Annotated in this window: 41 protein-coding genes; 38 read left to right on the top strand and 3 right to left on the bottom strand. The window is 42.4% G+C overall.

The genetic code is table 11. The features are described 5' to 3' along the window. The first annotated feature begins 59 nt into the window (after positions 1-59). The 6 genes from OCV61_RS13655 to OCV61_RS13630 all read left to right on the top strand — a co-directional run bounded on the left by OCV61_RS13655 (position 60) and on the right by OCV61_RS13630 (position 4,483). Positions 60-497 (top strand): RNA polymerase sigma factor, encoded by a 438-nt coding sequence (locus tag OCV61_RS13655; RefSeq protein ID WP_158422262.1) that lies wholly within the window; start codon positions 60-62, stop codon positions 495-497. Between the two features lies 1 nt (position 498). Next, entirely contained in the window at positions 499-747 is a 249-nt protein-coding gene (locus OCV61_RS13650; RefSeq protein ID WP_004613734.1) for a helix-turn-helix domain-containing protein, read from the top strand. A 421-nt stretch (positions 748-1,168) separates the two neighbouring features. Next, positions 1,169-1,291 (top strand): hypothetical protein, encoded by a 123-nt coding sequence (locus OCV61_RS13645; RefSeq protein ID WP_002323371.1) that lies wholly within the window; start codon positions 1,169-1,171, stop codon positions 1,289-1,291. A 79-nt stretch (positions 1,292-1,370) separates the two neighbouring features. Further along, positions 1,371-2,999, top strand: coding sequence for a recombinase family protein (locus tag OCV61_RS13640; RefSeq protein WP_005428627.1), 1,629 nt, complete (start codon positions 1,371-1,373; stop codon positions 2,997-2,999). 51 nt (positions 3,000-3,050) lie between these two features. Further along, entirely contained in the window at positions 3,051-3,806 is a 756-nt protein-coding gene (locus tag OCV61_RS13635) for an N-acetylmuramoyl-L-alanine amidase (RefSeq protein WP_158422261.1), read from the top strand. Positions 3,807-3,913: 107 nt separating this feature from the next. Then, entirely contained in the window at positions 3,914-4,483 is a 570-nt protein-coding gene (locus OCV61_RS13630; RefSeq protein ID WP_330382947.1) for a YdcF family protein, read from the top strand. A 64-nt stretch (positions 4,484-4,547) separates the two neighbouring features. Here the strand turns inward: OCV61_RS13630 and OCV61_RS13625 are convergent, their stop codons facing one another. Further along, complete coding sequence (locus OCV61_RS13625) at positions 4,548-5,852, bottom strand: HlyC/CorC family transporter (protein ID WP_158422260.1); 1,305 nt, start codon at positions 5,850-5,852, stop codon at positions 4,548-4,550. 416 nt (positions 5,853-6,268) lie between these two features. Here OCV61_RS13625 and OCV61_RS13620 point away from each other — a divergent pair, with 416 nt between their 5' ends. The 13 genes from OCV61_RS13620 (at position 6,269) to aspS (ending at position 23,225) form a co-directional block, all read left to right on the top strand. Then, positions 6,269-7,987: a hypothetical protein gene (locus OCV61_RS13620; protein WP_158422259.1), complete on the top strand. Its 1,719-nt coding sequence runs from the start codon at positions 6,269-6,271 to the stop codon at positions 7,985-7,987. A gap of 51 nt (positions 7,988-8,038) precedes the next feature. Next, positions 8,039-8,389 (top strand): TIGR04086 family membrane protein, encoded by a 351-nt coding sequence (locus OCV61_RS13615; RefSeq protein ID WP_158422258.1) that lies wholly within the window; start codon positions 8,039-8,041, stop codon positions 8,387-8,389. 98 nt (positions 8,390-8,487) lie between these two features. Continuing rightward, the gene (scfA, locus tag OCV61_RS13610) at positions 8,488-8,628 is read left to right on the top strand and encodes a six-cysteine ranthipeptide SCIFF (protein WP_015524633.1); all 141 of its coding nucleotides are present in this window, start codon (positions 8,488-8,490) and stop codon (positions 8,626-8,628) included. Positions 8,629-8,785: 157 nt separating this feature from the next. After that, positions 8,786-10,153: a thioether cross-link-forming SCIFF peptide maturase gene (gene scfB / locus OCV61_RS13605; RefSeq protein ID WP_262583022.1), complete on the top strand. Its 1,368-nt coding sequence runs from the start codon at positions 8,786-8,788 to the stop codon at positions 10,151-10,153. Between the two features lie 55 nt (positions 10,154-10,208). After that, a complete protein-coding gene (gene secD, locus OCV61_RS13600; RefSeq protein WP_158422257.1) occupies positions 10,209-12,632 on the top strand; it encodes a protein translocase subunit SecD in 2,424 nt (807 codons plus the stop codon). Between the two features lie 63 nt (positions 12,633-12,695). Next, positions 12,696-14,408: a single-stranded-DNA-specific exonuclease RecJ gene (recJ, locus tag OCV61_RS13595; protein ID WP_158422256.1), complete on the top strand. Its 1,713-nt coding sequence runs from the start codon at positions 12,696-12,698 to the stop codon at positions 14,406-14,408. Positions 14,409-14,567: 159 nt separating this feature from the next. After that, on the top strand, positions 14,568-15,092 hold the full coding sequence (locus OCV61_RS13590) for an adenine phosphoribosyltransferase (RefSeq protein ID WP_158422255.1): 525 nt from the start codon (positions 14,568-14,570) through the stop codon (positions 15,090-15,092). Between the two features lie 35 nt (positions 15,093-15,127). After that, positions 15,128-17,455, top strand: a complete 2,328-nt coding sequence (locus OCV61_RS13585; protein WP_262583019.1) for a RelA/SpoT family protein — start codon at positions 15,128-15,130, stop codon at positions 17,453-17,455. Positions 17,456-17,485: 30 nt separating this feature from the next. Beyond that, on the top strand, positions 17,486-18,115 hold the full coding sequence (locus OCV61_RS13580; RefSeq protein WP_158422254.1) for an MBL fold metallo-hydrolase: 630 nt from the start codon (positions 17,486-17,488) through the stop codon (positions 18,113-18,115). Further along, positions 18,087-19,592, top strand: coding sequence for a coproporphyrinogen dehydrogenase HemZ (hemZ, locus tag OCV61_RS13575; RefSeq protein ID WP_158422253.1), 1,506 nt, complete (start codon positions 18,087-18,089; stop codon positions 19,590-19,592). The genes OCV61_RS13580 and hemZ overlap by 29 nt, the downstream gene beginning before the upstream one ends. After that, entirely contained in the window at positions 19,589-20,248 is a 660-nt protein-coding gene (locus tag OCV61_RS13570; RefSeq protein WP_158422252.1) for an HD-GYP domain-containing protein, read from the top strand. Before hemZ ends, OCV61_RS13570 begins: the two co-directional genes overlap by 4 nt. Further along, complete coding sequence (hisS, locus tag OCV61_RS13565) at positions 20,157-21,413, top strand: histidine--tRNA ligase (RefSeq protein ID WP_158422251.1); 1,257 nt, start codon at positions 20,157-20,159, stop codon at positions 21,411-21,413. The genes OCV61_RS13570 and hisS overlap by 92 nt, the downstream gene beginning before the upstream one ends. Before the next feature lie 21 nt (positions 21,414-21,434). Further along, positions 21,435-23,225 (top strand): aspartate--tRNA ligase, encoded by a 1,791-nt coding sequence (aspS, locus tag OCV61_RS13560; RefSeq protein WP_158422250.1) that lies wholly within the window; start codon positions 21,435-21,437, stop codon positions 23,223-23,225. A 96-nt stretch (positions 23,226-23,321) separates the two neighbouring features. Here aspS and OCV61_RS13555 read toward each other — a convergent pair whose 3' ends face one another. Then, complete coding sequence (locus OCV61_RS13555) at positions 23,322-24,446, bottom strand: hypothetical protein (RefSeq protein ID WP_158422249.1); 1,125 nt, start codon at positions 24,444-24,446, stop codon at positions 23,322-23,324. A 239-nt stretch (positions 24,447-24,685) separates the two neighbouring features. Between OCV61_RS13555 and OCV61_RS13550 the strand changes: the two genes are divergently transcribed. The 5 genes from OCV61_RS13550 (at position 24,686) to ptsP (ending at position 31,999) form a co-directional block, all read left to right on the top strand. After that, complete coding sequence (locus OCV61_RS13550; RefSeq protein ID WP_158422248.1) at positions 24,686-26,251, top strand: efflux RND transporter periplasmic adaptor subunit; 1,566 nt, start codon at positions 24,686-24,688, stop codon at positions 26,249-26,251. Next, positions 26,248-26,919, top strand: a complete 672-nt coding sequence (locus OCV61_RS13545) for an ABC transporter ATP-binding protein (RefSeq protein ID WP_158422247.1) — start codon at positions 26,248-26,250, stop codon at positions 26,917-26,919. The genes OCV61_RS13550 and OCV61_RS13545 overlap by 4 nt, the downstream gene beginning before the upstream one ends. A gap of 4 nt (positions 26,920-26,923) precedes the next feature. Beyond that, positions 26,924-28,978, top strand: coding sequence for an efflux RND transporter periplasmic adaptor subunit (locus tag OCV61_RS13540; RefSeq protein ID WP_158422246.1), 2,055 nt, complete (start codon positions 26,924-26,926; stop codon positions 28,976-28,978). Continuing rightward, a complete protein-coding gene (locus OCV61_RS13535; RefSeq protein WP_158422245.1) occupies positions 28,975-30,234 on the top strand; it encodes an ABC transporter permease in 1,260 nt (419 codons plus the stop codon). The genes OCV61_RS13540 and OCV61_RS13535 overlap by 4 nt, the downstream gene beginning before the upstream one ends. Before the next feature lie 145 nt (positions 30,235-30,379). Beyond that, positions 30,380-31,999, top strand: a complete 1,620-nt coding sequence (ptsP, locus tag OCV61_RS13530; RefSeq protein ID WP_158422244.1) for a phosphoenolpyruvate--protein phosphotransferase — start codon at positions 30,380-30,382, stop codon at positions 31,997-31,999. Between the two features lie 5 nt (positions 32,000-32,004). Here the strand turns inward: ptsP and OCV61_RS13525 are convergent, their stop codons facing one another. Continuing rightward, on the bottom strand, positions 32,005-32,640 hold the full coding sequence (locus OCV61_RS13525; protein ID WP_158422243.1) for a lactate utilization protein: 636 nt from the start codon (positions 32,638-32,640) through the stop codon (positions 32,005-32,007). A 370-nt stretch (positions 32,641-33,010) separates the two neighbouring features. On the opposite strand from OCV61_RS13525, the gene OCV61_RS13520 reads away from it, so the two are divergent. The 14 genes from OCV61_RS13520 (at position 33,011) to tsf (ending at position 47,309) form a co-directional block, all read left to right on the top strand. Further along, complete coding sequence (locus tag OCV61_RS13520; RefSeq protein ID WP_158422242.1) at positions 33,011-33,820, top strand: hypothetical protein; 810 nt, start codon at positions 33,011-33,013, stop codon at positions 33,818-33,820. Between the two features lie 34 nt (positions 33,821-33,854). Further along, a complete protein-coding gene (locus OCV61_RS13515; protein WP_262583014.1) occupies positions 33,855-34,667 on the top strand; it encodes a transglutaminase domain-containing protein in 813 nt (270 codons plus the stop codon). 11 nt (positions 34,668-34,678) lie between these two features. Further along, positions 34,679-36,445, top strand: coding sequence for an arginine--tRNA ligase (argS, locus tag OCV61_RS13510; RefSeq protein ID WP_158422240.1), 1,767 nt, complete (start codon positions 34,679-34,681; stop codon positions 36,443-36,445). A 566-nt stretch (positions 36,446-37,011) separates the two neighbouring features. Next, positions 37,012-38,040: a serine/threonine protein kinase gene (locus tag OCV61_RS13505; RefSeq protein ID WP_262583012.1), complete on the top strand. Its 1,029-nt coding sequence runs from the start codon at positions 37,012-37,014 to the stop codon at positions 38,038-38,040. Continuing rightward, on the top strand, positions 38,037-39,068 hold the full coding sequence (locus tag OCV61_RS13500) for a hypothetical protein (RefSeq protein ID WP_158422238.1): 1,032 nt from the start codon (positions 38,037-38,039) through the stop codon (positions 39,066-39,068). The genes OCV61_RS13505 and OCV61_RS13500 overlap by 4 nt, the downstream gene beginning before the upstream one ends. A gap of 293 nt (positions 39,069-39,361) precedes the next feature. Beyond that, a complete protein-coding gene (locus OCV61_RS13495; RefSeq protein ID WP_158422237.1) occupies positions 39,362-40,009 on the top strand; it encodes an HAD hydrolase-like protein in 648 nt (215 codons plus the stop codon). Positions 40,010-40,029: 20 nt separating this feature from the next. Beyond that, positions 40,030-40,851 (top strand): CPBP family intramembrane glutamic endopeptidase, encoded by an 822-nt coding sequence (locus OCV61_RS13490; RefSeq protein ID WP_244093010.1) that lies wholly within the window; start codon positions 40,030-40,032, stop codon positions 40,849-40,851. Between the two features lie 73 nt (positions 40,852-40,924). Continuing rightward, positions 40,925-41,179 (top strand): hypothetical protein, encoded by a 255-nt coding sequence (locus OCV61_RS13485; protein ID WP_158422236.1) that lies wholly within the window; start codon positions 40,925-40,927, stop codon positions 41,177-41,179. A 16-nt stretch (positions 41,180-41,195) separates the two neighbouring features. Continuing rightward, positions 41,196-41,567, top strand: a complete 372-nt coding sequence (locus OCV61_RS13480; protein WP_158422235.1) for a GntR family transcriptional regulator — start codon at positions 41,196-41,198, stop codon at positions 41,565-41,567. Then, positions 41,564-42,466 (top strand): ABC transporter ATP-binding protein, encoded by a 903-nt coding sequence (locus OCV61_RS13475; RefSeq protein WP_158422234.1) that lies wholly within the window; start codon positions 41,564-41,566, stop codon positions 42,464-42,466. Before OCV61_RS13480 ends, OCV61_RS13475 begins: the two co-directional genes overlap by 4 nt. Further along, a complete protein-coding gene (locus OCV61_RS13470; protein WP_158422233.1) occupies positions 42,441-44,639 on the top strand; it encodes a DUF6449 domain-containing protein in 2,199 nt (732 codons plus the stop codon). The genes OCV61_RS13475 and OCV61_RS13470 overlap by 26 nt, the downstream gene beginning before the upstream one ends. Beyond that, entirely contained in the window at positions 44,632-45,378 is a 747-nt protein-coding gene (locus tag OCV61_RS13465) for a pseudouridine synthase (protein WP_158422231.1), read from the top strand. The genes OCV61_RS13470 and OCV61_RS13465 overlap by 8 nt, the downstream gene beginning before the upstream one ends. A gap of 181 nt (positions 45,379-45,559) precedes the next feature. After that, a complete protein-coding gene (gene rpsB / locus OCV61_RS13460; RefSeq protein WP_158422230.1) occupies positions 45,560-46,315 on the top strand; it encodes a 30S ribosomal protein S2 in 756 nt (251 codons plus the stop codon). Between the two features lie 55 nt (positions 46,316-46,370). Next, positions 46,371-47,309 carry a translation elongation factor Ts gene (tsf, locus tag OCV61_RS13455; protein WP_158422229.1) on the top strand — a complete coding sequence of 313 codons (939 nt, stop codon included), beginning with the start codon at positions 46,371-46,373 and terminating at the stop codon, positions 47,307-47,309. Positions 47,310-47,441: the final 132 nt, after the last annotated feature.

The raw sequence follows: 47,441 nt of genomic DNA, 5'->3' as shown, positions 1-47,441 counted from the left end.
TATCATCTAGCGGTACTTCGTACCGTTAAAAATGGAATAGCCGTTCCGCAGTAGCGGAACTGGCATTCCGTTTGAGCGTAATTTGCACTGACTTCCAGAAAACAGTTCAATGTCGCTTTGAAAGTTGTTTGAAGAAAGTTGTCCGTCATGTTGTAAAGGACTACCAGCAAGGATTGAAACGACGAAAAGATAAAGAAATTCCATTCTGTGAACTTCCAGAAATTTTCGTTGAAAATTTTGCTGTGTGGGACGACTACGAAACAGATTATACAATCTTTTCAGTATGTGGCATTGATATTCGTGTCCTTGATGATGGGCTGGCAGAAGCCTTGAAGAAACTTCCAGAAAGAAAGAGAAATACTCTGTTGATGTATTACTTCTTGGAAATGACAGAAAGTGAAATTGCCAACTTGCAAAAGATTACGCAAAGCGGTGTATTTAAAAACCGACATCATGCTTTAGAAACTATGAAAAAAATACTAAAGGAGAAGCAGTAAAATGAAGCAAACATTTAAGAAGCCGTCCTACTATTTGCTTTCGCAGGCAATGGACGGGGACGAAAAAGCGATTGAAAAAATACTGGCATTTTATGACCCGTACATATCAAAGTGCTGTCTGCGTCCACTCTATGATGAATACGGCAATGTTTATATTGTTGTAGATATGGAGTTAAAGGGACTTATCAGAGAAGCACTTATTAAAATGATTTTAGGGTTTGATATTGCCTTAGAAATCGAAGAAGAATAACAAGCAGTAACCGCAGAGCATGATTTGTTCAATCCCCTCTTTCCTGCTCTGCCCCTGCTTTTACATGAAAGCAACACGCTTTCGCCACAGCTCTTTGACAACTGAATAAAGCAGACAGATACGTTTGTGAGATAGCGAGCCACGGGGACTGTACGCCACGACCTTTTCAAAAGAAAGCGAGCGACCCACGCAGTGATCCGAGAGCGACTGTTGGAAAAGTCGTTTTGCCACGACCTATCCTCACAGAATAATGATACGTCCGCATGGTGCGGTTCTGCCCACAAGAATGGGAATAGTTGAGATACTAACGGAGCTTTCCAAAGCCGTCTGTCTGCTTCTGTAACATTGTGAAAAATACGCATATTGGATAAGCCTATATGCGTATGTTGAGAATAGATAGCTGACTAAGGGGGCTGATAACTTGGCTAAAAAAGAACCTGCACAATATATCGTAGAACGGGAATTTTTAGGTAAATTTTCCGTAGAGGAATTGCTTGTCCGTATCGTGAAATCTCATGTAAAAAAAGGACTATCAAGAGGGTAAAACCCTTGAAAACAATGGAAAGAAGCCGTACTTTATGGTATAATATTATCATAGGTACGGCAGTTGAATAGGTGGAAAAATGATTTATCAAAAAGGTTCAAACTTATTTAACGTGGCTATTTATATCAGATTATCACGAGAGGACGGAGATAAGGAAGAAAGCGATAGTGTAGGAAATCAGAGAAAACTTTTAACAGAATATGTGAACAAGCATGATGACTTTATCCTATATGATGTTTATATTGATGACGGTTTTACGGGAACGAATTTTAATAGACCAGACTTTCATAGAATGATTGCTGACATTGAAGATAACAAGGTAAATTGTGTTGTTGTAAAAGACCTTTCCCGTTTCGGACGAGATTACATTGATACGGGGCGATATTTGGAAAGAATATTTCCAGAGCTTAATGTTCGTTTTATTTCTGTAACAGATAATATTGATAGTATGAAGCAGGCATACGATATGTTACTTCCTATTAAAAATATATTCAACGAACAGTATGCCAGAGATATTTCTAATAAAATTCAAGCGACTGTAAAATCAAAGCAGAAAGCAGGGGAATTTATCGGAGCTTTTACAAGTTATGGTTATAAGAAATCTCCTGCAAATAAAAATAAACTTGTGATTGATGAATATGCGTCCGAAGTTGTAAAAAGAGTATTTACTATGTATGCACAAGGAATAGGAAAACAAAGCATTGCCAAAATACTAAATGCAGAGGGTATTCTTTGTCCGTCGGAATATAAAAAGCTCAACGGCGAAAATTACAAAAATTGCAACCGTTTAGAGAAAACTTCTTATTGGACGTATTCCACGATTAAAGTGATGTTACAAAATGAGCTTTATATTGGAAATATGGTACAAGGAAAGAAACATCAACGTATGAGAAGCAAACAGCGTCCAGTTGAAAAAGAAAACTGGATAAGGGTTGAAAATACACATGAACCGATTATAGACCGTCAACTGTGGGATAAGGTACAAAAACTGCTGACGAAAAAACATAGGGATATTGATTTAGAAACAAATAAAAATATCTTTGCAGGTTTTATCAAGTGTGGCGATTGTGGTCGGGCAATGATGAAAAATTTCTGGCGACGTGCTGACGGAAGTAAGTCCTATTCATTCTATTGTGGAACTTACAAAAGAAGTGGAAAAGATTATTGCACTCCGCACACGCTCCCGTTTCAAGTATTGAATGATATTGTGCTGGGAGATTTAAAGCAGATTATCCGCAATGTAGAGAACTTGCAGGAACTTGTAAAATCACAATCTTTCACAGCAACAAAAATCAGAAAATCAACAGACATAGAACTGACAAAGTTAAAAGCAGAGCTTGAAAGAGTGAAGAAGTTGAAAAAGTCAATTTATGAAGATTACAAAGACGAACTGATTTCTAAAGAAGAATTTCTTTCTTATCGAGAGGACTATCAACAAAAAGAAACACTTTACTCCAAACAGATTGAAACGCTGGAAGAAAAGAAAAAGGAAAGTGTAACAGAAGATGTTTTTGAAACACCGTGGTTAAGGCGGTTGTTGGAACTGAAAGACATTGAAGAATTAGACAGAGATATTATTGTGGAAATGATAGACCAGATAACAGTTTATGAAAACCGCAAACTTAAAATCTCATACAACTTCGGAAATGAGCTGGAACATTTATTTTCAAGCGTTTACTGTGAGGACTTGGAGAAAAAGGCTATCTAATCTCAATACATTTCTAACTCCCCATATATACTGGGGAATACATATCACAATTTGCGTAAACTACAACCAGCACATGGAGGTTCAGACCCTGGCGCAGTTTATAAAGGCAGACAGGAAAAGGATGATAATCTTTCACTTACAAAGGCAGTAGGAAAAATCCTGGAAAAGAATGGGGTAAAGGTTTTATATACAAGAACAGAGGATGAATATCTTACGCCGTTTGAACGGGCAAAACAGGCAAATGAAGCGGATGTGGATTATTTTATCTCTTTTCACAGGAATAGCAGTCCCCAAGCTAATCAATATCAGGGAGTGGAGGTTCTGGTATATAATAAAAGCGGTATAAAGTATAAGATGGCACAGAATATTGTAGGGGCTTTAGGAGAATTGGGCTTTCGGGAGATTGGTGTTCAAAAGCGGCCGGGACTGGTTGTACTCAGAAAAACAAAGATGCCCGCACTTTTGATAGAAACAGGTTTTATTAATTCAGAAAAAGACAATACCCTTTATGATGAAAAGAAGCAGGATATCCCACAGGCAATTGCAGATGCCATACTTGGAACGCTGGATGAAACAGACGCAGAAAATCCGTTATATTACCGGGTACAGACAGGAGCATTTCGAAACCGTGAAAATGCAGATAGATTACTGTACCAATTATTAGACCGTGGTTATCCTGCATATATACTGTGGGATGGAGATCTTTTTAAGGTACAGGTGGGAGCATATCAACAGCTTGGAAATGCCATCCGTATGGAACAGCGGCTGAGGGAGGATGGCTATAGTACATTGATCGTGACGAAATGAACTGAAAAATGGTATAATCTTTATAAATGATGTGCAGGGTACAGTCCCCAGCCATGATACCTACAAATACAAATGAACAGAAAGGTACAGTTATGTTGGATGAATTTATGAAAACGATAGGAGATTTTGTTTTTGCAGAAGATATTCCAGAAAAAGCAGATATTATTTTTATTCCAGGTAACGGATATCCGGAAATGGCAGAACATGCAGCCAGACTTTACATGGAAGGGTATGCACCGCATATACTGCCAAGCGGAAAGTACAGTGTTGTGATGGGGCATTTTTCAGGAGTGTTGTCCTCAAAACAGGACTATAACAGGAAGTATGATACTGAATGGGAATTTCTGAAGGATGTGCTGATGCATAATCATGTTCCGGATCATGCAATCCTTAAGGAAGATAAAGCTACTTATACTTATGAAAATGCCATTTATTCCAGAAAGGTAACAGATGGACTTGGCCTTACAATAAGAAAAGCAATTCTTTGCTGTAAAAGTTATCATGCAAGAAGAGCTTTGATGTATTATCAAATGCTGTATCCGGATACAAAGTTTTATGTATGTGCAGATTGTCCGGATGGGATCACTCGGGAAAACTGGAAAGATACTGAAGAAGGGATCCGGGCAGTCACTGGAGAAGTGACTCGGATCATATTGCAGTTCCAGCTTATGGTCTAAATAAAAAGTCCCCATGCTTATGGTTTTACAACCAGGGCAGGGGACTTTCATATTGAATTGGATTTTAATGCAAAAGGGATTCGGCTTCTGAAGGATCAGTATCTTTAGAGGAAGCTGGGGGAAGCCAGATATGGACCAGCTCAATACGGTTCTTATCTAATTTGTCAACTACCAGACGGATGCCGCTGTCCAATGTGACGGACTGTCCTTCTGTTGGAAGGCTGTCCAACTGTTCAATAATATAACCACCGATGGAATCATAATCTTCAGATACCATTTGAGTGCCAAGGGTTTCATTGATATCATCCAGCTTGGCTGAGCCTGAAGCTACGTATTCACGACCTGGCTGAAGTTCTTTCAGATCTTCTTCTTCATCTTCATCATATTCATCACGAATTTCACCAACAATTTCCTCCAACAGGTCCTCCAGTGTGACAAGCCCGGCAGTAGAACCGTATTCATCAAGTACAATGGCAAGATTCACAGATGCCTTACGCATTTCCAGCATCAGATCGGCAGTTCTTTTATATTCATAAGTAAAGTAAGGCTCACGAAGAAGCTCACGAACAGAAAAATCATCTTTCTTTGGATAAAGGATCAGGTCCTTTACATTAATAATACCGATCACATTGTCTGTATTGTCTTCATAAACTGGAAAGCGTGTGTGCATATCCTTCTTGAAGATATCCATTAATTCATCATAGGATGCATTTACATCCACAAAGGTCATATCAATTCTGGGAATCATAACATCTTTGGCTGTGGAATCCCCAAAATCAAACACATTATAGATCATCTGTTTTTCTTCATTTTCAATCACACCAGCCTCTTGGCCTACATTTACCAGAGTACGCAGCTCATGCTCAGTCATCTGCTGTGGTTTTGCATCTGGATCTACTCTGAGAAGAAACATGATCCCTGCGGCTAGCTTGCCTACTACATAAACAATCGGTGTCAGAACGATCATCAGAAAAAAAATAGGACGGGCATAGGCCAGGGCAAGCTTCTCGTTATGTAGAGTAGCCAGGGTTTTTGGCGTGATCTCACCAAAAAGCAGAATCACCAGAGTCAGGATACCGGTAGCAATGCCCACATAGATATTTCCGAAAACGCGGATCGTTAAAGTAGTCACCAATGAAGAGGTGGAAATATTAACAATATTATTTCCTATTAAAACAGTGGTAAGCAGTTTGCCTGTGTCGGCAATCACCTTTTCTAATGTGACCGCCCGTCGATTCCCTTGTTCGGCAAGGGAGTGGATACGAATCTTATTTACTGTTGTCATTGCTGTTTCTGCTGATGAAAAAAAGGCAGACAGTACAATCAGAATTATGATTGCAGTTATCTGTATAGGGACACCAGAATCCAAAATATATTCACGCTCCTTTAAATTTTGATCACAGTCGAGAAGACTCCCGCTTCTATAATGGTGAGTGATAAGAGATATATCAGCTGGGAGTCAATCCCCCAGCTGATATAGCCTCCGGCAGGATTGCAGAGGTGCGCAGGAGAAGTATGTCATGCAATTGCATGACGCACACCTCGCAGCAAGAATGCCGAGGCATTCTTGAACTCAGTGGGAGTACGATTTTGACTTGAAAAGAAATATACAGTATTTTTATGAAAAAAGCAAGGAAAAGTGGATGAGGAAAAAAATATAAATAGGGGGTGTCGAAAAAAGAAGAATTGTGATATAATCATGCTGATAAAATTTAAAACAAATTATTACACAAACATTACAAAAGAATGAAAATTTGATATATAAATAATAACAGAGGTGCTGAAATGAAAAAAATGAAAAGAAAAAGTATTGCTATTTTAGCTGCGGCAGCGATTTCGATGTCACTGGCAGGTGGGCAGATTTATTCTGTATATGCTGGATATCAGTCATCTTCAATTAAGAAGAGCAGTTTGATCCCTGACAATGTGACTATAGATGAACCTACAGAGCTTTCTAATGTTTCTTTACCATCCAGCGAATATGGAACTTTATACTGGGTAGATGATTCTTATGTTCCTACCAAGCGGACTCAGAGCTGTAAGGTAGAATTTGAACCATATGATTCTGTTGATCTGTCTTATATGTCCGGTTGGGATGCGGAAGACGGAGTTTTAAAAGGAAAGGTTACTGTTGTAGTCAGCAGTATTTCCGGGGAGGATTATACCGGAGATGAAGAGAACGATTACGAAGATTATGAAGGCTATCAGGAGAATACAGAGTGCGGACAGGATAATGGCGAACAAGAAGATCCTGGATATACAGAAGGAGAAGCAGCTTCTAATGATCCACAGGTAAGCCAGACACCGGCAGCAACGGATACACCTGGAGAGCCGGGTACAGTTCCTTCTGTAACGCCGGAAGGAGAGACGGGACAGGAAACACTGCCAACTCAGATCCCTTCTGCAGAGCAGCAACCCACAGCTCCTGCAGTATTGCCTGAACAGGATCCTTCCGTAGTACCGGAAGTGACAATAGCACCTGATGCTTCACAGCCCACAGAACCAGGAGTACAGGAGGGAACTGTTGCCCCGGCAGCACCAGATACTATTCCTTCTGTGACACCGGGGAATGTTGATCCGGCAGCACCGGATACGGTTCCTTCTATTGCACCGGATACCATTGATCCGGCAGCACCGGACAGCCAGCCTTCACAGGATCAGGATGCAGATAATATTTTTGACCAGATCAATGAGCCTATACAGGACGATCGTCCCAGCGAGGCAGAGGATACGCTGACACCGGAGGAGCAGGCAGAGCGTGCTGTACAGAACCATAGCTGCGCAGGCATCTCCGTTTCAGGTATTGAGCTTCCCTGGTATGTACAGTTCAGGGTTACCAGTGGTGAGTCCTATCAGTTTACTAACGAAGATGAGGCTGCCATTTTCAGATCCTATGAGTTTGAGTTGTGGAATCTTAAAACAGATTCTAAGTATGAGATTCCGGATGGACAGTACATCAGTGTAACAGTTCCTGTTAAAGCAGGATACGAATATACCATTGAACATCTTCTTGACAATGGAGCCATGGAGACCATTGTGCCAAGTGTTGACGGAAGTACTATGATCTTCAGTACTCATTCTTTCAGTCCATTTGGAATTGCAGGAAGCAAGCCTTTGATTGGAGAGAATATTGCAGAAGACGGTTATTCCGGAGGTACGATATCTGTTACCTCCACGCCTAAGCCTGCATCAACAGCTGTTCCTACCAAGTCTGCTGCAAGTACCACAGGCAGTGGGGTGAATACCGGCAGTACCACAGGCAGTAATACATCAAATACAACTGTAAATAATAGCACCTCCACAGATAACAGTTCTGCAACAGGGAATAACAGCCCGGCTGCATCAGGACAGTCCGTCAGTCAGAATAGTTCCGGTTCTGTAAATGGAACTGGGGTGGTACGTACCGGCGATAATACACCGGTAGGTACATTTGTGATCCTGGTTGTTGTAGCAGCGGTCGTGGTGATTCTTATTGTTGTTTTGAAGAAAAAGAAGAACAATTAAATAATATTCTGCACAGCCCTTCCATATAATGTTCATGGGAGGGCTGTTTTTATGAAAATGAAGGCTGTTTTAAAATCATTGCTGATTGCTTACGGTATTACAGGTGTTTTTTTATTGTTTCTTGCACTGGCACTTTTTTCGTTTGACCTGTCAGAAAAAGCAGTTCGGGCAGGAATCCTTGCAGCGTACATATTAGCCTGCCTGACCGGTGGATATGGGGCTGGAAAAATGCTGAGAAAAGAAAAATATCTGTGGGGACTGTTGGTAGGAAGCTGTTATTTCTTTTTGCTTTTGATGGTCTCTGTCCTGGCAGGTGGGAAACCAGATATGACAATGAAACATATGATCACTACGTTTTTTCTGTGCCTGGGCGGCGGAACTCTTGGCGGGATGTTGTCCTGACCCTGTAGTGGACAATTGAAAACCTTACAAAAAAGACTTTTAAAATGTATGAATCTATGCTATACTTACCAGAGAATTTACATAAGGAGGATCCTATGATGGAGCATATTAAAACATTAAATACAAAGAATCTTCAGAATACTGTAAAAAAGGGCGGCTGTGGAGAGTGCCAGACTTCCTGTCAGTCTGCATGTAAGACTTCCTGTACAGTAGGAAATCAGAGCTGCGAGCATAAATAAGACCTGGCGTATTATGAGAAGCTGTATAGGCAGCAGATCACATTGGATGCCATAGCAGTTTGCTGTGAAAGTGAAAGTAAGCAGCGGGATGATTTCCGCTGCTTATTCCTGCTTGTGCTGACAATGTGTGGATAAAAATAGAAAGGACGTCAGAAAAATGAGTCTGATTCACCGTTATCAAAGCAACGGTTACAATATTGTATTAGATATCAACAGCGGATGCATTCATGTTGTAGATCAGGTTACTTATGAAGTATTACCTTATCTGGAGCAGGGGATGGATGCAGATCAGATCAGTGAGAAGCTGAATGACCGCTTCCCTGAGGAACAGATCCGCACATCGGTTGCTGAGTGTGAGAAGCTTCAGAAAGAAGGCATGCTTTTCACAAAGGATATTTATGAAAATGTAATTGATGAATTTACCAATAACAGACAGACTGTAGTAAAGGCACTTTGCCTTCATATTGCACATGACTGTAATCTGGCCTGTCGTTACTGTTTTGCTGAAGAAGGAGAATATCACGGACGCAGGGCACTTATGTCATTTGAAGTAGGGAAAAAGGCCCTGGATTTCCTTATTGCCAATTCAGGATCCAGACATAATCTGGAAGTGGATTTCTTTGGCGGTGAACCGCTAATGAACTGGCAGGTTGTGAAGGATCTGGTGAAGTACGGCAGAGAGCAGGAAGCTCTTTATAACAAGAAATTCCGCTTTACGCTTACCACCAACGGTGTACTGCTGAATGATGAGGTTATGGAGTTTTGCAACAAGGAAATGGGCAATGTGGTACTGAGTGTGGATGGAAGAAAAGAAGTCCACGACCATATGCGGCCTTTCCGCAAGGGAGCTGGCAGCTATGATCTGGTGATTCCCAAGTTTATAAAGTTTGCAGAATCAAGAAATCAGGACAAGTATTATGTCCGAGGTACATTTACCCATTATAATCTGGATTTTTCCAAGGATGTACTTCATCTGGCAGATTTGGGCTTTAAGCAGATTTCTGTGGAGCCTGTAGTGGCAGCTCAGGATGAGGATTATGCTATCCGCCCGGAGGATGTGCCACAGATCATGGAAGAGTATGATCTTCTTGCAAAGGAAATGATAAAAAGGGAAAAAGAAGGAAAAGGATTTAACTTCTTCCACTTTATGATCGACCTTACAGGAGGCCCCTGCGTGTATAAACGGCTTTCAGGCTGTGGTTCAGGTACTGAGTACCTTGCAGTCACACCTTGGGGAGATTTCTATCCGTGCCATCAGTTTGTAGGTGAAGAAGAATATCTGATGGGTAATGTGGATGAGGGCATTGTAAAGCCACAGATCCAGAAGGATTTTTCTAAATGCAATGTATATACAAAGCCAGCATGTAAAGACTGTTTTGCCAGATTTTACTGCAGTGGCGGATGTGCAGCAAATGCCTATCATTTCCAGAAAGACATTAATGGTAATTATGAAATCGGATGCCAGCTCCAGAGGAAGCGTGTGGAGTGTGCTATCATGATAAAGGCTGCCCTTGCAGAAGAATGATCTTTTGCAGACCTATACGACAGCTACAAAATTAAATTAAGAAGGGACAGGAACAATGAAGAAATCAAGAGGCGTTGTAGTGCTGATTCTTGTAGCTATCCTGACAGGACTGTTCTGTTTTACAGCAGCTGTTGGATTTGGACCTACAGGAACCGGTTCAGCCAAGAATATCAAGACTGGTCTTGATCTGGCAGGCGGTGTCAGCATTACATACAAAGCAAAAGAAAGCAACCCAAGCAGCGAAGATATGAACGATACTGTTTATAAGCTGCAGAAACGTGTGGAACAGTACAGTACAGAGGCACAGGTATACCAGGAAGGCAGCGACCGTATCAATGTTGAGATCCCTGGTGTTACAGATGCCAATGCAATTCTGGAAGAACTGGGCAAGCCAGGTTCTCTTTGTTTTATCCAGCAGACTGGTGATGACGGGGAAAATAACTTCCAGTATGATGCTAACAGTGATACCGGATACAGCCTGACAAGAGATCTGGATGAGATCCGGAAGCAGAATGGTGTTGTTCTTGAGGGAACAGATATAGCTGATGCTACTGGTGGTGCTATTCAGCGTCAGAATACAGGAACAAAGGAATATGTTGTAAACCTGACCCTTACAGATGAAGGAAAGAAAAAGTTTGCAGATGCTACAGAAGCAAACGTAGGCAAACAGATCGCTATTGTTTATGATAATGGGATCTTAAGTGCACCAACTGTAAATGAGGCCATTACCGGTGGTAAGGCAGAGATCAATGGACAGAAGAGCGTAGAAGAGGCACAGGAGCTTGCTTCTTACATCCGTATCGGTTCCCTTAGCCTGGAGCTGGAAGAGATGAAATCCAGCGTGGTTGCAGCACAGCTTGGAGAGAAAGCGATTTCTACCAGCGTGATCGCAGGTGCCATTGGTCTTGTGATCGTTATCCTGTTTATGATCCTTGCATATAGGATCCCAGGTTTGGTAGCTGGTATTGCCCTTGTATTCTATACCGCAGCAATGCTTATTACATTAAATGCCTTTGATATCACTCTTACGCTTCCGGGTATTGCAGGTATTATTCTTGGTATAGGTATGGCAGTGGATGCCAATGTTATCATTTATGCCCGTATCCGTGAAGAGATCGGTGCCGGAACATCCGTCAGAAGTGCTATTAAGGCTGGTTTCTCCAAAGCATTTTCTGCCATCTTTGACGGTAACATTACCACACTTCTTGCAGCACTGGTGCTGATGAAGCTTGGTACAGGTACAGTTAAGGGCTTTGCTTATACACTGGCGCTTGGTATTGTAATTTCCATGTTTACGGCTTTGGTTGTTTCAAGGATCGTGATCAATGCATTATACGCAGTTGGTATTCATAATCCCAAATTCTATGGACAGACCATGGAAAAGAAGCCGATCAATTTTGTTGGAAAGAAAAAGCTTTTCTTTACAATTTCACTGGTTATTATTTTAGCAGGTTTTGTTGCAATGTTTATTTTCAGCAAAACTTCCCACAAGGCTTTAAATTACAGCCTTGAGTTCTCAGGCGGTACTTCTACTACTGTAACCTTTAACGAGGATATGGATATCAGCCAGATCGATTCTGAAGTGACTCCGGTAGTAGAGAAGGTTACAGGTGACAAGAATGTTCAGCCTACCAAGGTTGTTGGTACTAATCAGGTAACGATCAAAACACGTTCCCTGAATCTTGAAGAGCGTGAAGCATTAAATAAAGCACTTGTAGATAAATTCGGTGTTGATGATTCTCTGATCTCTGCAGAGAGCATCTCAGCAACTGTCAGCAATGAGATGAGAAGAGATGCCATCGTTTCCGTCATTGTTGCTGCGATTCTGATGCTTCTGTATATCTGGTTCAGATTTAAGGATATCTGCTTTGCAGGCAGTGCGGTACTTGCATTGATTCATGATGTGCTGGTTGTGCTTACTTTCTATGCAATTTCCAGAACATCTGTAGGTAATACTTTTATTGCCTGCATGCTGACTATTGTTGGTTATTCCATTAATGCAACCATCGTTATTTTTGACCGTATCCGTGAGAATCTTCACGGAAGCAAGAATCCGGATCATATTGAAGAGGTTGTTAACAGAAGTATTACCCAGACCCTTACAAGAAGTATCTATACTTCCCTTACCACATTTATCATGGTAGCAGTGCTTTATATGATGGGTGTTTCTTCTGTGAAAGAATTTGCAGCACCGTTAATGGTTGGTATCCTTTGCGGAGCATATTCTTCTGTATGTATTACAGGATCTCTGTGGCTGACAATGAAAGGACACTGGAGAAAGGCAAAGGTTCAGCCTGCAGCTGTAACAGCTTCCAAGGTATCAGCACCTAAGAAAACTACAGCGAAAAAGCCTTCCAAACAGGAACCACCAAAAGCTGATCCTGCACAGCCTAAAAAGAAAAACCGTAAGAGAGTCCAGGAACGTCTGGCAGCTCAGGAAGCGGCTAATAATGCGCAGGAAAGCAATAAGAATGAATAAATAGAGAAAGTTCGGGACAGGCCTTTGGGTCTGCCCCGTTTTCTTATGTGCAGGAGAAGTTACATGGAAAAATGGTTTGTTTCTGCGAAAAAAGCAGATTTTAAGGAAATCGGAAGACAATTCGATATTGATCCTGTGATCGCCCGGCTGATCCGCAACCGAGATGTAACTGGTGCAAAAGCCATACAGGAATATTTGCGGGGAACCATTCAGGATATTCCGGGACCAGAACTTTTAAAAGGAATGAAAGAGGCAACTTCCATATTGAAGCAAAAGATCAGGGAAAAAAAGAAAATCCGTATTATCGGTGATTATGATATTGACGGAGTGACTGCTACGTATATCTTGATCAAAGGCCTGGAACGATTGGGGGCAAGGGCGGATACTTATATTCCTGACCGTATCACGGATGGTTATGGGATCCATATGCCGTTGATCTACAAGGCACTGGAGGACGGGGTTGATACCATCGTTACCTGCGATAATGGGATTGCAGCGTCAAAGGAGATTGGCTTTGCAAAAGAAAAAGGCTTGACGGTGATTGTTACGGATCATCATGAGGTCCCTTTTATTGAAGACAATGGAGAAAAAACCTATATTCTTCCACCGGCAGATGCTGTGATCAATACGAAACAGCCAGGGTGCCCCTATCCGAATAAGAATTTGTGCGGCGCTGTGGTTGCCATGAAGCTGATCTGGGCTTTATATGATGACAGTCATATTCCGGAAACTGAAAAAGAAGAGTTTCTGGAACTGGCAGCTATTGCTACGGTTGGAGACGTAATGGATCTTCAGGGTGAGAACAGGATTTTGGTGAAGGAAGGACTGAAACGTCTTCCATATACAAAAAACAAAGGCCTTCAGGCATTGATCCGTGTAACAGGACTGGAAGGAAGCAGGATTTCTTCTTATCACATTGGGTTTGTGCTTGGCCCCTGTATTAATGCCAGCGGCAGGCTTGATACAGCAGCCAGGTCCTTACGACTGCTTCAATGCGAGGATGCAGGCGAGGCAGCCAGGCTGGCCGGAGATTTGAAGGCATTAAATGACAGCCGGAAGGCATTAACAGAAAAAGGAAAGGATGCGGCGATACAGCTGATCGAAAATACAGATCTGAAAAAGGATCTTATACTTGTAGTATATCTGCCGGAATGCCACGAAAGCCTGGCAGGAATCATTGCAGGGAGGATTCGGGAAAAATATAACCGGCCGGTTTTTGTACTTACAAAGGGCGAAAAAGGAGTAAAGGGCAGCGGACGGTCAATCCAACAGTATTCAATGTTTGAGGAATTAGTGAAATGTGGGGATCTGCTGGATCAATATGGAGGACATCCTATGGCAGCAGGTCTGTCTCTTCCAGAGGAAAATGTTTCTTTGCTGCGAAAAAGGTTGAATGAACAGTGTAATCTGAAAGAGGAGGATCTGATTCCTAAGGTTATCATTGATGTGCCAATGCCGATTTCGTATATTTCCACGAAGCTGGTAGAACAGCTGTCTTTGTTGGAACCTTTTGGAAAAGGAAATACAAAGCCGTTGTTTGCCCAGAAAAATGTGAAGGCAATAAATTCACGTGTAATCGGGAAGAATCATAATGTGACAAAGCTTCAGTTGATGGATGAACAGGGCTATGTGATAGAAGCGGTTTATTTCGGCAATATCCCTGAGTTTATGGATTTCCTGTCTGCAAGAGATAAGATATCTGTTACTTATTATCCTGAGATCAATCGGTATCAGGGCAGGGAAACACTTCAGGTGATCATTCAGAATTATTGTTGACCGGAGATGGCTGCTGTGAATGGAGCAATCAGTAACCGGAGATGGCAGAATATGCTGTATCTATGGGGTTTTTGATTGATTATAAATAAAAAAGGTGATATACTTAAATCTATTGACAAAAAACATGGTTGAGAAAATGTTTGAGGAGGAAACAATAATATGAAAAAAATAGAAGAATATGTCAGAAGTATTCCGGATTTCCCGGAGCCGGGGATTATTTTCAGAGATATTACCAGTATTTTGCAGGATGCAGATGGACTTCACCTTGCCATAGATTCGCTTCAGGATCTGATCAAAGATGTAGATGTGGATGTGATCGTAGGCGCTGAGTCCAGAGGTTTTATTTTCGGAATGCCTATGGCATATAACCTCCACAAACCATTTGTACCGGTAAGAAAGAAAGGAAAACTTCCCTGTGAGACGATTTCCCAAAGCTATGACCTGGAATACGGACAGGCAGAGATCGAGATCCATAAGGATGCCATTAAGCCGGGACAGAAAGTAGTGATCGTAGATGACCTGATTGCTACAGGCGGTACCATGGAAGCTGCCGTGAAGTTGATCGAAGAGCTTGGCGGAGAAGTTGTAAAGATCCTTTTCCTGATGGAACTTGCCGGATTGAAAGGCCGTGAAAAGCTGAAAGGATATGATGTAGCGTCTGTGATCCGCTATGAAGGAAAGTAAAACAGTCAGACTTTGTACAGGGTAGGTGATAAGAGATGGCAGAAGTAAATACAGTCACAGATGCCTTGGATCAGGCATCCCAGATCGAAGCAGAGAAGTTGGCTTCTGTAAAAAAGGCAGATGCAGCTGTAAAGACAATGAGCGACTTTACCAGCCCGGAAGTGCTATATCAGGAATTGATCAGCAGTGTCCGGAAATATCATCCGTCCACAGATATCTCCATGATTGAGAAAGCTTATAAGGTTGCCAGTGAAGCACATAAGGATCAGAAAAGAAAATCCGGAGAGCCCTATATCATTCATCCTCTGTGTGTAGCGATCATACTGGCTGATCTGGAACTGGACAAAGAGACCATTGTAGCAGGACTGCTTCATGATGCAGTGGAAGATACATGGATGACATATGAAGAAGTGGAAAAGGAATTTGGCGGAGAGGTGGCTCTCCTTGTTGATGGAGTGACGAAGATCGGCCAGTTATCCTATTCCTCTGATAAGGTTGAAATGCAGGCAGAAAGCCTGCGTAAGATGTTTCTTGCCATGGCTAAGGATATCAGGGTTATTATGATCAAACTGGCAGACCGGCTTCATAATATGCGTACACTTCAGTATATGACTCCTGCCAAACAGCAGGAAAAGGCCCGTGAGACAATGGATATTTACGCACCTATCGCACAGCGTCTTGGTATTTCCAAGATCAAGGTGGAGTTGGACGACCTGTCTCTGAAGTACCTTAAACCAGAGGTGTATTATGATCTGGTTGAAAAGGTTGCATTGCGAAAAAGTGTGCGTGAGGAATTTGTTGGGAAGATCGTTAATCAGGTCAAACAGCATATGGTGGATGCCAATATTAAGGCTCAGGTAGATGGCAGGGTAAAGCACTTCTTCAGTATCTACAAGAAGATGGTGAATCAGCACAAGACTATAGACCAGATATATGATCTTTTTGCTGTACGTATCCTGGTAGACACAGTGAAAGACTGCTATGCTGCTCTTGGCGTGATTCATGAAATGTATAAGCCTATTCCCGGAAGATTTAAGGATTATATTGCAATGCCAAAGCCAAATATGTATCAGTCTCTTCATACCACGCTGATTGGGCCTAACGGTCAGCCATTTGAAATCCAGATACGTACTTTTGAAATGCACAAAACAGCTGAATATGGTATTGCAGCACACTGGAAATATAAAGAATCAGCAGATGGCAAGAAGCCGGTTGGTAAAAGTGAAGAAGAAAAATTAAACTGGTTAAGACAGATTCTGGAATGGCAGAGGGATATGTCAGACAATAAAGAGTTTATGAGTCTTCTGAAAAATGACCTGGATCTTTTTGCAGATAGTGTATATTGTTTTACTCCCCAGGGCGATGTGAAAACACTGCCAAATGGCTCCACTCCTATTGACTTTGCTTATAGTGTACACAGCGCAGTAGGGAATAAGATGGTAGGAGCCAGGGTCAATGGGAAGCTTGTACCTATAGAATACCGTATTCAAAATGGTGACCGGATTGAAATCATCACATCCCAGAATTCCCAGGGACCAAGCCGTGATTGGCTGAATGTTGTAAAGAGCACACAGGCAAAGAACAAGATCAACCAGTGGTTTAAGAAAGAACTGAAAGAAGATAATATCCTGAAAGGAAAAGACATGCTGACTCAGTATGCCAAGTCCAAGGGATTTAAGATCGGCAATTACACCAAGCCACAGTATCTGGAGGCTGTTCTGAGAAAATACGGATTCCGTGACTGGGATTCCGTGCTGGCGGCCATCGGACATGGAGGTCTGAAAGAAGGGCAGGTTTTTAATAAGCTGGCAGAAGCTTATGATAAAGAAAACAAAAAGAATCTTACAGACGAGCAGGTCTTGGAGGCTGCACAGGAAGCACCGGAGCGAATCCATGTAGCTAAGGGTAAAAGCGGTATTGTGGTTAAGGGCATTCATGATGTGGCAGTGCGCTTTTCAAAATGTTGTAATCCGATCCCAGGAGATGAAATTGTAGGTTTTGTTACAAGAGGCCGTGGTATCACCATTCACAGGACAGACTGTGTGAATGTGATGAATATGTCAGAGATGGACAGAAGCCGCCTGATCGAGGCTGAATGGCAGCAGGATAACAGGGTATCCGAGCAGTATATGGCAGAGATCAATGTATATGCCAATAACAGGACAGGTCTTTTGGTAGACATTTCCAAGATCTTTACTGAGCGTAAGATCGATGTGAGAAGTATTAACAGCCGTACTAACAAGCAGGAAAAGGCTACGATTTCCATGAATTTTAATGTGAGCAGTAAAGAAGAACTGAATTCACTGATTGAGAAGATACGCCAGATCGACAGCGTGATCGATGTGGAACGTACTACAGGCTGATTTTTTATACCCGAAGGTGGAAAGGACAACATGGGAAGATTAAAGGTAGAACAGCTGGTTTTAGGACCGGTAAGTACAAATTGTTATTTCGCATTAAACCAGGAGACAAAAGAACTGCTGATCATTGATCCGGCAGATCAGCCAGAGCGGATCTTTCAAAAGGTAGCCCAGATGGAAGGGACTCCTGTAGCTGTCCTTCTTACTCATGGCCATTTTGACCATATTTCTGCAGCAGAAGCAGTGAGAGACAGATATGATATCCCTGTTTATGCCTGTCCTCTGGAGACAGAGATGCTTTGGGAGCCATCTGTGAATATGACCCAGTATTATGGCAGACCGGTTTCCATGAAGGCCGACAAAATGCCCTCAGATCTGGAAGTTTTTGAAGCAGCCGGGTTTAAAGTTCAGATGATCTTTACACCAGGACATACAAAAGGCAGCTGTTGCTATTATTTTAAAGATGAAGATGTACTTTTTTCCGGAGATACCCTGTTCCACGGTTCTGTAGGCAGGACGGATTTTCCGGGAGGGAGTTCGGCACAGATTGTGGAAAGCCTGCACAGGCTGGTAGATGCGCTTCCGGAAGATACGGTGGTATATCCAGGACATGATACATCAACTACCATTGGTTATGAAAAGAGGTACAACCCTTTTGTATAAGATAGAGATTTGTTTTCTTGATAAAGATTTTGAACATGATATATATGAGCTGATCAAAGCTTTTTATCCGGAAGCAGAGATCCGTATGACTTATGAAGCAGAGGAAACGCACTTCTGTGATCTGCTATTTGTGTCTTCAAAAGCAGAAGGAAGTTATCTGATCCGGTATGAGGGAGAAGGAAAAAGCGGGCAGATCAGTATTAAAGAAAGTGAAAGCCGCAGGGAGAATAAAGACCACCTGAAATATGCCCTTTATCAGGATGTGCTGGTTAAGCTGACAGGACGCACGTTACCCTGGGGGAATCTTACCGGTATCCGTCCGGTAAAGCTGGCTATGGGGATGTTGGATACAGGCCTTACCAATGTACAGACAGCACAGGAGATGCGGGATCGGTATCTGGTCAGCCCTAAGAAAACAGCACTGGCTGTTGCCATTGCCAACCGGGAAAAAGATATCCTGAAGGATATTGATTATGATAAAGGGTATAGCCTTTATGTAGGGATTCCGTTTTGCCCAAGTATCTGTCTTTATTGTTCTTTCAGCTCGTATCCATTGAAGCTTTGGGCATCAAGAACTGACGAATATCTGGATGCGCTGTGCAAAGAAGCTGAAGCTGTGGCCAGCCTTATGAAAAGCCTTGGCAGGAAGCTGGATACGATTTATATTGGCGGAGGAACACCTACTACACTGGAGCCTTATCAGTTGGAGAGGCTGTTGGATTGTCTGAGCCGTCAATTTGGATATGATGGACTTCTTGAATTTACTGTGGAAGCAGGCCGGCCGGATAGCATTACAAAAGAAAAACTTGCATCGATCCATAGATTTCCTGTTACCAGGATTTCTGTAAATCCACAGACTATGAATCAAACCACTTTGAATCTGATCGGCAGGAAGCATTCTGTAGAAGATACAAAGAAGGCATTTGAGCTGGCAAGAGAGCAGGGATTTGACAATATTAACATGGATCTGATCGTAGGCCTTCCTGGCGAGGATTATGCCATGGTAGAGTATACACTGGAACAGGTAAAGGCACTGGATCCGGACAGTCTTACTGTACATTCTCTTGCAGTAAAACGCGCAGCAAGGTTGAATATCTTCAGGGATCAGTATCAGGAAATGACCTTTGAGAATAATCAGGAAATCATGGAGCTTACCATGAAAACAGCCTACGAAATGGAAATGAGCCCGTATTATCTGTACAGACAGAAGAATATGAAGGGAAATTTTGAAAATGTAGGCTATGCCAAGGTTGACAAAGCAGGAATTTACAATATACTGATTATGGAAGAAAAACAGCCTATTATTGCTCTTGGTGCTGGTGGTTCTTCCAAGCTGGTTTTTGATCACGAAAGACGGATCGAACGTGTGGAAAATGTAAAAGATGTTACCAATTATATTTCACGTATTGACGAAATGATCCAGAGAAAACAGACCGGGATTACCAGATGGCTGCGTGATTGGAGGGAGGATTCGTGAGCAGAACCAAGGAGAAGAATCCTGCCTCACAGGACAGACTGCTGGAATTTGACCTGTCTACAGAATTAAAACATGGCATTGCAGTAAGCAATCTGGCGTATGCAGTCGCAAAGGAAGTTGGACTGCCCGAGGATCAGTGTTACCAGCTGGCAGTGGCCGGTGTGCTTCATGACATTGGTAAGCTGAAACTGCGCAGCTACATTAATGGACAGGAAAATAATCCTCTTGTGATCGAGGAATTGAAATATGTGCGAATGCATTCTGCACTTGGATATGAAGAACTGAAAGATCAGGGGTATTCTGATTTTATTCTGGAAAGTATTTTGTATCATCATGAGAATTTTGATGGTACCGGATATCCATCCAATAAATGTGGGGAAGAGATTCCCATTGGAGCCAGGATCCTGAGAGTTTGTGATGTTTTCTGTGCTTTAAGCTCAGACAGACCTTATCGCAGGGCTTTTGACAGAATGACAGTAGTTGGACTGATGATCGATGAAGTAAAGAATTTTGACATGGAAATTTTTCTCGCTTTTCAGCGGGTAGTTCATAAGGAGGAACACGATGGCATTAAAGAAGAAACCGGTAACAGGGATGAAGGATATTCTTCCCAGGGAAATGGAAATACGGAATTATGTGACCAGCATCATCCGTGAAACATATGCATCTTTTGGTTTTACATCTATAGAGACTCCCTGCGTGGAGCATATTGAGAATCTTTGCAGCAAGCAGGGCGGAGAGAATGAAAAGCTTATCTTTAAGATCCTGAAAAGAGGCGAAAAGCTGAAGCTGGAAAGTGCAAAGGAAGAAGGAGATCTGGTGGATTCCGGACTTCGTTATGACCTGACACTTCCCCTTTCCCGTTATTATTCCAACAATTCCAATGATCTGCCGGCTCCTTTTAAGGCTTTGCAGATGGGATATGTATGGAGGGCTGACAGGCCACAGAGAGGTCGTTTCCGTCAGTTTATGCAGTGCGATATTGATATTTTGGGTGAGGCTACTTATATGGCTGAGATTGAGTTGGTGCTTGCTACCACCACCCTTCTTGGCAAACTGGATTTCCACAATTTTACTATCCGTATCAATGACAGGAAGATCCTGAAGGCTATGGCACAGTATAGTGGTTTTCCGGCAGATAGTTTTGATACGGTATTTATCATCCTGGATAAGATGGATAAGATCGGACTGGATGGAGTGGCTGAGGAACTGGAAAAGGAAGGCTTCACAAAAGAAAGCATTGACACCTACCTTGGAATGTTTAAGGAGATCACAAACGATGTGGAAGGCGTTCGCTTTATAAAAGAAAAGCTGAAGGATGTGCTTGATCCTAAGGTGGCAGAGGATCTGGAAACCATTATTTCTACTGTTGACTCTGTAAAGACTGCAGATTTCAAAATGAGTTTTGATCCTACTCTTGTAAGGGGAATGTCTTATTATACAGGCCCGATTTTTGAGATCGCTATGGATGAATTCGGTGGAAGCGTTGGCGGTGGCGGCCGTTATGATGAGATGATCGGTAAGTTTACAGGCAGCAATACCAGTGCCTGTGGTTTTTCTATTGGATTTGAGAGAATTGTTATGCTGCTTCTGGAAAGAGGCTATCAGATTCCTGGACAGGGTGCAAAGAAAGCATACCTGATTGAGAAAAACATGCCTGCAGATCGTCTTGCACAGATTTTTGCACAGGCTGACCAGGAAAGAAAAGAAGGAACGCAGGTAAATATTTCCATTATGAAAAAGAATAAAAAATTCCAGAAGGACCAGATGACAACTGAAGGATATACAGAGTTTGTTGAGTTCTTCAAGGAAAAGAGATAATAAGCAGGAGGAGCAATAGACATGGCTGAGAGCATGCAGGGACTGCACAGAACATGCAGATGTGCAGAAGTTACGAAAGAAATGATTGGCAGTGAAGTGACCCTGATGGGATGGGTGCAGAAGGCAAGAGACAAAGGTGGTATTATATTTGTTGACCTTCGTGACCGTTCCGGGATCATGCAGCTTATTTTTGAAAACGGGATCATTGATGAAGAGGGATTTGCAAAAGCCGGAAAGCTGCGCAGCGAATATGTGATCGCAGTTGTTGGAACAGTGGCAAAAAGAGGTGGTGCAGTAAATGCAAACCTGGCAACCGGTACCATGGAGGTTCAGGTAAGATCCTTAAGAGTCCTTTCTGAATCAGAAGTACCTCCTTTCCCGGTAGAAGAAAACAGCAAGACAAAAGATGAAGTGCGTCTGAAATACAGATATCTGGATCTTAGAAGACCAGATCTTCAGAAGAATCTTATGTTAAAAAGCAAAGTAATGATGCTTACCAGACAGTTCTTTGCAAATGAAGGATTTTTGGAGATTGAAACACCAATGCTTGGAAAGAGCACACCGGAGGGTGCCAGAGATTATCTTGTTCCGTCCCGTATCCATCCGGGAAGCTTCTATGGCCTTCCACAGTCTCCGCAGCTTTACAAGCAGCTGCTAATGTGTTCAGGATATGATCGTTATATTCAGATTGCAAGATGTTTCCGTGATGAGGATCTTCGTGCGGACCGCCAGCCGGAATTTACACAGATCGATATGGAGCTTTCTTTTGTGGATGTTGATGATGTGATCGATGTGAATGAAAGATTTCTTTCCTATCTGTTTAAACAAGTACTTGATCTGGATGTGAAGCTTCCGATCCAACGGATCACATGGCAGGAGGCAATGGATCGTTTCGGATCTGACAAGCCGGATATGCGTTTTGGAATGGAACTTCATGATGTAAGTGATATTGTGAAGGACTGCGGATTTTCCGTATTTACTTCTGCTCTTGAAAACGGCGGCAGCGTTCGCGGTATTAACGCAGAAGGTCAGGGCGAAATGCCAAGAAAGAAGATCGACAAGCTGGTAGAATTTGCGAAGGGCTATGGGGCAAAGGGTCTTGCTTATATTGCCATTGCAAAGGATGGTACAAGAAAGTCAAGCTTTGCCAAATTTATGACAGAGCAGGAAATGGATGCCCTGGTTCAGGCAATGGATGGAAAGCCAGGAGATCTGCTTCTGTTTGCGGCAGATAAGAAAAAGCTTGTATATGATGTTCTGGGAGCACTTCGTCTGGAAATGGCAAGACAAATGGAACTTCTTGATAAGAATGAGTATAGGTTTGTATGGGTAACAGAGTTCCCGCTGCTTGAGTGGAGTGAGGAAGAGAATCGCTATACAGCTATGCATCATCCATTTACAATGCCGATGGAGGAGGATATCCCTCTTCTGGATACAGATCCTGGAAAGGTTCGCGCAAAGGCTTATGATATTGTACTGAACGGCAATGAGATTGGTGGAGGAAGTGTCCGTATCCATCAGGATGATATTCAGGAAAGAATGTTCAAAGAACTGGGCTTTACGCAGGAAGCTGCGTATGAGCAGTTTGGATTCCTTCTGGATGCATTTAAGTATGGTGTTCCGCCACACGCAGGACTGGCTTATGGCCTTGACCGTCTGGTAATGCTGATGGCAAAGGTAGACAGTATTCGTGATGTGATTGCATTCCCGAAGGTAAAGGATGCATCCTGTCTGATGACAAAAGCACCACAGAGAGTCAGCGAGGCACAACTGAAAGAACTGGGATTGGAAGTTGCTCCGGAAGAAGAATAATAAAAAGAATCAATAAGAAAATAAAAAGCTGCCTGAGCGCTGTACAAACTGTGAAATGCAGAACGTACAGTGTGGGGCAGCTTTTTTTATTGCAGGTTATTCGGTGACGGTATCATCTACCGGACTGGTAGTCAATGTGCCGAAAATAGCATTTCCAAGCTCACCATTGCTGTCATCCAGCTTCCAGGAAACACCATCATTGATTAGGCACAGACTGGCATCTGCAGTCTTTGTAGCAGTGTTGGCGGTGATACAATCAAGCAGCATGTCATAAGATTTATCAAGCCTTTTTTCAAGACCGTCAATTACAGCATCTGGAGACGCAAGGTATTCATTAAGTTTTTTCTGGTAAGAAGTAAGAATGGTTTCACTGTCGAAGGTGGTAATCTTCGTAGTAACCACAGCCTGGTAACCGTTGATCTTGCTGTCCTTAAATTCATAATTAAAAGTATTATGTACCTGGGTGACAAGGGCGGAGGCAATGGCATTCCGGGTAGTATCTGAGGTGTTCAGAATACTTTCCACACCAAGAAAGCTGCTCATTTCTTCGGTATTCATTTCTGTCAGAGAATCAAGGTAGACTGTCAGAGTATCTTCAGGGGAAAGAATATCCGGATCAGACAGATAAGTCATAAGACCGCCGACAAGGTCATTTTCCAGGGCATAGGTTCGCTTGATCTCCCAAGCATTATGATCATTCATTGCCAGTTCAATGGTGCAGTTACGTTCAATGGAATCATAATCATCAGATGCAAGCAGCTCCTTCATGATCAGATAAAGATCTGTCAGTGAAAGGGAAGAGGACTTGGAATCCTGGTCATTTTCCATGTGGGCTGCACTCTGGATCTCACGCTGTAGCTTGGCAGCAGTAAAATCCTTTGCAAGAGCATTGGCATCCAATGTTACCAGCCGAAGGGAAGCAGAAGCTGTCTGTTTGTCCTTGTCAACATCAACATCCAGGATCTTATAATCAAAATCCTGAAAAAAGAGAGGAAATACATCTTTTATTTCATTTGATTGCTTCTGGTCATCTTTTATATCCGGGAACAGTTCCTTATAGGAAAAATACTTACTGGCAGTATCAGAATCCAGATTTTTTAGAAGATCCAGATCATTTTTGATAGCCTTTTTCACTGCTCGTTTTTCGCTGTGGAAACATCCGAATGCCATAATGGCAAGGATGACAACCAGCAATGGAATCAGCCGCTTTGCTGTTTTCATAAACCCTAGTTCCTTTCCGAAATAATATAGGTCTATTTTACCAGATTTATTTAAAAAAGTCAAAAAAGCTTAAAATCTATACGATTTTTATAAAAAAAGAATGAAAAATTTGTGAAATTTGTATTAGTACCCTGATTTACTTTATTTTTGTAAATGAATCTGCTATGATAGAAAAGATAAAAGATGGGGCAGCCCGGCGGGGATGCCATTATGTCCAGAGAATGGACAAGGAGGTCATTATGAAGAAACGCGGTATTGTCATTGGGGGGATTATTGTCATTGCCGGTGCAGTTGGTGCAGGAGGCTGGTATTATTATAAGAATAACAGCACTACAGCATCTGCAGATGGCGATGTGGTATATGTTACAAAGATCAGTGACCTGAATGTAGATAATTCAGGCACACAGAACCGTTTTGCAGGAGTAGTGGAAGCCCAGGAAACAGTGAAAGTCAACATTGAAAGCGGACGAAAGGTTAAGGAAGTCCAGGTCAAGACTGGTGACGAAGTTAAGAAAGGCCAGCTGCTGTTTGAGTATGACCTGAGCAGTATCCAGGACAGCCTGAAGCAGGCACAGCTGGATCTGGACCGTCTGAAAAATGAAGCCATTAGCCTGGACCAGCAGATCGCTACTCTGGAAAAAGAAAAAAAGAAAGCATCCAAGGATCAGCAGCTTTCCTATACCATTGAGATTGAGACAAATAAGATGAACCTTAAGAAAAATGAGTATAGTCAGGAAAGCAAGCAGGCGGAGATTGACAAGCTTCAGAGTGCGACGACCAATACAGAGGTACGCAGTGAGATCGATGGAGTGATCCAGAAGATTGATACCACCAAGCTTAGTTCAGATGACGGAGATACATTGGACGATGATTCTACAGGTATGGATTATAGCTCTGATAGCAGTGACAACAGCGCATTTATCACCATTCTCAGTACAGGAGCCTATCGTATCAAAGGTAAAGTCAATGAGATGAATCGCTATTCTATTGTTCAGGGAGAGCCTGTGATCGTTCGCTCCCGTGTAGATGACCAGCAGATCTGGCATGGGACTATGGGGGCTATTGATGAGCAGAGCAGCAATTCTTCTTCAAACAATGGCTATTATGGTATGGTAGATTCAAGCGGTGATTCAGATACCACTTCCAGTACCTACCCCTTTTATGTGGATTTGGAGACATCTGACGGACTGATGCTTGGTCAGCATGTTTACATAGAGAAGGATGAGGGTCAGGAAGATAAAAAAGAAGGCGTATGGCTCAGTGATTTTTATATTGTGGATGCAGATTCCCAGGATCCATATGTATGGGCTGCCGATGAAGATGGGAAGCTAAAGAAGCGCAAGGTTGTTCTTGGCCAGTATGATGAAGGGCTGATGGAGTATGAGATTGCAGATGGCCTTACTGAGGACGACAGCATTGCATTTCCTACAGAGGCTCTGACAGAGGGATTGAATACAGCAGATGCAGCATCGATGCCTGCAGGTGCAAGCATGTATTATGGTGAGGACAGCACGGATAGTTCAGACGGAACCGACAATTTGGACGGATCCGATGATGCGGATGATTCCCAGAGTTATGACGGTGAAGATGATGCAGATCCAATTATGGACGAAAGCTCCGGTGATGGATATATGGATGATTATTCAGATGAAGATATGCAGCCGGATGAAGAGCTGGGCGATGGGGATGTGATCGGCGGAGCCGATAGTATGGATGAGGATTTTGATGCCTATACCCAGGATTATTCGGATGATATGAATAGTGATGTACAGTATGGGGCTGATGATACGGAGGCAGCAGGATGATCCTTGAATTAAAGAACATATACAAAGAATATATACAGGGAAAGATGAGTGTGCCGGTTCTGAAGAATGTGGATTTTTCCATGGAGGAAGGTGAATACGTTGCTATTATGGGACCTTCCGGTTCCGGAAAAACTACACTGATGAATATTATCGGATGCTTGGACCAGCCTACTCAGGGACAGTTTTTCCTGGATGGGGAGGATGTAAGTAAATGCACCGAGAATCAGATGTCTGATATCCGGCTGCGTAAGATCGGATTTGTATTTCAGAGCTTCCATCTGCTTCCCAGACAGTCAGCACTTACCAATGTAGAACTTCCGCTGAATTATGCAAAGGTTCCTAAGAAAGAACGCCGTGAGAGGGCTTTTCAGGCTCTGGAGCGTGTGGGGCTTGCCGACAGGGTAGATTTTCTGCCAAATCAGCTTTCCGGCGGGCAGATGCAGAGAGTTGCAATTGCAAGAGCTATTGTGAATAATCCTAAGCTCCTTCTGGCAGATGAGCCTACAGGAGCCCTTGACAGTAAGTCTGGGGCTCAGGTTATGGAGCTGTTCCAGAAGCTGAATGATGAAGGGGTATCTGTGCTTATGATTACCCATGATGCAGAGATTGCTGCCCATGCCAAGCGAATGGTTATGATCCGGGACGGCGAAGTGTGGGAAAAGAGGTGATAGCATGAGCAGGATAAAGAAAGTGATCATAGTTCTGGTGATCGTAGCTTTGGTTGTTACAGGAGCAGCCAAAGGTCTGACCTATATGCGGAAGAACAACGAGACAGTGGTACAGGTGGCATCTGTAGGGGATCTGGCCAGTGATTATTATTCTCCGACCACCAATCTGGAAGCTAATGTGACCAGCAGTGTATCTCAGAATATTACAGTAGATAAAGATATGATCATTCAACAGGTTTATGTTAATAAAGGAGATTCTGTAAGCAAAGGTGATAAGCTGGTCTCTTTTGACATGACCCTTGTGGAGATGGAGCTTAATATTGCCAGACTGAAAAAAGAAAAACAGGAACAGGATCTGGCAAAATCAGAACGTAGATTGAAAGCCCTGAAAAACGGTGGAGCTCTTACAGAAGAAGATGCAGGCGGTTCCGCAGATAATATAGACGATTCCACAGATGACAGCGGCGATTCTGATATGGATAGCCTGTCTGGGGATGATATGGCTATGGCAGGACAGGACAATAGCCTTACAGATGTGGGCGGTAATTATCTTGCGCTGGCTATCAACCCTATTTTACTGGAGGCTTTTACAGATGCAGTTGGAAGCGGGAATGATTCTGAAGAAAGCGATGTGCAGGAGGATGGTTCTTCGGTTGCAGCAGATGATGTATATGATGCAAATGAATCCGGCCAGTTCAGTGATCAGGCAGGTCAGGACTCCTCAGATAATCAGTTTACTTCAGGAGAGGATAATATCTATCCGATCACACCGGAACCTACACCTACCCCTGTCTTGGATGAAGAAGTTGATTTTGTGGATGGCACTACCAATCCTGAAGAACCGGATCTTACAGATGGGGATGAGAAGTTTTATCAGACCTTGGACTATGACACAGAGCCATTTGTGGGCAGCGGTACTAAGGATGACCCATATGTTTTTCTTTGCAGTAATGCCAAAGGAAAGGTAGAGCTGACCGGCGGTTTTCTGAACCGTATGGCAGGATATAATGAAGATGGGACAGAAGTGCTTCATAAGAAAGGATATTGGTATTTGCTGGAGTTCCATCAGAATGATACCATTGCAGATTATACAGACAGAACCCAGTCCTGTATTGGATATTATCTGGTGAATGGACATAAGCTGAAGAAAACAGTGGATCCTTCTGCGTCTCTGGAGCTGACAGTAGAGGAGGCCAGCCATTATGAGCCGGAAGAACCAGAAGAACCGGATATTCCAGGTGATGGGGGAAGCTCTTCTGTGAATATTTCCAGAAGTGATGCCATCAAATTATATAAGAACCGGATTGCAACTCTGAAGCTGGATATCCAGGAAAGTGAGATTAAGATCTCACAGCTGGAGAAAAAGATGAACCGTCAGATCATTTACAGTAAACTGGACGGTACAGTTACCACTGTAGGAGATCCTGTAACAGGCACTCCTGAAGATGACAGCAGTGTATTTATGAGTGTAAAGAATAAAGACGGATATTATGTTGTTGGCAAGGTTGGTGAGCTTCTTCTTGACTCTGTAAAAGAGGGAACCATTCTTCAGTGCACCAATTACACTTACTATGATGATGGAGAAGAAAGCACCAGCCAGTTTGAAGCAGAAGTTATGGATGTGTCTGAGTATCCTGTTTCTTCTGACAGCAGCTATTATTATGGTGACGGCAATCCGAATGTATCTGAATATCAGTTCACAGCTGTGATCCCGGATAAATCTGTAAAAGTGCGGGATGGAGATTATCTGAACATTCAGCTGACCGAAGAAACCAAAGCCAAAGGGATCGTCCTCTCCAAAGCTTTTGTTCGGTCTGATAATGGTAATTCTTACGTGTATAAGGACGATAAGGGTGTGTTGAAGAAACAATATCTGTCTATCGGAGGTAATGTTGATAATGGGTACAGTGTCTTGATCACAGGCGGGATCACCAGGGATGACAAGATCGCATTTCCATATGGCAAGGATGTGGCTGAAGGAGCTAAGACCAAGACAGTTTCTGCATCCAAGATGTATGGTGAAGACGATTACAGTGACAACGGAGGTGATTTTGAATGATAGAAAATATCAGGCTGGCCTTTCAGGGGATATGGTCTCATAAGATGCGTTCTTTCCTTACTATGCTGGGTATTATTATTGGTATTGCGTCTATTATTGCAATTGTTTCTACCATCAAGGGTACCAGTGAACAGATCAAAGAAGATCTGATCGGATCCGGGAATAACACAGTTTCTGTGAATCTGTATTATGGAGACAGTACATACAGTGCTGAATACGGGGACAGCAATGCAACGCCTCCCCTTCTTTCCGAGAATCAGAAAGAAGAAGTCAGAAAAGTAAATCATGTTGAGAATGCAACTTTCTTTTATAACAGATCCTACAGCAGCAATGTATATTACCAAAATACAAGCTTCCAGGGAGGGCAGATATACGGTATTGATGTGAATTATATGGATACCTGTGGCTATACTTTGCGTTCCGGAAGAGCTTTTGTACAGTCGGACTATGACAATTACCGGAAAGTGGCACTGGTGGATTCCAATGCTGCTGAGAATATCTTTCCGGGAGAAGATCCTGTGGGGAAGATCATTGAAATAGGAGAAGAGCCATATACGGTAGTCGGGGTTGTGAATCAGGATGAAGATTCTATGCCAAACATCGAGAATATCAATCAGTTTTACGAGTATTTTCAGAGTGTTATGGGCACAGTTATGATCCCCAGCAAGTGCTGGCCAATTTCTTTTCAGTTTGATGAACCGGAGAATATTGTGATCCGGGCCGACAGTACAGACAACATGAGTGAGGCAGGCAATGGAGTTGCCAAGGCTTTGAATAATGAGATTAAGGCTGCAGACAGTTCGACCAAGTTTGAGTATAGAGCCAAGGATGTAATGCAGAAGGTTAAGAATCTTCAGAAACTTAGTGAAAGCACCAATCAGCAGCTGATCTGGATCGCAAGCATTTCTTTGCTGGTAGGCGGTATTGGAGTTATGAATATCATGCTTGTCTCAGTTACAGAGAGAACTAAAGAGATTGGTCTTAAGAAGGCTATCGGGGCAAGAAAGAAGACCATTCTGAACCAGTTCCTTACAGAAGCAGCTGTACTTACAAGTATAGGTGGTATTATCGGTGTAGTTCTGGGCATTGCCCTGTCGAAGGTAGTATCCAAGGTGGCCGGTTCACCTACAGCCATCAGCGTTCCTGCCATTGTAGGATCTGTGGTATTTTCTATGCTGATCGGTATTATTTTTGGCCTTCTTCCTTCTGTAAAGGCAGCAAATCTGAATCCTATTGATGCACTAAGAAGTGAATAAGAGTAGTTCATGCGAATAGAATATCAGTGATACAAAAGAGATAGATTCATTGTACTAAATGGATTTGTCTCTTTTTTGTGTGTAATTATTGAAAACCGTGGTATACTAACGGAAACAACAGCTTTACTTTACGGAGGAAAAAGCATTGAAAATATTGGAAGGAAAATCTGTATTTCCAGGCATTGCCATTGGCAAGATTCAGGTATGGATGGAAGAATGGGATCAAGTGAAGCGTGTCCATGTCCCGGATCGAAATCAGGAGTTGCGTCGTTTGGATGAGGCTAAAGAGAAAGCCATTGTAGAATTAAAGGAATTGCATCAGAAAGCAGAAATAGAGGCAGGCAGCTCTGAGGCGGAGATTTTTGAAGTACACCAGATGATGCTGAACGAAGGAGAATATATAGAAGCGATAAGGAACAGGATCCGTACAGAGAGTGTGAATGCAGAATATGCTGCCACTGCTGCAGGTGAATATTTTGCAGATATGTTCCGCAAGATGGATAATGAATACATGAAAGAACGTGCGGCTGATATTCTGGATATTACCAAACGGCTGGTACGAGTTCTGTCAGGTGAGAAACAGAATAGAAATATTATACAGGAGCCTGTGATACTTGCAGCACAGAACCTGTCTCCAAGTGATACCATTTTGCTAGACAAAAGCATGATCTTGGCATTTGTGTTAAAGAAAGGGTCGGTCAATTCTCATACTGCTATTCTTGCAAGAGCAATGAATATTCCTGCATTGATCCAGGTGCCTTTCTCAGATGATGTGGAAGGCAGCATGGCCATTGTAGATGGAGATAAGGGAAAACTGTTCCTGAATCCTGATCAGGATTTTCTTGAGAAATATACAAAAGAACAGAATGCAGAGCAGGAAAAACAGAAGATTTTGAACCAGCTTAAGGGAAAAGAAACCGTTACAAAAGGCGGCAGAAGGATTGAATTGCTTGCCAATATAGGTAGTGGTGAGGACGTAGATGCAGTTCTGGAGAATGACGGAGAGGGAATAGGTCTTTTCAGAAGTGAATTTCTGTATCTTGGAAAAGAACAGCTTCCGTCAGAAGAAGAACAGTTTCAGATATACAAGGATGTTGCCAAGCGGATGGGTGACAAAAAGGTAATTATACGTACATTGGATCTTGGAGCAGACAAGCAGGCACCCTGCTTTCCAATGGAAAAGGAAGAGAATCCGGCTATGGGCTGCAGAGGAATCCGGCTGTGTCTGGAACATCCCAAGGCTTTCAAATCTCAGTTGAAGGCAATTTTACGTGCAGGAATGTACGGCAATCTGTCTATCATGTATCCCATGATCACTTCTATAGGAGAACTTGGGAAGATTGGGGAGATCCTGCAGATAGCGAAGCAGGAACTTCAGGAAGAGGGAAAGCAGTACAAAGATCTGGAGCAGGGGATTATGGTGGAAACACCTGCCGCCGCTATGATCAGTGATCTGCTTGCAAAGAAAGTGGATTTTTTCAGTATCGGAACAAATGACCTGACACAATATACGCTGGCAATGGACAGGCAGAATGAGAAGCTGGAAAGCTTTTATGAACCAGGGCATGAAGCGGTTCTGCGATTGATCCGTATGGTAATAGAGAACGCTCATAAAGCTGGTATCTGGGCCGGTATCTGCGGCGAACTTGGGGCAGACACAAGATTCACTGAAGAATTTGTGAAAATGGGGATAGATGAACTTTCTGTATCTCCATCCAGGATCCTGCCCCTTCGTCGTCTGATCCGTAGTATAGATGAAATCTGACAGAATTAAAAGCCCAGTTCCTCTCCACAGAGAACTACAGAAATACGTCCTGGCTTCCTGGAAAAACGAGTAACCAGGATCTGGCAGCAGATGCAATCTGGGCTTACACAGTCTGCACACATGCCGGTTTTGGCACAGGGAGTAGACGCATGTACACGTAATGCATTGGGCGGAGCTGCTAAAGTACGCACTCTGCGAATGGCATCCTCTACGTTATCACATAGCTTATTCATGCTGGCTAATACGATCACATGTTCCGGACCATGGGCGATACATGCTACACGGTTGCTTGCACCATCAATATTAACCAGTTCTCCGGCTTTGGTGAATGCGTTGGTGCTTGTGAGGAAATAATCTGCACATACGATCTTTCCGTACAGTGCACGAGCTTCCTCAGGAGTAGCGGCGTTTTTCCTGTCGATAAATTCATAGTTTCCGTCTTCAACAGCCTGACAGACGCCAGCTTCATTCATGGATTCAGTGCCGCCCCAGGTAACAGATGCACCTTCAGGAATCATGGACAGGATCTGCGACTTTGCCTCTTCGGCAGTTTCGCAGTAATATGCATCCATTCCACGTCTGGAAAAATTTTTCTTTAGTGTTTCTGCCACAAGTTTGTGGTGTTCGCTTACATAAGACATTGTCAGTCCTCCTGATTGTTAGATTTGTCCTGAAAAAATGAACAGAAGTAACTATTCAGCAGAAAGTATCCTGCCAGGTGTTTTTGTGGTGCTGAACAGTTACAAACAGATTATAACATGAACCGGTTTTAAGTAAAATACATGACAATAAAACAGTCCAAATAAAAAATTAAATAAATACTAAAATAAAAATCCAAACAAAAACTCAAAACAATAGAACAATAGAAAAATAATACAAGTGAAAATAAAACAATTGCCACAGGCAGGAATGCAGGGTATAATAAAGAGTAAAATGTAATTTAAGGTATTTTTCAATACCGATTATGAATTGAAACAATAAGATTTATTTTAGTAAGGAGAGGAATGTACAATGAGAAAATGGAAGATGGCACTTGCAGGTGTATTAAGTCTGTTTATGGTTGAGGCTCCAGCAGTTTGCAGTATGCCTGTTTATTCTGTTGCAGCGGCAGAGACCACAGTACAGGATACTGATGTTTTAAAAGGTCTTGTGAAAGAGAACGGCAAATATTACTATTATGTAGATGGAAAGATGCAGAAGGGCTGGCAGAATGTTACCACCACTAAGAGTAATGGTCAATCTGTAACATATCGATATTATTTCGGAGCCAATGGAGCTGCTTATGCTGCAACTCCTAAGCAGAAAACACTGGTTAAGAAGATTCGTGGAAAATACTATGGATTTAACAGCCTTGGAAGGGCAAGAACCAATACTTTCTGTAATGTAAAGCTGAAAAAAGGCAAAAAGACTTTTACATACCGTTATTATTTCGGAGCGAATGGTGCGGCTTATGCAGGCAAGAAGTCTTATGGCACTGCTGAAATCGCAGTTAAGAAGATCAAAGGCAAATACTATGGATTTTATTTAAATGGCAATATGGTAAAAGGTACATGGGTAAAAGGCGGCAAATTCTATGTCTTTGGTAAAAATGGCGTTTATAATGCAAGTCTTTCCAAAAAGCTTCGGGCAGCGGCTGGATATGAAAAGGAAGCATCCACATTGCTTTCGCTGATCGGCAATCCGAAGAAGGTCCAGGTACTGGAAAATACCTGTTATGGAGATGGTACAGAGATGTATTATTATTATGATAATTATTTTGCAGATATTTTTAAATTCAGCGGCACAGGAAAAACCATTGTACTTGGTGTGTCTGCAAAGTAATTTTGTTGATGAACGATAGAGGAGTAAGATGAGCATGAAGAAAAAGAATTTTGCAAAAGGCCTGATTCTGGCATTCTGTCTGTTTTTCGGCATTATTCTTGCTGGTACCCAGACTGCACAGCCGGTTAAAGCTGCTGTAAAGAAAACTACTACAGTTACCAAAGCAAAGAAGCCGGTAAATGGCTGGTATACATTTCCAAGTGGCAGAAAAAGATACTATAAAAATGGGAAATACCTTACCGGATTGAAAAAGGTTCGCAACAAAACCTATCTTTTTAGTAAACGGGGAGTTATGCTGACAGGTACTCAGAAGATCAAGAATAAGGTGTATTATCTGAATGACAAAGGGGTTCTGCAGGTTAAGAAACTGGGAAACAGGTATTTTTATGCCAATGGAAAGAAGATGTCAGATGTAGATGCACAGGATTTTGCCGCTCTTCAGACTGCGAAGGAGATCGTCGCACAGATAACGAATTCATCTATGACGTCTGCACAGAAGCTGAAGGTGTGCTTTGACTGGGTGATCAAGAAGCCATACTGGACCTGGCGTACATTCAGCAATTTCAGTGGATGGCCGGCAGTTTATGCTATGGATCATTTCCAGAGAGGTCGTGGCAATTGTATGTCAGATGCAGCAGCTTTTGCATATCTGGCAAAAGCCGTTGGATATAAGCAGGTTTACGTATGCGTAGATAGTACAGGAAGAAACGGAAGCGGACATGCATGGACAGAGATCGGAGGTCTTGCATATGATCCTTTGTTCGCTGAAGCAAAAAGTTACAGTGCTAATTATGGTGTGCCTTATGGCGTATACAAGCTTTCACCGATTCTTCATATAGCGTTATAAGGAGTTAGAAAATGAAAAAAATTATGGAATTAATGGCGGAAGAGCTTTCCGCAGCATTTGAAAAAGCAGGCTATGATCCGGCATATGGAAGGGTAACAGTATCCAGTCGTCCGGATCTGTGCGAATATCAGTGTAACGGTGCAATGGCTGGCGCGAAGGCATACAAAAAAGCACCATTTATCATTGCTGACCAGGTAGCTGACCAGTTGAAAGACAGCAGGATCTTTTCCATGGTGGAAGTAGTAAAGCCGGGATTTATTAACCTGAAGCTTGATGAAAGTTATTTAGCTTCCTGGCTGAATGAAATGGCTACCCATGAAAAGCTTTCTGTAAATACTGCTGAGCAGCCAAAGACCATCATTATTGATTATGGCGGACCAAATGTGGCAAAGCCTCTTCATGTAGGTCATCTTCGCTCTGCTATTATCGGTGAGAGTATTAAGAGGATCGGCCGTTTTGTTGGACATAAGATGATCGGAGATGTGCATTTGGGAGACTGGGGACTTCAGATGGGATTGATCATCACTGAATTGAAGCACAGACAGCCGGAGCTTGTTTATTTTGATGAGACTTATACAGGAGAATATCCATCTGAGGCACCATTTACCATAGGCGAACTGGAGGAGATCTATCCTTGTGCCAGTGCCAAATCAAAAGAAGATGAAGAGTATCGCAAGGAGGCTCTGGAAGCTACCCATCTTCTTCAGCAGGGCAATCCGGGGTATACTGCATTATGGAATCATATCCTGAACGTTTCTGTAACAGACCTGAAGAGAAATTACGCAAATCTGGATGTTTCTTTTGACCTGTGGAAAAAAGAATCAGATGCACAGCCTTACATTCCTGAGATGGTTCAGCATATGAAGGATGAAGGATATGCTTATGAGGACCAGGGTGCTCTTGTTGTGGATGTAAAAGAAGAATCCGATACTAAAGAGATTCCGCCATGTATTCTTTTGAAGTCAGACGGCGCTTCCCTTTATACAACTACAGATCTGGCAACGATTGTAGAGCGTATGAAGCTGTTTAACCCGGATGAGATCCTTTATGTAGTTGACAAGCGTCAGGAGCTTCATTTTATACAGGTATTCCGGTGTGCCAGAAAGACTGGGCTGGTAAAGGAAGATACAAAGCTTTCCTTCCTTGGATTTGGTACTATGAACGGCAAAGATGGCAAGCCTTTTAAGACAAGAGAAGGCGGGGTTATGCGACTGGAGAATCTGATCTCTGAGATTGATGAAGAGATGTTCCACAAGATCGTAGAGAATCGCAGTGTAAAGGATAAGGATGCTCAGGAAACTGCCAAGATTGTTGGACTTTCTGCTATCAAATATGGAGATTTGTCCAACCAGGCTACCAAAGATTATATTTTTGATATTGACCGGTTTACTTCTTTTGAGGGAAATACAGGCCCATATATTTTGTATACGATTGTACGTATCAAATCCATTCTCAGCCGTTTTAAAGAAAACGGAGGAGATCTTGAGGCAGGTACATTGCTTCCGGCAGTGGGAATCAGTGAGAAGAATTTGATGCTTCAGCTTGCTGGATTTGGGGCTACTATTGAAAATGCTTTTGAAGAGAAGGCACCTCATAAGATCTGTGCTTATATTTATGAGGTATCCAATGCATTTAACAGCTTTTACCATGAGACAAAGATCTTAAGCGAAGAAGATCCGATGCGGAAGCAGTCATATATCCGTTTAATCACACTGGCCAAAAGAGTTCTGGAGACTAGCATTGACCTTCTTGGATTTACAGCACCGGATAAGATGTAAAATCGTATTGGTCTTATGTCTGGAATCTGGAGCTTTAAAACTCCGTAAAGACATCTAAAGTACAGTAAAGACATCTGAAATACAGTAAAAATATCTTGCATGGTAATTTTATTCCTGCATGCGAAGGATATTTTTACTGTATTTTTTTCTATTTTTATTAGGATTTTTATACTTCTGTATTTTTCTTAAATATCTGTAAAGCTGCTTTTTCGGGCAGCAGATTTATGCTATATTTATTTCAGGCGAGAAAACTCCCACTTCTATATATTATATCAGCTGGGAGTCAATCCCCCAGCTGATATAGCTTTCGGCAGGATTGCAGAGGTGCGCGTCATGCAATTGCATGACGCGCACCTCGCAGCAAGAATGCCGAGGCATTCTTGAACTGACAAGCTAGTCCAGTGAAAATTAAGGCAAGTCAATATGGCGGTTACTTAATATTCACTGTGCTAGTAATCATCGTATACGGTATTTCACCGTAATTTCCTTATGGGATGCTACATGCTGAATAGTTTCTTTTTATCATTGTGAAGGAAGTGACTGACATAAGACTTACAGGACTTATTTTGAAGGGAAGATATTGTATTCTTGAGCAGATACGTGCCGGAGGGGAAGGAACTCTCTATCTGGCGCGGGATCTGGAACTTGGCTGCTTGTGGGCAGTTAAGGAAATACCTGTTTCACATAAGAAAGAAGCAAAGCTTTTGCGACTGTTGGAGCATCCATATATGCCAAGGATGATCGATTATATTGAAAAAGAAGACTATTGCTATCTTGTGATGGAATTTATACAGGGAAAATCGTTGGAAGAATGGATAAAAGAAGGACGTCATTTTTCAGAGGAAGAGCTTTTGTCTTTTGGCATAATGATCGCACAGGTGTTGGGATATCTGCATAGTCGGAAGCCACCTGTATATTACGGGGATCTGAAGCCTGGGAACCTGATGCTGACAGAGAACGGGAAGCTGTATCTGGTGGATTTTGGAAGTGCTGTCCAGAGTTATAGCAGGCAGCAAAAAGAGTGCTGGGGAACCATGGGGTATGCTTCGCCAGAGCAGATGAAGGGACAGATCTGTGAAAAAAGCGATATTTTTACCATGGGGAAAACATTACAGGCATTGCTTACTGCGAATCTGGCGAAATATATCATGTATGATCCGTTGTTTCTATGGTTCCTTTTTCGCTGTTGCAGAAAAAAAGAAATCTACAGATATAAAAATATGCAGGAAGTGGAAAAAGTATTGAAGAGAATCCAAAAGAAAAAAGGAAAAGGCAGATATGCCATGGCAGTAGCCGGTATTACAGTCCTTGGACTTGTTGCTTTTGGAATTTTGCTGACTGGGGAATCGAAAATTCCAGAGTTCAGGGAGCGATTAACACAGGTAACAGATGTATATTATCAGATAGAATTTCAAAATGAAACCAGGAACAAAAGGACAGAAGCAGTGAAGAAAGTCAGAGATCAGCTGCAGGAAATGCTTACATTATATACAAAAAAAGACGAGCAGGAGCATGTGTTGCAAATGCTCCGGGCAAATGAGGAATTGTTTGAACTTTTGGAATCAGAAAAGGGACAGGAAGGTGGAGGTAAATGAAAAGCTACAGGATATGGTTAAGCATAGCTGCAATATTGTTTATAGGAAAAATATTTGGTACAGTCTGGACACAGGCAGAAGATTTAGGGGGGTTTGATGTAAGTGTTTCAGAAGGGGAAAACTGGTCGTTACCGGACAATTGGCAGGAAAATACTTCTGGATGGGAAGAAGAGGCAGATACCCAAAGCACTGCAGAATCGGAAAACGAATCATTTGCCCAGGGCAATAAGGTAGAAAATTCTGTTGGAGAAAGTGAGGATATATTTTCATCTACAGCAGAAAGTATACAGCAAAATAATCAGCAGCAAAATAATCAGCAGCAAAACAATCTGCAGAATAGCAACGATCAGGACATTAATGATCGGGGCAATAACAATCAGGACATTAATGATCGGGGCAATAACAATCAGGAAAGTAATGATCAGGAAAGTAACTATCAGAACAGTAACAATCAGGAAAATAACAATCGAAGCAGTAACAATCAGAATAATAAGATGAATAATAATAATCAGAATAATAACCAGAACAGTACTAAGCAGAGAAGCAATCGTCAGGAGAATGATGGACAGGACAGTGTGCAGCCAGCTCACAAGCAGCAATCACTGATACAAAGACTATCAGGACTATCAGAAGAAAAATCAGGAGAACCCAAAATACCAGAATCAAAAGAAACTGGAAAAATCGTTGAAGGGGAATTAGAACCAAAAGTTTATGTCAGTCAAGAAGAAAGACAAAAAGCAAAAGAGCAGGATCGGGCTGTGAATTTCCGAAGAACAAAAGATATGACATTTTTTCATAAGAAACAGGCAGGCAAAAAGGACATTCTATATCTCACTGTAACCAGGCTGAACATCCATCAGATCCTGTCTGTACGGCTAAACGGAAAGGAGTGCAGATGGAACAGGGAAGGGAGCCGTATAGTGCTGGAAGACAGACCGGAACAGGGGAAAAACAAAGTAGAAGTGCGATTCTTTCTGGAAGATGGACAGGTCAGAGGCATGGCGCCCTGGATTTTTACATGTGACTAGAGAAGTCAAGCGGATATTCGCAATCCGCTTCGCTACTTGCTCATAACCGAATAACTGCTCCGCAGTTTATCAGAAGGAGCTTGCACTCCTCCTGATACAAGCAAGTCCCCACCCACTGCTTATTGCTTTTCGCAATTGAAGCAGGGGACTTACTTGATTCGGTTAAATATCCGGGGAACATGTTTAAGCAGCTTATCTGTATCAGCTGCATTAACTTATCTGTTGGAAATGTAGAGAAAGAATGGTATAATCATGTCTGTTAATAAATGTATGAAATACTAACGGAGGAACATATGTACAAAGCCATTTTATTTGATCTGGATGGAACATTAACAGATTCTGGGGAAGGGATCATGAAAAGTGTGCAGTATGCACTGGAAAAGCTGGGAAAGCCGGAAGATGATCTGGAAAAATTACGGGTGTTTGTAGGCCCTCCACTGATGGAAGAATTTATGGAATATGCAGGCGTTGATGAAGAAGCTGCACGGCAGGGAGTGACCTATTACAGAGAAAGATATGCACCAATAGGTGTTTTTGAGAATAAAGTATATCCGGGGATCAAGGATATGCTGGTGCAGCTGAAAAAGAAAGGATATCTTCTGGGAGTTGCCTCTTCTAAGCCTGAATATTTCGTGAAGCAGGTACTGGAGCATTTTGAACTGGATGTATATTTTGATCAGATGGTGGGCAGTGAACTGAATGGTGGAAGATCCAAAAAATCGCAGGTTGTGGAAGAAGTGTTGCGGCGCTTCCATCTGGAGAATCACAGAGATCAGGTGATCCTTGTTGGAGACAGGGAATACGATGTGTTAGGAGCAAGAGAGGCAGGGCTTGACTGCCTTGCAGTATCTTATGGCTATGGTTCCGTGGAAGAACTGACAAAAGCAGAACCTTTGAAAATTGCAGGCTCTGCAGAAGAGGTGCTGGATTTTTTCGAATAAGCCCCCGCAGGAAACTAAAAATGCCGATGCAGATCTGGAGAGCAATTTATCCCATGGGGATTCATTTTGGAATATCACAGATCGTGGCTTATGCAGGCTTGTATTTCCTTGTATTACGAAACGGGGGAAATAAAGATGCTTATTATGGACAGGTAATGATGCTTACCGGCCTTACCGGTCTTCTGGCTTTGATTCCTACTTTGTTTTTTTATAAAAAAGACCTGGCAGCGAGAAAGTATGGAGGAATCCTTAAGGAAAAAAGAACAAGAAAGCTTGGATTTTGGGAAGGCATTTTATTGTTCTTCATGGGAGGTGCCCTTGCTCAATACATTAACATGATTGTAAATATTCTCCTTATGGGGTCTGATGCCAGTATGAAATATCAGAATACAGTGGAAAGGATGACAGGTGGAAAGACTTTACTTTCAATGATCCTGTGGATTGGTATTGTGGCTCCTTTGGCAGAGGAGGCTATTTTCCGATGGCTGGTATTCTTAAGATTTCGTGATAATCTACGGTTGATCACAGCTGCTATATTATCAGGTGTTATGTTTGGAATTTATCATGGCAATCTGGTACAGGGGATTTATGCCAGCATTCTTGGTACTGTGTTTGCACTTCTACTGGAGTGGAGCGGCAGCTTATGGGGAAGTGTACTCCTTCATATGGGAGCCAATATCTGGAGTCTTATAAGTGGAACTGCAGCAGCCTATATTATGGAAAATGAGGAAAGAATCATGGCATGGGGCATGCTGGCTTTAGGATTGTTGATTCTGACTGTTTTTGGAATGCGATATTTTTATAAGAAGTATACAGGACGAAATAGGATAAGAGAGATATAGGGAATATCCGAAAGCTGAAGGAATGTGAAAAGGAAAGCGAAATTGACTTGCAAAAGAGAAGGAGATTTCCAGATTGACAGGTAATAGAACTGCTGTCAGGTATGTTTTAGAGTACATATCTGGCAGCAGTTTTTCTCTGGAGATCTTTTTGCAGAAAGAACCTGATGATAGAGGTGTTCCTTCTGGAAACGTTTTTTTAGATTTTTTTTATAAAATTTTAATAAGGCGAAGCCTTGTGTTAGGAATGGCAGAATGGTATCATAAGTGTATTAAGACGATTAACACACTAGCAATAGAATCAATATCAGTGATGGGAGTTAATTTGTAGTAGAAAGGAGTTGCCTATGATCGTACTTGATTATCATGACCGGCGGCCAATCTATGAACAGGTCACAGAAAGATTCAGACAGCTCATTTTAAGTGGGGCGCTGACAGCAGGAAGCCGTCTTCCATCCGTGCGGCAGCTTGCTATGGAATTGTCCATTAATCCTAATACGATCCAGAGGGCTTACATGCAGCTGGAGCAGGAAGGGCTGGTCTATCCAGTAAAAGGAAAGGGGAACTTTATTGCAGACAGTACCAGTATCAAGCGGATCAGCAAGAAGGCTTACACCCAGGAGATGCGTGAACTGATCTATAAAGGACAGACGCTGGGCTATGACGAAGAAGAATTGACAGAATTAGTTCGGGTCTGTTACAAGGAGGGAATAAAATGATAGAAGTGAATCAATGCAGCAAGAAATTTGGCATGCTTCAGGCTGTCAATAAGGTATCCCTTCAGATCGGAAACAGAGAGGTCTTTGGTCTGGTGGGAAGCAATGGAGCCGGGAAAAGTACCTTGCTGCGTATGATGGCAGGGATCATACGTGGGGATGAAGGGAACATTCTGGTAGATGGTACAGATGTTTACGAAAATGAGAAAGCCAAAAGCAGCATTTTTTATATTGCAGATGACAGTTATTTTCCTGCTAATTTTACACCAAGGGAGATGGCTGTTTATTATAAAAATGTCTATCCTTCATTCCGGATGCAGAAGTATGAGAAGCTGATGAAGCAGTTTCATCTGGATGAAAGAGGAAAGATCAACAGGTTTTCAAAAGGAATGAAGAAACAATTGCTTGTGATCCTGGGGATTGCTGCAGGCACTAAGTACATGTTGTGTGATGAGACCTTCGATGGACTGGATCCGGTGATGCGGCAGGCGGTCAAAAGCCTATTTGCAGCAGAAATCATGAACCGGGATTTTTCACCGGTGATCGCTTCCCATAATTTACGGGAATTAGAAGATATCTGTGATCATGTAGGGCTTCTGCATCAGGGAGGGATTCTTTTGTCACAGGATCTTGAAGAACTGAAATTCCATATACATAAAGTTCAATGTGTCCTTTCCGATTCGCAGAAAGAAAAAGAACTGGCGAAAGAACTGGACGTATTGAGTATCCAGCATCAGGGATCGCTTCTTCTGATCACAGCAAGGGGAACACGCACAGAAATTATGGAAAGGATCCAGGCAAAAAAACCGCTTTTCTGTGAGATTTTGCCTTTAACTCTGGAAGAGATTTTTATCAGTGAAACGGAGGTTGCAGGCTATGAAATTAAAAATATATTCTGGTAAACAGATTAAAATGAATATAAAAGAGCAAGTATGGATCCCAGTGATCCTGCTGATCGGTTTTTTTCTGGCTTTTCCTGTAGCCGAACTTCTGATGATGGGTAATTGGTTTGGTATGAATTACACCTACGATCAGATCCAGATCCTTTATGAAAACCTGTGGAAAGACGGGTTCCTCAGGACAGGCGTTGCAATTACGGTGATTGCTGCATTGCTGAACAGCGTTAGTGAATTCTGGTATCTTTATTCATCAAAGAAAGTGGATTTTTACCATTCCATTCCTGTGAAAAGATTCAGGATGTTCTTTTCTAGAATGTTTACAGGGATCATATTCTTTGCAGGACCATATTTGCTGATGGAATTTCTTACAGTATGTATTGGCGCAATGCGAGGGTGTTTCAGCTTGCATTTAATGAAGCTTGCATTTTATATGTTTCTGATTCATTTGATCTGTTATCTGCTGGTATATTTTGCTATTGTACTGGTGATCTGTATTACTGGTAATTTTCTTATGGGCGGACTTTGCTTTGTTGGAGTTTTTCTGTATGGACCTGTACTTTCAAGTCTGATCACAGGATATGAAGAAACTTATTTCAGAACCTATGCCCGAATGCTATACGGAGTGTGTAAAGTTTTAAAAAGAGATGTATCTCCACTTTTTCTGGGAAATGAACTGGTAGATAAATACAGCCAGGGTGAACTGAAAGGATTTCTGTTTCCTGTTTTGTGCGTGGTATTGGTTTTGACAGCTGCGTCCTTTTTTGCTTACATAAAAAGACCGTCTGAACGTACTGGTGGAGCTTTGATCTATCCTTTTACACAGGTGGTGATCCGTATTCTGGTGGTGATCCCCACTGGTCTTGGCACCGGACTGTTCTTTTCCCTGTTTCCGGAAAACACTTCATCCAGGGATGCCTGGGAGATTTTTGGATTGCTGGTAGGAGTCATATTGTCCTACAGTCTTCTTGAAATCGTTTATCAGATGGATTTTCGGAAAATATATGTCCATTGGGTACAATTGATCCTGTGTGGGGTTTTGGCGATTCTGATGGCAGCAGGATTTAAAACAGATGTAATCAGGTATGACAGGTATTTTCCGAAAAGCGGACAGGTAGAAATGATCAGCTGGAATGGTGTTAATATGGAGTCCAGCGATTATGCGGAAGAAAAAGCAGATGGTCGTTATGTGATTGGTACTAATAACGTGGAGGCCATGATTGATCTGGGGAATTCTGAGGATCTGCTGCAGGCAGTGAAAAAAGCAGCAGATCGTACTTATAAAAATATAAAGAATAATGTTGGTAAAGAAGACCTGGAAGAGTCAGGAAGAATGGTAACTTTCGGGTTTACCATGAATTCCGGTACAACCATTTACCGGAATTATATTGTAGACAGTCAGATCCTTAAGGATATTTTACAGGCAGCATACAGGGAAGGCGATTATAAAAAAGACAGGTATTCCATTTTGAACATTGAATCTAAGTATCTGTTCAGTATTACCGGTATATTCGGAGATGGTGTTTATACTACACTATGGGAAAGGGACAAAGAAAAAAGGACAGAGTTTCTGGAGGCATTGCGGCAGGACATACTGGAAGCTGATGCAGAAGTTCTGACAGGACAGCCTTGTGGCAAACTTTATCTGAGCTTTGGACAGATTCCCCAGGAGAGAACCCCTGATAATATGGTGCCGGACGGAAGAGAATTTTTAAGCGGTGCAGGAGGCATGGTCTATATGTTCCCCCAGTTCAGCCGTAGTCTTTCGCTTCTTGAAGAAGAGGAGGATCTTTCCATATCCCTTCAGGATGTTGATGTTGAAAGTGCCGATGTGGTATTTGACCTTTCAGAAGATGCCACCGTTTTATCTGATCCGGTACAGTATACAGGAAAAGAAGAATTGACAGAATTAAAGAATATACTGATTCCACCGGAACTGGTTCCGGAATGGGAAACCTTTAATTCTCCATGGGCAGACCTTACACTAAACATTCGCGGTAAAGAGGCTGTAGAGGGATGGGCTATCCGTCCAGGAGAGAAGACTCCGGAATTTATCTTATTAGATCAGGAGCGTGCCCAGGAGGGTATCCTGGGGGAGAATGAAAGCGAGGACAGTACTGATCTGACAACGAATCTGGAAGATACAACAGATACTGAGGTGATGGATATTTATGAGTAAAAGTAAAAAGTCTGAAAAAACGCAAGTACGTTTGGATCGTTTCCTTGCAGATGCAGGGGCAGGAACCCGCAGTGAAGTCAAAAAAATGATACAAAAAGGCAGGGTGCTGGTGAATGATCAGCCAGCATCCGGTCCGGAACAGAAGATCAGCCCGGATCTGGACAGAGTTTTGCTGGATGGAAAGGAGCAGACGGAAGCACCGGATTTCTTATATTACATTCTGAATAAACCGGCTGGTTATATCAGCGCAACAGAAGATTCAAAAGATAAAACCGTTATGGATCTGCTTCCGAAGATCGCAAGGAGAAATCTTTTTCCGGTAGGACGACTGGACAAGGATACAGAAGGCCTGCTTCTGATCACAGATGACGGAGCGCTGGCACATGAGTTGCTTTCTCCGGCAAAACACGTGGATAAAACCTATTATGCAAAAGTGAAAGGAGTGGTCACAAAAGAGGATCAGGAGGCTGTAAAAAATGGTGTGGATATTGGGGAAGCAAAGCTTACCATGCCGGCAAAACTGGAAATCCTGAATACAGACGGGGAATACTCAGAGATTCTTCTGACTATCCGTGAAGGGAAGTTTCATCAGGTAAAGCGGATGATGGAAGCAGTAGGCAAAACAGTGGTATACCTGAAACGTCTTTCCATGGGTGGGTTGGTTCTTCCAGAAGATCTTCCCATCGGCCAGTGGCGTATGCTTACTACAGAAGAACGCAAAATTATCAAAAGACTGTAAAAACAGCATAAAATTTTGAAAAATTCTCTTTACACCAGCGTTTTTCTTATGCTATAATACAACGGTTGTTAAAATTAAACACGCACGGTGATTCTCATGGATGGTGCCCTACGGTGTGTGGTTGGGTCCGGACGGAAGGCGACCTGTGCGGAAGAAAAAACCAAAAAAGGAGATTACAACAATGAGCGTTATTTCAATGAAACAGCTTTTGGAAGCAGGTGTTCATTTCGGACATCAGACAAGAAGATGGAACCCTAAAATGGCTCCGTACATCTACACAGAGAGAAACGGTATCTATATCATTGACTTACAGCAGTCTGTAGGCATGGTTGATGATGCATACAATGCAGTTGCTGATATCGTAGCTAATGGCGGAAACATTCTGTTCGTTGGTACAAAGAAACAGGCTCAGGATGCGATCAAGACTGAGGCTGAGCGTTGCGGACAGTTCTATGTAAACGAGAGATGGTTAGGTGGTATGCTTACCAACTTCAAGACTATCCAGAGCCGTATTGCAAGACTGAAAGAGATCGAGACAATGGAGTCTGACGGAACATTTGATGTTCTTCCAAAGAAAGAAGTTATCGCTTTAAGAAAAGAACTTGATAAATTACAGAAGAACCTTGGCGGTATCAAAGAGATGAAGAGAATCCCGGATGCAATCTTCGTAGTTGACCCGAAGAAAGAAAGAATCTGCATTCAGGAAGCACATACATTAGGAATCCCGCTGATCGGTATCTGCGATACAAACTGTGATCCGGAAGAACTTGACTATGTAATTCCAGGTAATGATGATGCTATCCGTGCTGTCAAATTAATCGTTTCCAAGATGGCAGACGCTGTTATCGAGGCTAATCAGGGACAGGCAGATGTTGATGGAGAGATCCAGGCAGAGTCTGAGGAGTTTGCAGCTGAGGAAGCAGCAACAGAGGAATAATTGTCAGGCCGGGGAACGGCAGAGACAGATGATCGAATAACAGGAGGAAAATACAATGGCTATTACAGCAGCACAGGTAAAAGAGTTAAGAGAAATGACCGGCGCCGGCATGATGGATTGTAAGAAAGCTCTTACAGCTACAGAGGGCGATATGGATAAAGCAGTAGAGTTCCTTCGTGAGAAAGGTCTTGCTACCGCTCAGAAAAAGGCAAGCCGTGTTGCAGCAGAGGGTCTTTGCAAGGCTCTTGTTGCAGAGGATGGCAAGAAAGCAGTTGTTGTTGAGGTTAATGCTGAGACAGACTTTGTTGCAAAGAATGAGAAATTCCAGGGCTACGTTGCTGATGTTGCAGCACAGGCACTGAATACAGAAGCTGCTGATATCGATGCTTTCCTGGCAGAGCCATGGGCACTTGATACCACAAAATCTGTAAAAGAAGCTCTTGCAGCTCAGATCGCTGTTATCGGTGAGAACATGAACATCCGTAGATTCGCTCAGGTAAAAGAGGACAATGGTTTCGTTGCTTCCTACATTCACATGGGTGGTAAGATCGGTGTTCTTGTTGATGTTGAGACAGATGTTGTTAACGATGCCATCAAAGAAATGGCTAAGAATGTTGCAATGCAGGTTGCAGCTCTTAAGCCGCTTTACACAAGCGACAGCGAAGTAAGCGCTGACTATATCGAGCATGAAAAAGAGATTCTTCTGGCTCAGATCCAGAACGACCCGAAGGAATCCCAGAAGCCTGAGAAGGTTATCCAGGGTATGATCCAGGGACGTATCAAGAAAGAGCTGAAAGAGATCTGCCTTCTTGACCAGGTATACGTAAAAGCAGAGGATGGAAAGCAGACCGTTGGCAATTATGTAGCACAGGTTGCTAAAGAGAACGGCGCTAAGATCACAATCAAGAGCTTTGTTCGTTACGAGACCGGTGAAGGTATCGAGAAGAAAGAAGAGAACTTTGCAGAGGAAGTTGCAAAACAGATGGGAAAATAATCTGATATTTGCAGATCTTTAATAAGACCCATAAAACCCTTGAAAATCAAGGGCACTGAAAAAGTCTGATTCTAAAAAAGAATTGGGCTTTTTTTCGTATTTCCATTATAATAGAAATATAAGGAGGGAGCG

It is taken from the genome of Blautia ammoniilytica, from assembly GCF_025566965.1.
In the GTDB taxonomy this organism is placed as follows: domain Bacteria; phylum Bacillota; class Clostridia; order Lachnospirales; family Lachnospiraceae; genus Blautia_A; species Blautia_A ammoniilytica.
This window is presented reverse-complemented; position numbering and strand designations above follow the sequence as displayed.

Coding starts and splice junctions, on each gene's coding strand:
- OCV61_RS13650 (WP_004613734.1), top strand. CDS start 499: ATGAAGCAAACATTTAAGAAGCCGTCCTACTATTTGCTTTCGCAGGCA.
- OCV61_RS13640 (WP_005428627.1), top strand. CDS start 1,371: ATGATTTATCAAAAAGGTTCAAACTTATTTAACGTGGCTATTTATATC.
- OCV61_RS13630 (WP_330382947.1), top strand. CDS start 3,914: ATGAAAACGATAGGAGATTTTGTTTTTGCAGAAGATATTCCAGAAAAA.
- OCV61_RS13620 (WP_158422259.1), top strand. CDS start 6,269: ATGAAAAAAATGAAAAGAAAAAGTATTGCTATTTTAGCTGCGGCAGCG.
- OCV61_RS13615 (WP_158422258.1), top strand. CDS start 8,039: ATGAAAATGAAGGCTGTTTTAAAATCATTGCTGATTGCTTACGGTATT.
- scfA (WP_015524633.1), top strand. CDS start 8,488: ATGGAGCATATTAAAACATTAAATACAAAGAATCTTCAGAATACTGTA.
- scfB (WP_262583022.1), top strand. CDS start 8,786: ATGAGTCTGATTCACCGTTATCAAAGCAACGGTTACAATATTGTATTA.
- secD (WP_158422257.1), top strand. CDS start 10,209: ATGAAGAAATCAAGAGGCGTTGTAGTGCTGATTCTTGTAGCTATCCTG.
- recJ (WP_158422256.1), top strand. CDS start 12,696: ATGGAAAAATGGTTTGTTTCTGCGAAAAAAGCAGATTTTAAGGAAATC.
- OCV61_RS13590 (WP_158422255.1), top strand. CDS start 14,568: ATGAAAAAAATAGAAGAATATGTCAGAAGTATTCCGGATTTCCCGGAG.
- OCV61_RS13585 (WP_262583019.1), top strand. CDS start 15,128: ATGGCAGAAGTAAATACAGTCACAGATGCCTTGGATCAGGCATCCCAG.
- OCV61_RS13580 (WP_158422254.1), top strand. CDS start 17,486: ATGGGAAGATTAAAGGTAGAACAGCTGGTTTTAGGACCGGTAAGTACA.
- hemZ (WP_158422253.1), top strand. CDS start 18,087: ATGAAAAGAGGTACAACCCTTTTGTATAAGATAGAGATTTGTTTTCTT.
- hisS (WP_158422251.1), top strand. CDS start 20,157: ATGGCATTAAAGAAGAAACCGGTAACAGGGATGAAGGATATTCTTCCC.
- aspS (WP_158422250.1), top strand. CDS start 21,435: ATGGCTGAGAGCATGCAGGGACTGCACAGAACATGCAGATGTGCAGAA.
- OCV61_RS13555 (WP_158422249.1), bottom strand. CDS start 24,446: ATGAAAACAGCAAAGCGGCTGATTCCATTGCTGGTTGTCATCCTTGCC.
- OCV61_RS13550 (WP_158422248.1), top strand. CDS start 24,686: ATGAAGAAACGCGGTATTGTCATTGGGGGGATTATTGTCATTGCCGGT.
- OCV61_RS13545 (WP_158422247.1), top strand. CDS start 26,248: ATGATCCTTGAATTAAAGAACATATACAAAGAATATATACAGGGAAAG.
- OCV61_RS13540 (WP_158422246.1), top strand. CDS start 26,924: ATGAGCAGGATAAAGAAAGTGATCATAGTTCTGGTGATCGTAGCTTTG.
- OCV61_RS13535 (WP_158422245.1), top strand. CDS start 28,975: ATGATAGAAAATATCAGGCTGGCCTTTCAGGGGATATGGTCTCATAAG.
- OCV61_RS13525 (WP_158422243.1), bottom strand. CDS start 32,640: ATGTCTTATGTAAGCGAACACCACAAACTTGTGGCAGAAACACTAAAG.
- OCV61_RS13520 (WP_158422242.1), top strand. CDS start 33,011: ATGAGAAAATGGAAGATGGCACTTGCAGGTGTATTAAGTCTGTTTATG.
- OCV61_RS13515 (WP_262583014.1), top strand. CDS start 33,855: ATGAAGAAAAAGAATTTTGCAAAAGGCCTGATTCTGGCATTCTGTCTG.
- argS (WP_158422240.1), top strand. CDS start 34,679: ATGAAAAAAATTATGGAATTAATGGCGGAAGAGCTTTCCGCAGCATTT.
- OCV61_RS13500 (WP_158422238.1), top strand. CDS start 38,037: ATGAAAAGCTACAGGATATGGTTAAGCATAGCTGCAATATTGTTTATA.
- OCV61_RS13495 (WP_158422237.1), top strand. CDS start 39,362: ATGTACAAAGCCATTTTATTTGATCTGGATGGAACATTAACAGATTCT.
- OCV61_RS13490 (WP_244093010.1), top strand. CDS start 40,030: ATGCCGATGCAGATCTGGAGAGCAATTTATCCCATGGGGATTCATTTT.
- OCV61_RS13480 (WP_158422235.1), top strand. CDS start 41,196: ATGATCGTACTTGATTATCATGACCGGCGGCCAATCTATGAACAGGTC.
- OCV61_RS13475 (WP_158422234.1), top strand. CDS start 41,564: ATGATAGAAGTGAATCAATGCAGCAAGAAATTTGGCATGCTTCAGGCT.
- OCV61_RS13470 (WP_158422233.1), top strand. CDS start 42,441: ATGAAATTAAAAATATATTCTGGTAAACAGATTAAAATGAATATAAAA.
- OCV61_RS13465 (WP_158422231.1), top strand. CDS start 44,632: ATGAGTAAAAGTAAAAAGTCTGAAAAAACGCAAGTACGTTTGGATCGT.
- rpsB (WP_158422230.1), top strand. CDS start 45,560: ATGAGCGTTATTTCAATGAAACAGCTTTTGGAAGCAGGTGTTCATTTC.
- tsf (WP_158422229.1), top strand. CDS start 46,371: ATGGCTATTACAGCAGCACAGGTAAAAGAGTTAAGAGAAATGACCGGC.